Source organism: Bordetella genomosp. 7 (assembly GCF_002261415.1).
Taxonomy (GTDB): domain Bacteria; phylum Pseudomonadota; class Gammaproteobacteria; order Burkholderiales; family Burkholderiaceae_B; genus Bordetella_A.
Map to the genome: position 1 here is coordinate 1 of NZ_NEVI01000014.1, position 55,015 is coordinate 55,015.

The window sequence follows — 55,015 nt, forward strand, 5'->3', positions numbered from 1 at the left end:
ATATATCCATTACTACAATCACGAGCGCATCAAGCTTAAACTCAACGGGCTGAGCCCCGTGCAATACAGAACTCAGCTCCTGGCCACATAACGGTCAAAACCGTCCAACTTTGTGGGGTCACTTCACTTCGGAGTCAGACACCCACACCCGTTCCACGCCCGCCGCTGATCGGTGTCTGACTCCCGCAGGGTGTCAGACACCCCACGCCCGCCGATGGCCGTGCCAGACACCGCCCCGGCACAAGCCTTGCGTCCACCAACCCTCTAGCGCCCGCGCCGGCGGCGCAATAAGGAGACACGCATGCCACACAGCAATAACCCCACCCCCGACCACCCCCGCGGGCGCCACGTCTCGCCCCTTTCGGAAGGCGCGCAGGTGCCGCATAGCGACCTGGGTCCGGCCGAAGGCAACAATGGCGTGGGGGCCGCGCCCGATGCCCGCAACGAGCACGAACTTTCCGGAGATCGTGAGCGCGCCCAAGAGCAGGGGAGTTCCCCGGCGCCCGCAGATACCGGCCGCCGGCAAGACAGCTCCAGCAGCCCGCCGGGCCTGGCAACCTCGCAAGCCCCGCATCCGGGCACGCATGGCAGCGGCACGGGGGCCGAGGCAGAGCCGTACGAAGCTGGCGCCGAAAGCGGCAACTATGAAGGCGAGGGTTTCAACCGGGGGTATGGCGTCGCGCCAGGTGCGCGACAGGATCGCAGCGACGGCTACCGGGATGCGCGCCACGGAAAATTCGGTGACGTGCAGGACGATGAAGACTTATATGGAGAAGGCCGCCCCCGCGCATCCGAAGACTAGCGCGGGGCGCAGACCACGCCAGGCCTAGCGGGACTGCATGGCCTCTTTGATTTTCTTGTCGGTGTTGTACTGGCTGAGCGCGTAGACGGCCCATATCGCCGCGGGAATCCAGCCGATCAGTGTGATCTGCAGAATCAGGCACACAATGCCGGCAATGGGCCGGCCAATGGTGAAAAAGCCCAGCCAGGGCAGAAGCAGGGCAATCAACAGTCGCATAGGGACGAGCTTCCTGTAATCGACAAAAAGGTGCGTTAGTGTACAGCGGCGCGTCATGGCCGCGACATGCCGGCCAGGCGGAGACACCGCCCGCAAACGTAACGTTTGTTTGAATAAAACCCCCCATAAGCTTGCGTATTTCACACAACGATACTAAAACCGTTGTAACTGTCACTGAGTCTTGCGACGTAAGTCGTCGGGGCAGTGACTGGGGGCAGACCCGCGCTAGTTGCAGGCTGGCCTGTGCGTCGACATTTTGCCGGAGCGCTTCCATGCAAGCACCGATGGCGCCGACTGTTGGGCTACGCGGCACGACGCTGTCTGCCGCACGGCCGCACGGCGGGCCGTCCAGGCGCGTTGCGGCGGCGCGGGCGCGCCGGGGGTAGGCCACCTGCCCGGCGCAGCCTCGCCCACGCGGGGCAGCCGGCAGGGCTCCACCGAACCTCCGGCGCGAAGGGGGCGGGGCGTGGTCGCTAAGCTGAAGGCCTGGGCCAGAATCACCGCAATCGCACTGGCAGCCGTGCTGGTGCTGCTTCTGGGACTGCGCATTTATGCCATCCAACAGGGGCCACCGCTTGCGCCATGGCATACCTACGTGCCCGACGAACTGCGCGCGGCGGAGTTGGACCTGACGTCCTGGCAGCAATACCTTGCCCACGAACAGCGCCTGTTCGCGCTGGTGCGCCAGCATGTCAGCGCCGGGCTCGACGCGCACGACCAGGTCGACAGCAACCGCTATTTCGAAGGCGCAGGCGTCAATCCCAACCATTTCCCGCGCGACTGGAACCGTTCGTATGTCATGACGCCCGATGGCGAGCCGGCGGGGGCTGTGGTGATGCTGCATGGCCTGACGGATTCGCCATACAGCTTGCGGCATATCGCAGCGCATTACCGGGCCGTGGGCTATGTGGTGGTGGCCATCCGGCTGCCCGGCCACGGCACCGTTCCCGCATCCCTGACCGACACTCACTGGGAAGACTGGGCCGCCGCCACCCGCCTGGCGGTGCGGGAGGCCCGCCGCCAGGCGCCTGCGCCCCGGCCGCTGCACATCGTGGGATTTTCCAATGGCGGCGCGCTGGCGCTGATGTACGCGTTGGATGCCCTGGACGACGACGCGCTGGCGCGGCCCGACAGGCTGGTGCTGATTTCTCCCATGATCGGCATCACCCGCTTTGCGCGGTTCGCCGGCCTGGCCGGTCTGCCCGCGCTGCTGCCGGCGTTTGCCAAGGCCGCCTGGCTGAGCGTCGTGCCGGAATTCAATCCGTTCAAGTACAACTCGTTTCCCATCAATGCGGCGCGGCAATCCTATGAGCTGACACGCGAGCTGCAAAGCGAACTGGCGGCCAGGCAGCGCGACGGCAGCCTGGAAAGGCTTGCTCCCATCATCACCTTTCACTCGGTGCTGGACTTTACGGTGAGCACGCGCGCGTTGATCAATGCGCTTTACGCGCGCCTGCCCGCCAATGGCAGCGAGCTGGTGCTGTTCGACCTGAACCGCGCCACCAAGCTGGGGCCATTATTCCGCCGGGGCATGGAATGGGCGATTGCCGGCACGCTGCCGGGCGGCCAGCGCAATTACCGGCTGACCCTGATCACCAACGAGAATGAATCGTCCAGCCGCATGATCGAGCGGGTGACGCAGGCCGGCGCGGCCGGCTTTACCGACCGGCCGCTGGATCTGCACTATCCGCGCGAGATCTACTCGCTGTCGCACGTGGCGCTGCCGTTTCCCACCAGCGACACGCTGTACGGGCAGCACCCCGACAACATTGAAGAATACGGCGTCAGCCTGGGGGCCATGTCGATACGCGGCGAGGTGGGCGCGTTCGTGATCGGCATGGACACGCTGGCGCGCCTGACATCCAACCCCTTCTACAGCTATCTGCTGGAGCGAGTAGACCAAGCAATACCCAGATGAAGCGCCATGGCGGTCCGTGCGCCGGACAGGGCGGGCGCGGTCCGCTGCGGGAACCTTTTGAGCCGAGGTGAACAATGGAACACAGCACCGAGAAGAAACTGGGCCTGATGGCCCTGACCGCCATGGTGGTGGGCTCGATGATAGGCGCGGGCATATTTTCCTTGCCGCGCACCTTCGGCGGGGCGACGGGCGTTATCGGAGCCATCATTGCCTGGGCCATCGCCGGATCAGGAATGTACACGCTGGCCAGGGTCTTCCAGACGCTCGCCGAACGCAAGCCCCGCCTGGATGCCGGGGTGTTCGCCTATGCCAAGGCCGGCTTCGGCGACTACCTGGGATTCCTGTCCGCCTTCGGCTACTGGATAGGCAGCTGCATCGGCAACGTGTCGTACTGGGTGCTGATCAAGTCCACGCTGGGCGCATTTTTTCCGATATTCGGCGACGGCAACACCGTGATCGCGATCGCAACGGCATCCGCGGGAATCTGGCTGTTTCACTTCCTGATCCTGCGGGGCGTGCAACAGGCGGCGTTCATCAACGCAGTGGTCACGGTGGCCAAGGTCATACCTATTCTGCTGTTCATCGTCGTGCTGTTCGTTGCATTCAAGCTTGATCTGTTCCGCGCCAACCTCTGGGGCGTGCAGGCGCCGGATGGCCCCAGCCTGTTCGAGCAGGTACGCCTGACCATGCTCGTGACGGTATTTGTCTTCCTTGGCATCGAAGGCGCAAGCGTCTATTCCCGCTATGCCTCGCAACGCTCGCATGTAGGGGTGGCGACGCTGATCGGCTTCGTGTCGGCGCTGTTCCTGATGGTGCTGGTGTCGCTATTGCCCTACGCCGTGATGGAACAGGCCGATATCGCCGCGCTGCGGCAGCCGTCCATGGCGGGCGTGCTCGCCGCGGTGGTGGGGCCGTGGGGCGCCGTGTTCATCAGCGCGGGCCTGCTCATTTCAGTGCTGGGGGCGTACCTGGCCTGGTCGCTGATCTGCGCGGAAGTCCTGCATGCGGCGTCGAACAATGATGACATGCCGCGGATTTTTGCCCGCGAGAACAAAAACGGCGTGCCGTCGGCGGCCTTGTGGCTGACCAACATCATCGTGCAGTTGTTCGTCATCAGCACCTACTGGTCCACGGACGCCTTCGCGCTGATGTTGAGCCTGACCAGCGCCATGTCGCTGATTCCGTACTTCCTGGTGGCGGGCTACGGCTTCATGCTGGCCCGGCGGGGCGAGACCTATGAGGACGGCAAGGCGCGGCAGCGCGACCTGGTGATTGCCGCTATCGCGGCGCTTTACACGGCCTTCATGGTTTACGCGGGCGGCATGAAGTTCGTGTTGTTGTCGGCGCTGCTGTATGCGCCGGGCTCGGTGCTGTATTACTGGGCGCGCCGGGAACAACGACGGCGTCTGTTCACCCGCTTTGAACTACTCGTCTTTGTTGCGGCATGGGCGGGCTGCATAGCCGCCATTGTCGGACTCGTGCGCGGATGGATCGCGATTTAACCTGCAGGAGCTGATCATGGCAGACCATTCAGAATTTGGCGTTCATTCCGAAGTCGGACAATTGCGCAAGGTGATGGTGTGCGCGCCGGGCCGCGCGCACCAGCGGCTGACCCCTTCCAATTGTGATGCGCTGTTGTTCGACGATGTGATGTGGGTAGACAACGCAAAGCGCGACCATTTCGACTTCATGACGAAAATGCGCGACCGCGGCGTCGAAGTCCTGGAAATGCACAATCTGCTGGCCGAAACGGTGGCGTTACCCGAGGCCCGCAAGTGGATACTGGACAACCAGGTGGTGGCCAACCAGGTCGGGTTGGAGCTGCTTGATGAAATACGCGCCTACCTGGACGAACTGCCGCCGCGGCAGCTTGCCGAAACCCTGATAGGCGGCCTGTCTACCGAAGAGTTTCCCGAGTCGATCGGCGGGCAGCGGCTGGAACTGATCAGGGAAGCCGCCGGCGTCACCGAGTATCTGCTGCCGCCGCTGCCCAACACGCTGTATACGCGCGACACCACCTGCTGGATCTATGGGGGCGTCACGCTCAACGCGCTGTACTGGCCGGCGCGCCACGAAGAAACCATTCTGACCTCGGCCATCTACAAGTTCCACCCCGACTTTGCCGGCAAGGTCAACGTATGGTGGGGCGACCCCACACGGGATCACGGCCTGGCCACCCTGGAAGGCGGTGACGTCATGCCCATCGGCAACCGCACCGTGCTGATCGGCATGAGCGAACGCACCTCGCGGCAGGCGATAAGCCAGCTTGCGGCCGCGCTCTTCGAGCGCGACGCCGCCGACCGTGTCATTGTGGCCGCCATGCCCAAGCTGCGCGCGGCCATGCATCTGGATACAGTGCTGACATTCGCGGACCGCGACTGCCTGCTGGTGTACCCGGACATCGTCAACGGAATCAAGGCGTTTTCATACCGGCCCGGCGACCGCCCGGGCCAGCTCGATCTGCGCAAGGAAGAAGGGACGCTGCCGGAAGTGATCGGCCAGGCCCTGGGCGTGCCCCGGATGCGCGTGGTGGAAACCGGCGGCAACGCCTACATGCGCGAGCGCACGCAGTGGGACAGCGGGGCCAACCTTGTGTGCATTGCCCCCGGGGTGGTACTGGCGTACGACCGCAACGTCTACACCAATACGCAGTTGCGCAAGGCGGGCATCGAGGTGGTTACGTTCGTGGGCGCCGAGCTCGGACGAGGGCGGGGCGGCGGTCACTGCATGACTTGCCCGATCGTGCGCGAGCCCGCGGATTGAGCGCGCTGGCAGGGTGGATGCGCGATTGCCCGGGCCAGGCCCGGGCTTGCGGACGGTTGCGGCGCGCGGCGATCCGGTCAAGAATAAACAGTCATACGCCACACGAGCCCGCGTTATGCTGACCCGCCGCCGCCTTCTTGCCGGGGCGCCCGCCCTGATCCTGGCCACACAATTGCCGCGCGCCCGCGCAGCCACGTCCGCGCGCCCCGCCATGCAGACCCGCGCTATCCCGGCCACGGGGCAGCAAGTACCCGTCATCGGCATGGGCACCGCCGACAGCTTCAATGTAGGCAGCGAAGCATCGGAGCGGGCGCCGATTCGAGAGGTACTGCAGCGGTTCTTCAGCGGCGGCGGTACCCTGATCGATACCGCCCCCAGCTACGGGCGGGCGGAAACAGTGCTGGGCGACCTGCTGACCGAGCTCGAGTTGCGCGAACGCGCGTTCATTTGCACCAAGATCGGCGCGACGGGCCGCGATGCCGGGCTGGCGCAGTTCGAGCAATCGTTGCAGCGCCTGAAAACCACACACGTCGAGCTGCTGCAGGCGCACAACCTGATCGACTGGCGCACGCAACTTGCCCTGATCAACGAACTCAAGGCGCAGGGCAGGGTACGCTACTCGGGCCTGACGCACTACCACGAAGGCGGGCATGACGAGCTCGCCGCCGCAGTGCAAGAGGGCAAGCCCGATTTTCTGCAGATCAATTATTCGGTGATTTCCACGGCAGCCGAATCCCGCTTGTTCCCGATGGCCCAGCAGATGGGGGTGGCGGTGCTGGTCAACCGCGCATTCGACGACGGACGCCTGTTCCGGCAGGTCGCCGGCAAGCCCCTGCCGCCGTGGGCGGCCGAGGCGGGGATCACGTCGTGGGCGCAGGCGTTCCTGCGGTTTGCGCTCAGCCATCCGGCCGTCACCGCAGTCATTCCGGCCACCAGCCGGCCGGATCGGCAAAGCGACAACCTGCTCGCGGGCCACGGGCCCATCCTGACGCCGCAACAGCGCCAATCGCTGCAGTCGCTGTTTTTGTAAATGCGCAAGGTGCCTGGCGAGTATCCCGCACCATCGGACGTGCCTTCATCAGGGCGGTGTCTGACACCTTCGGAGTCAGACACCCAGGCCGCCGCGGACGCCGGGGCCGTGCGGAGCTCAGTAGGATTGATGCACCGGGCGGTGGCACGGTGTCTGACTCCGAAGGTGTCAGACACCCAGGCCGCAGCGGACGCCGGGGCCGTACGGAGCTCAGTTAGGATTGATGCACCGGGCGGTGGCACGGTGTCTGACTCCGAAGGTGTCAGACACCCAGGCCGTCGCGGACGCCGGGGCCGTGCGGAGCTCAGTTAGGATTGATGCACCGGGCGGTGGCACGGTGTCTGACTCCGAAGGTGTCAGACACCCTTGGGCAGCCGCACGCCTCGCCGCGGACGCCGGGCCGTGCGGAACTCAGTTGGGATTGATGCGCGTGATTTTCGAGCCTTCCAGCCCCACGCCCGCCATCAGGCCTTTCTGGCCGAATGGAATGGCATACACGTCTTGCGTGAGCGTCGTGCTGGTCAGGCTGGCGGCAATGCCCTTGTCCACGACGACCACGGACGGGCCGGCGCCGATGGACCAGCCATCGCTGCGGTCAAGGTATTGCAGTGCCTGCTCGTTCATGAAGAACAGGGCGTAGCCGAACGTCTGGATGCCTGCCTGCAGGCCGAATGACACGGCGCCGAGGTTGTAGTAACCCTGTACGGCGCCATTCTTGATCAGCGCGCCTTCGCCGCCTTCGCCGCCGATCAGCATGCCCGCCTTCACGATCTTGGGAAACACCAGTACGGCCGTGGCCTTCTCGGCCAGCGTGCGGGCCTTGGGTTCTTGCTGGGTCAGTTCTTTCAAGGCCTGTGTGGCATCGCGCGAAATCTCGGCGGCCGTGGCCGCCGTCGCGGCGGGCATCCAGGCGGTTGCGGCGCCGCCCAGCAGCGTTGCGGCCAATAGCGCGGACCGCGCCAGCATACCGATACTCTTGTTCTGCATTGTTGTCTCCGGAAGATGCGCGGACTGGCGCGCGAAAGTCCCGGTGAGTATCGGTAGTCGCCGGGCTGTTGTCAATTATCACTTCCCATCCGGCCGGCTCCTGATCCGTCGGCGCGCGTCTAAGTGGGCGCCTGCGCGACCTGTGGCGTCAACCATGCCGCGCAGCCGGCAGGAACGGCGCCGCCGCTGACATACATGGCACCCGCGCCATACAGCGACAGGCGCTGGCCGAGCGGCACACCATGCAATACCCACACGCCGCCGCCCGCATCGGCCCAGATTATCGCTGCGCCCGTGTTGGCAAGCGCCGTAAAAAGCCCGGCTGCCGCGGCGCCGGGGCGCAGCACCACAACCGTCGTATCAGCGGGCGCCTTGCGCAGCGGCACCAGGTTGAACACTGCCCCCGTCACTACGGCCGCGGCAAGCAGCAGGGCCATACCATGGCCGCCACCTTGCCCGCCGCCGGGCGGATCGGCGCGGCGCCGCAACCACAGCCCGGCAAACAGCGGGAGCAGTCCGAAGACCAACAGCCAGCCCAGATCCCAGGGCAGCGGGTTTGGAACGTCCATGCGGATCCGGTGTATGCCGGCAAGCCAGTGAGACAGTACGGCGTCCACGACATGCCATATGCCGAATCCGACCAGAAACGCGGCCAGCAGCCTCCGGCGGGATGGCGGCCCCGCGCGCCGCGCGCGGTACAACACCCATAGCCCGGCCATGGCCACGACATACATCAGCACATGGAAGATGCCGTCTGCCATGACCTGCACGCGCAGATCCCCCAAAGGGCCGGCCTGGTATGCCGACAGCAGATGGTGCCACTGCAGGACCTGGTGCAGCAGGATGCCATCAAAGAAGCCGCCCATGCCGAAGCCCAACAGGTAACCGCCCCAGGCGGGGCTGCGCCGCGCGGCGGTGTCATGGCCCTGGGCTGGCTCTTTCATGGCTCGCGCGGGCCCGACCGCGTCGGCAGCACGGCCGGCGTGTCGTCGGCAGGCCTGGACACCCCGTCTTCGGCAGCCGGCTCGGGGTTGGGATTGCCGTCGTACTCGCCGGATTTGCGACGGTCGGGCGGCGCGTCATCCTTGCGGTGGTCGCGCTTGTTGGCATCGCTGATACCTTGCTGCACGCGATGTGCAATATCGGTCTGGCTTTCGGTGGATGGTTCAACGCCGTGGTCGCTATCAGCGGCATCGGGACGATCTGGGGGTCGGGTGGGGCTCATGCGGGGTTCCTCATGCAAAGGCACACGGAAATTCATATTCGGGCAGACGCGACGGCATTCCCGCCACCCGGGAATGCCGCCAGGCCGTTCGTCCTCAGGTGGCTTCGCGGGCCAGGCAATCCCGCAGCCATTGCTGGATGACGGCCGTGTGGCGCGCCTCGGCCGTCAAGGCATCGGTGAATCGCGCCGCCATGTCATCGTGCCCCTGCTGCTGGGCAAGGTCGACCAGCAATTCCCACGACGCATGGTCCGTGAGTTCCGCGGTCAGCAGCGCCTCCAGGCACTGCGGCACAGAGGTGCGCGGGTCGGTGATCACCTGGATGAGCCCCATGGCCGCCACGCCGCTGACATCTGCCCCCGGGGTCTGGGCGGTAGGATCGGCGCCCAGGCTTTCAATCACTTCGGCCAGCATATGGAAGTGAGCCTCTTCCTCGTTGCGGATCGCCATCAGGTCCACACGCAATTGCGTCATGCGCTCGTCCAGGTCGTCTTGCACCTTGACCAACGCCGCCTCATACAGGCGGGTGCCCGACCGTTCGTACGCCAGGCGCTGGCCCAGCTTGTCGATCAGCACCTCGGGGTTGTTGCCGGTGATTTTGCTGGCGGCCGTGGTCACGAGGCCCTTGCCGGTTCCCGGAATCGGCACCGAGCCCACGCGGTCGGCCTCACGGGCGTATGCGACACGTTCGGCAAGCGCCGCTTCTGGCCCGCCGGGCGCAGGGCCTTGCTGGGCCGCGAACTTGACTTGCGTCGGCCCCTGTAGCGGCGCCATCTGCATGCCGGTGCGATTCATGCCAGTTTTCACAGTGTTTTCCATAACGTCCTCGATCAGGGTCGGTTGCCGGGGCGATTGAGCTCGGTGCCCGGAGTCCATTGATAGCCCGCCGATACGATGCTGCTGGGCGAGCCTGCGGCGTTCAGGGTGCGGCGCATCTCGATCGAGGCCTCGCTTTCCTGGTCCGCCGGCACGTAGGCGGTGCCATTGGTGCGCAGCGATACTTCATTGGCCAGCACGGTGCGGATGAAGTCGCGCTGCGGCGCGAAACTCAGCGTAGCGGGGATCACCGTGCCCAGTACTTCCTCCGGGTCGCGCCGTTCATGCTGTTTGAACAGCGATTTCACCACCGCCAGGTGGCCCAGCTCGTAGTCCAGGAAACGTTCCCAGATCGCCTTGATCCTGGGGTTGGTTTCCTGCTCCACACAGCTGTAGTACGTATAGACCTCGGTCGCCTCGTGGATCAGCAGCTTTTCCAGTAAGGATTCTTCGGGGTCTTGCAATGAGCCGTACTGCGTCACATGCTGCTCTTCGACCGACGCGATTTCTGCGTACAGCTGTCGCGCCAACGGATCGGCAAACAGGGGCCCGATGTTCATGTAGTAGTCGTGAGTCTGGTATTCGGCCGCGGTGATCAGCGTGGCGTGCATCTTGGTCAGCAGGCTGGCCTGCTCGCGCTGATAGCTGCGCCTGACATCGTCTTCCGGCGCGCGGTGCTCGTCGACCGTGGGGCGGCCCGGCACGATATCGGTGTACCCCTGCAGGATGTTGTTGGCGTCCTTGCCTTCCAGGCGGTCCAGCATGGCGCTGTAGCGATACAGGTGGTCAAAATCTTCAAGCAGCCCGAAGCGATAGCCCTGCGCCTGGTAGGGGTCGGGCTCGGCCTGGGCGACGGCCGCCGTCACCTCGATGGCGACCTGCTCGTACGCAATGGTGGTTTCCAGGGGCGAATGATCCGCGGAAAGCAGCCAGTTGATCATGGTGGCCTGGTGCTGCTCCACGCGTCGCAGCTGGGCCAGCGGCACGCGCAGCGGGCCATTGAAGCGCGCGGCAATGTGTTTGAGCCGCAACGCATCGGTTTCCAGCCCGTTGAGCAGAATGATGCGAATACGGGTAAACGCATCATCGTCCAATTTGCTGATCGGCTTGCCGACCATGTCGCGCCAGGTAAAGCGCTGGCGGTCCAGCGGCACGCCGGCGTTGTCCCAAAGGTTGTTGATAGTGCCCATAGGTGGCCTCCCGAAAAGCCTCTGGGCAAGCAATCCCCGTTCCTGCCGCCCGCGGGAAAGTACGCGCGCAGCTTGTTGCCGCATGCCGACGCCGCGACGCGGCCGGCATGGCGATTGCTGCGTTCGCGGCAGCCATCCGCCGCAGCGTGGCGACCCCGCGCAAGCGGCCGAACTCTCACACACAGGAGCCGCTATGGGCGAGATCAACTGGCCGGACAACGCCACTTTTGACGCAGACGCATCCGGCGTCGCGTCACGCAACGGCTGGATCAATGATGCGCCGGCCCACGCCAGGCGCGAAAAAGGTGCGAACGTAACGCCCGGCGGCCGCATCGTGTCAGGGATGGCAGGCCTGCTTCTGTTGGCATGGGGATCGCGGCATCGCGGCGCCGGCGCCACATTGGCCACCGCCACCGCGCTGGGCCTGTTCTGCCGCGCCGCCACGGGACATAGCCTGGTCAAGCGCGCCGTGCAGTCTTCGCCCTATGAACAACAGGTGGCCGGCTCGCGGGGATGGCACGCCGCCACTGTAACGGAGTACGCCGTCACCATCGGCCGGCCGCGCGATGAGCTCTACCGCTTCTGGCGCGACTTCACCAACCTGCCGGCCTTCATGAAACACGTGCGGCACATTGACGTGCTGAGCCCGCAGCGTTCCTGCTGGACGGTGAAGACCCCCATGGGCCGAACCGTTCAATGGATCTCGTACGTGACCGACGATCGCGAGAACGAGCGTATCGCCTGGGAATCGGAAGCAGACGCGGACGTGCCCAACGCAGGGTGGGTGGAATTTCGCGATGCGCCGGGCAACCGCGGCACCGAAGTGCGGGCCGAAATCGCCTATCAGCCCCCATACGGCCATGCGGGCCGGCTGGCCAGCCGCATGCTGCTGCCCGAGACGCCGCATAACCAGATGGCTGACGACCTCCGGCGGCTGAAACAATTGATGGAAACCGGCGAAACCACCGTGGCGCAGTCGCGCCCACAATAGGGAGATTTCAGATGCGCGCGCTTTGCTGGCAGGGCACCAACGAACTGGGCATAGAACGGGTCCCCGACCCGGCGATCCTGAACCCCAGGGATATTCTGGTCAAGGTAGGCATGTCTTCCGTGTGCGGTTCCGATCTGCACCTGATCAGCGGCTACGTGCCCGCGCTCAAGCCCGGCGATGTGCTGGGCCATGAGTTCCTGGGCGAAATCGTCGACACGGGCAGCGCCGTCACGGCACTGCAGAAGGGCGACAGGGTGGTGGTGGTATCCATCCTGGCGTGCGGCGCATGCGAGCACTGCCTGCGCCAGGCATTCTCGTGCTGCGACAACACCAACGCCAAACCCCACATGACTGAACTGGCGTACGGCCATGCCTGCGCCGGCATCCTCGGGTACAGCCACGCGTTCGGCGGTTACGCCGGCAGCCATGCCGAATACATACGGGTGCCGTACGGCGAGGTCAACGCTTTCAAGATACCCGACGGCGTGCGCGACGATCAGGCCGTGTTCGTATCAGACGCCGTGCCCACGGGCTATATGGGCGCGGACCTCGCCTCCATCGAACCAGGCGACATCGTGGCCGTATGGGGCTGCGGCGGGGTGGGGCTGATGGCCATCTGCTCGGCCTACCTGATGGGCGCAGAGCGCGTGATCGCCATCGATCGCCTGCCCGAACGGCTGCGACTGGCCAGCGCCCGCTGCAAGGCCGAAGTGATCAACTACGATGAAACCGACGTGCATGAGGCCCTGCTGGAAATGACCGGCGGCCGCGGGCCCGATCGCTGCATCGACTGTGTCGGCATGGAGGCCCATGGCGACGGCCCCCAGTACTGGTACGACTACGTCAAGCAGCAAACCTTCATGCACAACGACCGCGGCGTCGCGCTCCGTCAGGCCATACGCGCCTGCCGCAAGGGCGGCACGGTCTCGGTCATGGGCGTGTACGGCGGCTTCATGGATAAATTCCCCATGGGCGCCATCGTGAACAAGGCGTTGACGGTGCGTTCCGGCCAGCAGGCTGGGCAGCGCTATGTGCCGCAGTTATTCGAGCACATCCGCGAAGGCCGGTTCGATCCGTCGTTCCTGCTGACGCACCCCATGTCGCTGGACCAGGGCGCCGAAGGCTATGCCATGTTCAAGCACAAGCAGGATAACTGCCTGCGTGCGGTCTTCATGCCGGAGATGATCGCCGTCGGGTGAAACGTGGCGCGCCTGCCCGGCGGGCGGCCGCCACGTACGCCGCAGCCCTACACCACGGGCGGCGCCAGGCCTTCGGTTTGCAATGCGCGCTGTACGGCGGGCCGGGCCAGCACGCGCTGCAGGTAGGGCCCGATATGCGGCAAGTCGCGCGCCGGCCGGGGAAACCCGCGCGTCCAGCGGCACAGCATCATCACGTAAGGGTCCAGCACGGAGTATTGCTCACCCAGGAACCAGGGGCCTTCGACGCCCGCCAGGTGGTTGTCGATCTGGTCCAGCAGACCGTTGATTTTCGTTTCGGCATGCGCCTTGACCTGCGCCGCGCCTTCGGTGTTGCCGGCTTCGACCCACCGCTCGGGATAGAAGTAGAGCAGGGCAGTGGCCTGCACCGTGTTCGTGCACCACATCAGCCATTTGTAGCATTGCGCGCGCGCGTCCGTGCCCAGGGGCGGCGCAAGGCGGGCATCCGGATAGCGGTCGGCCAGATGCAGGCAGATTGCGGCCGATTCGTAGAGCACGAGATCGCCATCGGCCAGCACGGGTATCAGCCCATTGGGGTTCAGCCCCAGGTAATCGGGCGCCTTGTGCGCATTGCGCGCCCGGTCTACCAGCGATAGCTCGAACGGCTGCCCGATTTCTTCAAGCAGACAGTGTGGCGCCATGCTGGCGTTGCCGGGATAGTAATAGAGCTTCATCTGGCCAGGGTCTCCGGGAAAGGGGCAGGGGGGTCGTGCGCAGCTTGGCGCGCCGCCCGCTGGACGTGTTTGTAGCAGACTTTCCGGCCCCGCGAAACGCTCACCCGGACCGGTCGCGCAGTTCGGGCACGCCTTGCTCGCTGGCGCAATGCGCGCAGCAGAACATGCGTCCTTCACGCTCCAGGCCATGGCCGATAATGCGCACGTCGCAATGCTCGCACACCGGCGCTACCGTGCGGATCGCGCACTCGAAACTATCGAACGTGTAAGTTTTTCCGGATATTCTGATTTCGAAACTCTTGTCGTATTCGTTTCCGCAGGAATCGCACTTTGCCATCGTGGCCTCCTTGATCGCAGATTGGCGGGGGAGTGCGCGGCCAGCCCCGCAATTCACGGGCCCGCGAAGGGCGCGATACGATGGGCGGGCACCGTTCTTGCTGCCGGCAGGCGACCCGCCGCCGGCGCCGCCAGAAAGGAGACTGCCTCGTGCCCCTGATCGTCGAACCACGCTATGTACTTACGGTGCATCCGCTGCATGCCTTGTTCCTGGCCGGCATGCTGCCTTTGTTTCTGGGCGCAACCCTGGCGGATCTTGCCTATGCCAATACCTTCCAGATCCAGTGGAACAACTTTGCCTCATGGCTGCTGGCCGGGGCCCTGGTGTTCGCAGGCGTGGCGCTGGCCTTTGCGATTGCCGGGCTGTTCATGGCCAGCCAACGCGCACGCGGCATCGTTCCGTACGCCGTGGTACTGGTCGTGACCTGGGTCGTGGGGTTTTTCAGCGCGCTGATTCATGCGCGCGACGCCTGGGGCAGCATGCCGACCGGCCTGGTGCTGTCGGCCGTTGCCACCATACTGGCCTGCGCCGCGCTGTGGCTGGGCTTTCGCACCCCGCACATCCGAGGTGCCGCATGATCACACGACGCATCTTCGCATTCGTGCCGCTCATTGCCGCCGCAGGCCTATGCCACGCGCAGATCGGACCGTCGCAGGTGGGGCCGGATCCCGAACTGCCTGCACCCCGGCAGGGGCTGCTGCCCGACATGGTGATCGCCGAGCCCGCGCCGTGGGACGGCAAAAAGCCCACCGTGCCGCATGGGTACACCATTACCGCCATTGCCACAGATCTGAAGATTCCGCGCCAGACGCTGCTGCTTCCCAACGGCGACATCCTGGTGGCCGAGGGCAGGGGGGGCAATGCCGCCAAACTCAAGCCCAAAGACGTGATCGCGGGCATTATCAAGGCCAAGGGCACCAGTTCGGTAAAGGGCGGCAACCGGCTCACCCTGCTCAGCGACCCCGACGGCGACGGCACGTACGAGCAGTCCACTTTCGCCGAAGGGCTGAACGCGCCGTACGGGCTGGCGCTGGTGGGCAATGATCTTTATGTGGCCAACCAGGACGCGCTGGTGCGGTTCGACTACCAGCCGGGGCAAACCAAGGCCAGCGGGCCGCCCGACACGGTAACTCCGCTGCCGTCCGAGATAAACCACCACTGGACCAAGGCGCTGGCCGCAAGCGCGGACGGGCAATATCTGTATGTCGGCATCGGGTCCAACAGCAACATCACCGAACGCGGCATGACCGCGGAAGCCGACCGCGCCCGCATATGGCGCATCAACGCCCGCACCGGCGAATACAAGACCTACGCCACCGGGCTGCGCAACCCCACGGCACTGGCCATACAGCCGGGCACGGGCCAGCTGTGGGCGGTCGTGAACGAACGCGACGAGATCGGCGGCGACCTGGTGCCCGACTACCTTACGGCCGTCCAGGAAGGCGCCTTCTACGGCTGGCCGTATAGCTACTGGGGCCAGAATGTGGACGACCGCGTCCGCCCGCAGGATCCCGATAAAGTCGCCGCGGCGGTCAAGCCGGACTACGCGCTGGGCGCGCACGTGGCCGCGCTGGGCGTCGCCTTTTCGAACCAGGCCATGGGCGGCCAGTTCACCGACGGTGTTTTCGTCGGTGAGCATGGCAGCTGGAATCGCAGCGAACCCGTGGGCTACAAGGTCGTGTTCGTACCGTTCCAGGACGGCCGGCCGTCGGGCACGCCCATAGACTTCGTGGCGGGCTTTCGCGATAGCGACGGCACCACGCGCGGCCGCCCCGTGGGCGTAACGGTGGACCCGCAAGGCGCGCTGATCGTGGCCGACGACTTGTCGAACACGATATGGCGGGTGACGCCCACGGAGCGGCCGACAGCGGCAAGCGCGCGGCACGCGGCCGCGGCCCGCGTCCAGTAGGCGCCGGCCTTGCGCTGCGCCGTCATTGGCCTGCTGTCGACGCTGGGCGCGATTGCGCCCCTGGCAGGGCCGCGCGCGGCGCCGGCACCCGACGCCGCGCCGATGCTTGAGCCGGTCATCGTCACCAGCATCCACTACAGCACGTCTGTGCTGGACACACCTGCGTCGGTGAACATGGTGCCTGGCGACGAACTGCGCTGGAACTCGCCCGGCATCAGCCTGGCCCAGGGACTGGGCAGCGTGCCCGGTCTGCAGATACAAGACCGCCAGAACTACGCACAGGATCTGCAGCTGTCGATGCGTGGATTCGGCGCGCGGTCCACGTTCGGCGTGCGCGGCGTGCGCCTGTATGTCGACGGCATACCCGCCACGATGCCGGACGGGCAAGGCCAGACGTCCAACATCGATATTGCGTCGGTGGCGCGCGTCGAAGTGCTGCGCGGCCCGTTTTCCGCGTTGTACGGCAATTCGTCGGGCGGCGTCGTGCAGGTATTCACCGAAGACGGCGAACGGCCGCCCCGCATGCAGGCGGCGGTCTCCGCGGGCAGCTATGCCACGTATCACTACGGCGTCAAGGCCAGCGGGGCGACCGATGCTCTGGATTACGTGCTCAGCGCCAACCGGCTTACCACCGATGGTTATCGCGACCACAGCGCCGCACGCAAGAACCTGGGCAACGCCAAGCTCGGCATGCAGCTTGACGATGACAGCCGGCTGACCGTCATCGTCAACAGCGTCGATGTAAAAGCGCAGGATCCGCTGGGCCTGACGCGCGACCAGTACGAGCAGGATCCGCGCCAGGCCACGCCGCAGGCGAGCCAGTACAACACCCGCAAGAGTGTGCGACAGACGCAGGGCGGCCTGCTGTATGAAAGACAGGTCGGCGCGGACCACGAACTGCGCGCCATGGCGTACTTCGGCCAGCGGGACATGACGCAGTATCTGTCGATACCGCCTGCTGTCCAGCTCAACCCCGGGCAGGCGGGCGGCGTCATAGGCCTGCAACGCCAGTACGGCGGCGTGGACCTGCGCTGGACTTCGCGCCTGGCGATGGCCGGCAAGCCGCTGACGCTGGTAGGGGGCCTGGCATACGACAGCCTGCACGAAGATCGCAAAGGCTACGAGAACTTCACCGGCCCGGCGCTCGCGCCCACCGAGCTGGGCGTAAAAGGGCGCCTGCGCCGCGACGAAACGAACCGCGTCTATAACCTGGATCCCTACCTGCAGGCTTCGTGGAACTTCGCGCCGCGCTGGACAGCGGACGCAGGGCTGCGGTACAGCACCGTACGCCTGGATTCGGACGATGACTACGTGCAGCCCGGAAACGCTGATGACAGCGGCAGGGCCAGCTATCGCCGCGCCTTGCCGGCGGCATCGCTGCGCTATGCGCCCACGCCGTCGAGCTCGGTGTACGTGTCGTATGGCCAGGGGTTTGAAACGCCCACGACCAACGAGGTGTCGTACCGCCCGGACGGCCTGGCCGGGTTGAACCTGGGCCTGGAACCTGCCATCAGCAATAACTACGAACTCGGCTACAAGACAGAGCTGGCCGACGGCCTGTTTTCCGCTGCGCTGTTCCATACCGATACCCGCAACGAAATTGTCTCGGCGGGCAGCATCAACGGCCGAACCTCATATCGCAACGGCGGGCGTACGCGCCGAAACGGGCTGGAACTGGGCTGGAGCGGGCAGCTTGCGCGCGACTGGCAGGGCAGTCTTGCCTATACCTGGATCGATGCGCGGTATCGCGATGACATTGCCGGCTCCGACATCCGGGCCGGCAACCGCATTCCCGGCATCGCCCGGCAGATGCTCTACGGCGCCGTGCAATGGAATCCGCCCCAGGGGTGGCGGGCCGGGCTGGAAGGCCGCTATATGGGCAAGGTATATGTGGACGACGCCAACAGCGACGCGGCGGCCAGCTACTTCGTGGCGGCCGTGTCCGCCGGCTATCGCTGGCAGCGCGAGGCGTGGACGTGGGATGCGTACGCCCGCGTGGACAACCTGTTCGATCGCGAGTACATCGGCTCGGTGATCGTCAACGAAGGAAACGGCCGGTACTTCGAACCGGCCGCCGGCAGGAACTGGAGCGCAGGGCTGATGGCGTCGTATGCGTTCTAGCGCCGCGGCGCGCACCGCTGGAACGCGGGGAGCAGGCCACAGAGCCAATACGACCATGCCGCCGGGATGAGCCCCGCATCATAGTCACTTTACATAATACACATTATGCGAACAACATCCGGACGGACGACAGGGCTTCAGGCGGATGCCAGCCGGCGCGCGTACTCGCCCTGCGGCTGGCTCATGCCGTGGCCGGCGGCCCACAGATAGCTGCCGTCCAGCTCCTGGTACGACTCGCAGCCGATCTGCGTCATTACCATGTCCAGCTCGTTGCGCACGATCTGCAGTGCCCGCTCGGCGCCGGCCTGGCCGCCCGCGGCTACCGCATACAGTGTCGGCCTGCCGAAAATTGTCGACGACGCGCCCAGCGCGCGCGCGATGGCCACATCCGACCCCCGCCGCACGCCGCTGTCCAGGATCAGCGTCATCCGGTCGCCCACGGCCTCGCGGATGGCCGGCAGCATGTCCAGCGGCGCGGGCGCGGCGTCGAGCTGGCGTCCGCCGTGGTTCGAGACAACGATGCCGTCCACACCCATGCGCGCCGCCTGACGCGCATCATCAGGATGCAGCAGCCCTTTGATCACCAGCGGGCCGGTCCAGCTCTGGCGGATGCGCTGCATATGCTGCCAGGTGATCATGGGCGCTGGCGTCAACGTGCCATAGAGATCGGCGACGCTGGCCGCATCGGCGCCCGTTTTCGCGTAGGGTTTCCAGTTCTGCATCATGGGAATCCCGCCCGTGCGCAGATAGCGCAGCACCCAGGCCGGATGCCCCAGCGCTTCCAGCACCACGCCGGCCGTCATGCGGAATGGCCGCGAAAAGCCATTGCGCCGGTTGCGTTCGCGGTTGGAGTTGACCGGCACATCCACCGACACCACCAGCACCCGGGTGCGGGCCTCGCGGGCGCGGCGGACCAGGTCGTCGTTGATATGCTCGTCGCGCGTGCAATACATCTGGAACCATACGTGGTCGGGCGCGATGGCGATGGCGTCCTCCCAGGCCGCATTGCTGGCGCTGGACAGCAGGAACGGCACATCGGCGCTGCGCGCGGCCGCCGCCAGCATCAGGTCGGCATCAGGGCGAAACAGCCCGGCCAGCCCCGTGGGCGAAATGCCGATCGGGCTCGCGTAGCGCCGCCCGAACAGCTCCACCGACTGATCGCGCCGGGAAACGTCGCGCAGATAGCGCGGCACCAGGCAATAGCGCTCGAAGGCGGCGCGGTTGCGCTGCAGGCACAGTTCCCCGTCCGCGCCGCCATCGATGAAATCAAAGGCGATGCGCGGCAACTTGCGGCGCGCCATGCGGCGCATGTCTTCCAGATTGATGGCGGATTGAACGTTCACGGCGCTGGCTCTAGTGAAAGTGGCGACGCCGTAACCTTAAGCGAGCTTTTGCGCGCCGCCACCGGGAGCCTCGGCGTCTATTTCATATACTGAACTTGTGCGCTTCGGACTCCAGGGCGCCTGCTATCGAGAGCAGCGCTTCGTGCAATTCCGGCAGGCGGGCCTGGCCATATTGCTCGGGCGTGCCGATCAGGCAGACAGCCGCGAAGGCGCCGCCGCTTGTGTCTCGAACCGGCACGGCAAACGCATGCACGCCCTGCACGACATCGCCCAGGTTGACGCCCCAGCCATGCCGGTCGGAACGTTCCTGCATTTTCTGCAGCCCGTGCAGCCGCATGGTGCCGTGCCCGGCGATTTCCTGCGCCACGTTGCTCAGCAGCACCTGGCGGGCTTCCTCGGGCGGCAGGGTCTGGATAATGGCCACCCCGCCCACCGACGTAAAGAGAGGCCGGCGCGTTCCCGCCTGCACCATCAGCCCCGACAATTGCAGGGTTCCGGCCCTGACACTGCATACGTACTCGCTGCCGCTGCGCAACAGCAGCAAGGCGATGCCTCCCATGCGCCGCGTGAACGATTGCAGCAGCGATTCGGCGCGGCGCTGGAACTGCACGCGCCCAGGCAGCGCCAGGCCCAGCTCGTACATCAGGGGGCCCGGCAAGTAACGCCGGTCGACCGGGCGCTGTACCACCAGCCTTTCTTCCACCAGGCACGCCAGCATGCGATGCACGGTGCCCTTGTCCTGCTTACAGGCGGCCGCCAGGTCGGACAGGCGCCAGCCGAAATCGGGGCGCGTGGCGATCATGCGCATCAGCTTGATGCCGCGCCCCAGGCTCTGCGTGCCGGTGCGATCGGGTGCGGTCTGGACAGGCAATTCCAGTGCCAGGTGTTCGAGATCCATGCTGCTGTTCCTCTCCCCTCTTTCCGCGTGCCGCCCGCTTCTGTGTCAGGCGGGCACGTGCGAATACATTGTTTTTCCCTTGACCGGCAGCCTTGCGGTAAACACGCAGCCGGTGCGCGATTCGATCATGTACAGCGTGCGTCCGTCGGGGCCGCCATAGGCGCAGTTGGTGGTGTACAACCCTTCGGGCGCATCGATGCGATACCGGGGCTCGCCGCGCGGGCTGAACACCCATACCGCGCCAAAGCCCACATGGCACACCGCCAGGCCGCCTTCGGCGTCCAGCGCAATGCCATCCGGCCCGCCTCCGCCGGACATCTGAATATATACCCCGACTTTCGTTGCCGTGCCATCTTCCATCAGCGGCACGCGCCAGATGGCGTTGGCCCGCGTCACGGCCAGATAGATCGCGGTTTCATCCAGATTCATCACCAGTCCATTGGGGCTGGGGATGCCTTGCAGCACAATGTCCAGCTGCCCGCCAGCCCGCAGGCGGTATAGCCGCCCGCTGGGATCGTGCAGGCCCGACTGCCCCTGGTCGGTGAAGTAAAGATCGCCGTTCGCAGCGAAGAACAGGTCGTTGCACCCCTTGAAACGCTCCAGCCGCGCCCGTTCCAGGTACGGCTCCACGCGGCCCGTGGCCGGATCCATCACCATCAGCCCGTTGCGATAGTCGGTAATGAAGGCGCGGCCGTCCGGATGGAACTTCAGGCCGTTGGGTTCGCCATCGTATTCGGCCGCCAGCTCTACCCTGCCCTGCGGATCGATGCGGAAGATCCGGCCCCACGGAATGTCCACCACCCACAGGTTGCCCTGGCGGTCGAAGGACGGGCCTTCCAGGAACACCGGCGCCGCCGCCCCATGCAGCTGCGTGCGCGCCCAGTCGCTGGCACGGCCGCGCACCAGGTAATGTTCGGGAATGCGTGCGAATACTTCGGCTTGCAGTTGCTCCGGCGCTGCGTACATAGTGTCTCCTGTGTAGGGTCAATTGCCAGAAATATGGTTGGGTAGCCAGAGCGCCAGTTCGGGCCAGACCACCAGCATCAGCAACAGCAGGAACATCAGCAGGTGAAACGGGATGGTGCCCACCACCACGTCCGACAGATTCCCGCGCGCGATGCTCTGGATGACGAACAGGTTGATGCCGATAGGCGGCGTGATCTGGCCCATTTCAATGAACAGCACCACCACCACGCCGAACCACACGGGGTCGATGCCATAAGTGGCCAGCAGCGGGTACAGGAGCGGCACCGTGATCACGATCATGCCCAGGCTTTCGACCAGCGCGCCCAGTGCAGTGAACAGGATGAGCAACGCGATGAAAAAACCCGTCTTGCTCAGGTTCATGTCGACGATGAATTCCGTCAGCGCCTCGCCCACCCCCGCATAACTCATGGCGTACGAAAAAACAAAAGCCGCGTACGTGATGAACAGGATATTGCTGACCATCAGCGTGGACCGCTTCAGGCTGGCCGCGAACTCGGCCCAGGAGAGGTCTCCGTAGACGGCAGCGATCGCCACGGCCAGCAGGCATCCGGCCGCTGCCGCCTCTGTTGGCGTGGCAATGCCGGTATAGATGGCCCCCATGATGCCCAGGATAAGCAACAGCACCGGAACGATGTCCACCAGGGAATGCAGCACCATCTGCCATGTCAGCCTGCCCGTCTCGGCAGGCGCGATTTCGGGATGCACCATTACCTTGATCGCCACATACAACATGAACATCAAGGTCAGCACAATACCGGGCACGACTCCCGCCATGAACAGCTTGGCCACCGACGTTTCGGTAAAAGTGGCGTACACAATCATGGCGATGGACGGGGGTATCAGTATGCCCAGCGTGCCGCCCGCGGCCAGCGAGCCGGTGGCCAGCCGGGCGTCGTATTTGCGCGCCTTCAGTTCGGGCAGCGCCACCTGCCCGATCGAGGCGGCAGTGGCTATGCTGGAGCCGCTCACGGCAGCGAACACGGCGCATCCCGCGATATTGGTCTGCAGCAGCCCGCCCGGTATGCGGCGCACCAGTCGCGACAGCCCGCCGTACATGCGCATGCCCACTCCACTGCCCTGCAGCACCTCGGCCATCAGCACAAATAGCGGGATGGCGGTCAGTGTGTAGGCGTCCATGCTGCCCCAGGTCGTTATGCCGAGCCCATGCAGCGCGCCTATGCCGCCTTCCAGGTACAGGTAGAGCACACCCGGCAGCAGGATGGCATACGGCACCGCCAGGCCGGTGGCCAGCAGGCCGATGAAAAGCGCAAAAATCAAGACGATCAGGTATTCGCCACCCATGGCGTCCTCCGCTATCAGAACCGAGAGAAAGCGAGTTCAGCGCGGCAGCGCCCGCAGGCGCCGCACGTCGCCCGCCAGCACGCGCAACAGCGCCCACAACAGGGCCAGCGTGCCCAATGGCATGGCCAGCCGGGGTATCCACAGCGGCGTCATCAGGGTTGTGGCCGCCACGTCGCCAGATTTCCAGCTCAGCCACTCGAACCGCGCCAGCTCCACAAACAGCACCAGCGTGACCGCCGTGGCCAGCAGGTCGAAAAACAGGCGCAGGCGCGCCCGCCCGCGCGGGCCAAGGCGCTTTTCGACGAAATGCACGCTGTGGTAGGCATGCAGCAGCTGGCCCGAGGCAAGCGACAGAAAGGTAATGGCCACCAGCGCATAGCCGCCCAGCTCGTTGCTGAACTGGATCGACCAGCCAAAGGCGGAGCGCACCACCATCTCCGCGCCCATCAACAGCACCAGCCCGACCACAAGCACCTGGGCGGCCCATCGGCCCCAACGCGCCGTGATGTCCTCGGGCGGGCTGAACGCGTCCCCGTCCGGGCCGGCCGCGGGGTCCGCAAGCGGTTGCCCGGCGTCAGGCTGCGGGCACGCCGGATCCGGCAAGGCCCGGGGCGGCTCGCCATATATGAGTTGATCGCCCGGCGTCATGGTCAGCGCCCCACTGCCTGGCGAACTTCCCGCAAGGCTTCCTGCACAGCAGGCCGCTCCTGGCCCCACTGCGTCCAGTACGGCTTGATGCGCTGCTCGGCCTCAGCCAGTTCGGCCGCGCTGGGCTCCGTGATCACCATCCCTTCTGCCGCCAGCTTACGGGTCAGGTCGGCATCTTCGGCCGCCATGGCGTCGGTGATGCGGCGCGTGTGTTCATCGACCAGGGCCTGCACTTTGGCGCGCGTGTCCGCGCTCAAGGCCTGCCAGGCGTCCGTATTCACGAGAATCAGCGAATCGATGAAGCTGACATTCATGCGGTAGCTGTGCGTCAGCAGGTCGCGCCATACGTAGCCGTATCCTGAACTGGCCGTCAGCACGCCGTCGATGACGCCACGGTCGATGGCCGCGGCCACTTCGGACGTACCCAGGGTTACCGGGATGCCGCCCAGCAGCTTGATGAACTCGGCCTGTTCCGGCGAAATGACGCGGATCTTCTGACCCTCGATGTCGGCAAGCGACGTCAGCTTCTTCTTGGACCAGAACACATTCTCAGGGAAGATATAGCGGCCAAGCAGCGTAATGTTCTTCTTGGCGTACTCCTCGCGCAGGTATTTTTCTTCGATGCCCCAGGCCTGCTCGAACTGCGCGCGCGTGGGCAGGAACAAGGGCAGCCGCACGATTCCGCCCACCGGCACGCTGCCCAGGAAGAAGGCGTCGTCGCCCATCTGCACGATGTTGTCGGACACGGCCTGGGTGATGTTGGTCGCCGCTATCGGTATGGTGCCGCCCAGGTTCAGCCGGATGCTCAGTTCGCCCCCGGTTTCTTCCTGGATGGCGTCGAGCAGGCCCTTCAGGCCTTTGGCGGCTGTCACCGTGGATACCGCGTTATAGGTGTATGCGCGCCAGCGCTCTTTCGCCTGGGCCGGATACGCCAGCAGGGCCATGCAGGCCACCAGGCAAACCGTTCCTGCGCGCCGCAGGAAACCTTCGGATACGACCATGTCTCTCTCCTCTGTTGTTATCTGCCGCGCGTTCGCCGGGCGAATGCGGGTTGCAGGTACGTTAGGCCTGATGTGCAGCCAGAGGAAGGAGGCGTATCTACCGAGGTTTCATATATTGAACTTTAAACCGCCCGCTCACGCGCCGTCGGATGCAGGCACATCGTCCTGGTGGCCCAGCAGCGTGCTGATGGCGCGCGCTTCGCGGCGCACCGCCGCCGCAATGGGCCCGTCGGCCGATGCATCGAAACCACCCGTCGCGCCCAGCGCCGTCAGCACCGCACATGTACGGCCCGTGTAATCGGCCACTGGCGCCGCCACCGCGCTGATGCCCTTGAGGTTGGTGTCGCGAACCGTGGCGCATCCCGCGGCGCGCACGGCGCGGCGCAATGTGCCGATGGGGTCAGCGCTGTCGAGCAGCGCGCGCTGGTCGGGCTGCGCTGCGTCCAGTTCCGCCCGGGCGCGCGCCAGAACCGCCGGTTCATCGAGTTGCGCCAGAAATACCCGGCCCGTGGCCGACCAAAGCAACGGCATCACCGACCCTACCCGCACGTTCAAGGTCACCGGAAGGCCGGGCTCTTCGAACCGCACGATGGTGGGCCCCTTATTGCCCATGACGGCAAGAAAACATGTCACTTCGAGCGATTCGCGCAGGCGTGCCAGGGCGGGCTCGGCCAGGCGGATGGGGTCGGCCTGGCGCATCGCCGCAACGCCCAGCAGCAGCGTCTGCAGGCCCAGGTAGTACTGTTGCGTGCCGGCATCCTGCTGCACCAGCTCTTGTTCGATCAGGCTCGCCAGGTAGCGGTGCACCTTGGCCGGGCTTTCCTGTACGTGGGCCGCCAGCGCCGTCAACGTGGCGCGCCCGCCCAGGCGCGCCAGACCCTTGAGCACCGCCATGCCGGTTTCCGCCGCCTGTACGCGCTGGCGGCGGTCGGGTGCTGGGCTGGCCGCGGTTGAGGGCGCGCGCGGCTTCAGGGGTTTGCTAGGCATATACGCAGTCCAGGGCTAGGGAAAACACTCGGGCGTTTCGCGTTTATTCATTTACGCATAGCGTATATGATTTACGCAAGAATAAGAACCGCGCCATGCGCGCACCCTTTGGAGAGAGACCATGTCCCTGCGCAAAACCCTGATGACTATCGGGCTGCTGGCCCTGCCGATACTGGCGCCCGCCGGCGCAGCCGCCCAGGACTACCCCAGCAAGCCGCTGCGTTGGATCGTGCCCTACGCCGCCGGCGGCGGGTCCGACTTCCTGGCCCGCACCATCGGGCAGGCGCTGTCCGAGCGCATCGGCCAACCCGTCGTGGTGGACAACAAGCCGGGCGGCAACACGGCCATCGGCGCGTCCGAGACCGCGCGCTCGGCGCCCGATGGCTACACCATGCTGTCGGCCGACAACGGCACACTGGTCTTCAACCCGGTGCTCTACAAGCAGCTGTCGTACGACCCGGGCAAAGACCTGGCGCCCGTATCCCTGATGGGCAAGTTCCCCATGATCCTGGTGGTCGGCCCGGGCAGCAAGGCCACCGATGTCAAGACGTTCATCGACGAGGCGCGCGGCCAGCAAAGCGGCATGAACTTCGCTTCGGCCGGGGCTGGCAGCCCGCACCACCTGGCCATGGAGCTGTTCAAGGTCGAGACCGGCCTGAATAACATGGTGCACGTCCCGTATCGCGGCGCCGCGCCGGCGCTGGCCGACCTGGCCGCGGGGCAGGTACCCGCAATGATGGTGGACATGGCCGCAGGGGCCGGCTTTATCAAGGCAGGCAAGGTGCGGCCCCTGGCGGTGGCCAACCCCACCCGCCTGCCCCAGCTGCCCGATGTGCCCACCTTTGCCGAGCTGGGCTACAAGAATGTCGAGGCCGCCGCCCTGGTGGGGCTGGTGGTGCCCGCCAAGACGTCGCCCGCGGTCGTCGACGCCCTGAACAAACGATTGGTGGCGGCCATCAATGATCCCGCCGTCAATAAGCGCCTGGTCGATTTCGGCGTAGAGCCGGTGGGCGACACCCCCGCGGAGTTCAACGCCCTGCTGCAGCGCGAACGCGCCCGCTGGCACAAACTGATCCAGGACCTGAACATCAAGCTGGACTGAGGTTCGCCCGTCATGACCCCGATCGAAACGGCCCGCCCGTCGGGCTGCCCCATCGACCACACCGCGTCCGGCGCGGGCTGCCCCGTCAGCCCGCGCGCCGCGGAGTTCGACCCCTTTGGCGATGCCTATCAGCAGGACCCGCCCGAGTACCTGCGCTGGGCGCGGGAACAAGAGCCGGTGTTCTACAGCCCCAAGCTGGGCTACTGGGTCGTGACGCGCTACGACGACATTAAGGCGATCTTCCGCGACAACCTGACCTTCAGCCCGTCGATCGCCCTGGAGAAAATCACCCCGACCGGCCCCGAGGCGAATGCCGTGCTGGAATCGTACGGCTATGCGATGAACCGCACGCTGGTCAACGAAGACGAGCCCGCGCATATGCCCCGGCGGCGCGTGCTGATGGAACCCTTTACGCCCGCCGCGCTCAAGCATCACGAACCGCTGGTGCGGCGCCTGACGCGCGAGTATGTCGACCGCTTTATCGATGATGGGCGCGCCGACCTGGTCGACCAGATGCTGTGGGAGGTGCCCCTGACCGTGGCCCTGCACTTCCTGGGCGTGCCCGAAGAAGACATGGATATGCTGCGCAAGTATTCCATTGCGCACACGGTGAATACGTGGGGCCGCCCCAGGCCGGAGGAACAGGTGGCGGTGGCGCACGCCGTGGGCAACTTCTGGCAGTTCGCCGGCAAGGTGTTGGAAAAAATGCGGCGCGATCCGTCGGGCCCCGGTTGGATGCAGTACGGCATACGCAAGCAGAAAGAATATCCGGATATCGTCACGGACTCATATCTGCATTCGATGATGATGGCCGGCATCGTGGCCGCCCACGAAACCACCGCTAACGCGTCGGCCAATGCCATGAAGCTGCTGCTGCAGCATCCACAGGCCTGGCGCGACATCTGCGAAGACCCGGGCCTGATTCCCAATGCCGTGGAGGAATGCCTGCGCCACAATGGCTCAGTGGCGGCATGGCGGCGGCTGGCCACCAAAGATGTGGAAATCTCCGGCGTGAAGATTCCGGCCGGTGCCAAGCTGCTTATCGTGTCGTCGTCGGCCAACCACGATGAACGGCATTTCGCCGATGCCGACCTGTTCGACATCCGGCGCGAGAACGCCACTGACCAGCTCACCTTTGGCTACGGCGCGCACCAATGCATGGGCAAGAACCTGGCCCGCATGGAAATGCAGATCTTCCTGCAGGAATTCACGCGGCGGCTACCGCACATGCAACTGGCCGAACAGAAGTTCACCTACCTGCCCAATACCTCGTTCCGTGGTCCGGAGCACCTGTGGGTGGAATGGGACCCGGCCCTCAATCCGGAACGTCAACGCCCGGAATTGCTGCGCGTACAGCACCCGGCGCGCATCGGCGAGCCGACCGTCCATGCCATTACCCGTACGGTGGTGGTGCAAAGCGCAGAACCCGCCTGCCGCGGCATCGTGCGGTTGCGCCTGGCCAGCCAGGATGGCGCCCCCCTGCCGCGCTGGGCGCCCGGCGCGCATATCGACATCGAATGCGGCGACACCGGCATGTCACGGCAGTATTCCCTGTGCGGAGATCCTGCCGACAGCACCAGTTTTGAAATTGCCGTGCTGCGCGAACCGGCGGGACGCGGCGGTTCGCAATGGGTGCACAGCCATGTCCGGCCTGGCGACAGGCTGCGCATCCGCGGCCCCCGCAACCATTTCCGGCTCGACCCCGACGCCCGGCATGTGCTGTTGGTGGCGGGCGGCATCGGCATTACGCCTATCAGCGCCATGGCGCGCGCAGCCCGCGAACAAGGCATCGACTACCAGCTGCACTACAGCGGCCGTACACGCGCCGGCATGGCGATGCTGGACGAACTGGCCGGCCTGCACGGCGACCGTCTGCATGTCTATGTATCGGACGAGCAGCGGCGCAACGACTTCCCTGCCCTGTTGGAACGCACTCCCGCCCATACCCAGATCTACGCATGCGGGCCGCAGCGCATGCTGGATGCGCTGGCCGCCGCTTGTGCCGATCGCGGCCTGCCGGAAGACGCGCTGCGCGTCGAGCATTTTCATTCCGCGGCCGGCAAGCTGGATCCATCCCGCGAACACGCATTCGAAGCGGAGCTCAAAGATTCGGGTCTGGTCGTCCACGTGGCGGCGGACCAGACGCTGCTGGCGGCGCTGCGCGCGGCCAATATCGATGTCCAGAGTGATTGCGAAGAGGGGTTGTGCGGCTCGTGCGAGGTCCGCGTGCTGGCCGGTGACGTCGATCATCGCGATGTGGTGCTGACCCGCGGCGAACGGGCGTCCAACTCGAAGATGATGTCGTGCTGTTCGCGGGCGGCGGGCAAGAAGATCGTGCTCGAGCTTTAAGCGCGCGCCGCCGGGCGCGGCCCGTTTCTTGCTGGCTGGCGGCGTCTCGTCTGCCTGTCATGCCATGACTCCACCGGCCACACATCCAAGCGCCATCCGGATAGGCATTTCCGGCTGGCGCTATGTTCCCTGGCGCGGCACGTTTTATCCCGACGACCTGCCGCAAGCGCAGGAACTCACCTACGCTTCGCACCAGGTGCCCACGATCGAAATCAACGGCACGTTCTATTCGCTGCAGCGGCCGGAATGGTTCGCCCGCTGGCGCGACGCCACGCCGCCCGGGTTTATGTTCAGCGTCAAGGGCACGCGCTTCATTACCCACCGTCTGCGGCTGCGCGATATCGAGACGCCCCTGGCGAACTTCCTGGCCTCGGGACTGTTCGAACTGCAAGAAAAGCTGGGCCCCATCCTGTGGCAATTTCCGCCTTCGATGCGGTTTGACCCGGAACGTTTCGAGCGCTTCCTGTCGTTACTGCCAGGCGACACTCACGCCGCGGCCCGGCTGGCCGCGCGGCACGACCAGCGCATGGCTGGGCGCGCCGCGCTGGATCCGGGCCCGCGCCGCCCCGTGCGCCATGCCGTCGAAATCCGCCACGACAGTTTTGCCTGCGCCGAATTTGTGCAAATGCTACGCGCCCATAACGTCGCCCTGGTCACCGCCGACACCGCCGGAAAATGGCCGCTGCTCGAAGACGCCACCGCCGACTTCGCGTATCTGCGGCTGCACGGCGACAAGGAACTGTACGCCAGCGGCTACACCGATGACGCATTGAGGCGCTGGGCCAGCCGTATCCGCGCCTGGTCGCGCGGCAAAGAGCCGCGTGATGCGCGGCGCGCCGGTCCGCGCCCCGGGCGCGCTTACGGCGCGCGCGACGTCTATTGCTATTTCGACAACGACATCAAGGTCAAGGCGCCCGGGGATGCGCGCACCCTCGCACGCCTGCTGGACCTGCCCCTGGCGCCCGTCGAACCACCGCAATAGCCGCGTGCGCTTGCGGTCAGCCGCCTCGCGCGCCGTCGGGCGGCTACGGCGCCGCACATCGTTGTCCTGCACCCTCAGGATGCCGCCCACACACGCCCGTCGCGTCAAAGCGCCCCCGCCACCGCACCGCCCCAGAGCGGCCCCGTCCCGCCCCTGCGTTGAAGAAACGTTGAACTTCCTCTGACAGGACTCCGCGCACACCTTCGTGCCCTTCAACGGACAGTCAATACCCGGCCCCTAACATGCCAGTCATGCACTAACGGAAACGCCTCCGAAAGTGCTTTCAACCCGCGGCACCGCCGCTACCTACTGGAGAACTTCATCATGAAAAAGACCGTAATCTGCGCTGTTTCCATGACCCTGGCCCTGATGGCCGGCGCCGCTTCCGCCGCCAACACTATCCACAAGCACGACATGAAGAAGGCCGCGATTTCCAACGCGGCCATCCCCGGCGCCAACATGACCCGGGCGGCCCTGGACCGTAACGATATCGCCGGGCCGGCGGGCAAAAAAGCCCGCCTGGCCGCCACCGGGGACGTGAGCAAGCCCTACATGACCAAGGCCAGCCTGTCTGACGACCTTTCGTACAACATGCCTCGCGCAAGCATGGCCCTGGCATACAACATGCCCCGCGCTACCATGCGCCTGGCCGGGACGACCGGCATGCCGAAAGCCAATTCGGCGCTGGCCGGCGTGTCGAACGATACGCCTCGCGCGGACATGGCCCTGGCCAGCCTGACCGACGACATGTATGCAGACATGAAGCTGGCCTGAAAGCCAGTCCGCGAACGCGGCCACGGCGGAACCTGTGCCACGGGTTCCGCCATTCCTTTTTGTACACGCCCGTACGCCCCAGGTTACCCAATGCGCCGACAGAGTCAGGCGGCTGCCGGACGCATCTGCCCGTGCGCCGCGCCGGGCGGCTTGACGATGCCCTGAACGGGGCCTAATCTCAGATATCCCGGGTGCGGAAGGAACAGGGCCGGTGACGGTGGCAGGACATCATTGCGTGGGGGTATTGCTCGCGGCCGGTGAAGGCTCGCGATTCCGGGCTGCGCGCCTCGGCCAGGGCGACGGCGCCCACAAGCTTCTCGCTGCCCTTCCCGATGGTCGCCTGGTGGCCCAGGCCAGCGCCGCCACCTTGCTTTCGGTCTTGCCCGATACCGTCGCGGTGGTAGCCGGTCAACCGCCGGAACTCGCCACCACGCTGTCCCGGCTGGGGTGCTCCATCCTGCAGGCGCCGCCCCCACCGCGCGGCATGGGCATCTCTCTGGCCGCCGCCGCCCGCCATCTGCTGTCTCGACCGGCCGCTGGCGGGCAACCGCCAGGATGCGTCGTTGCGCTGGCCGACATGCCCTGGCTGAGCCCCGCCACTTTGCGCCTGCTGCTGCAACAGGCCAGCCCGGACTGCATCGTGGCGCCCGTTTACCAGGGCAGGCGCGGCCACCCGGTGGTGTTCGGCGCAGCCTTCCTGCCCGAACTGGCCGGGCTCGAAGGGGATTCGGGCGCCCGGACCGTGTTGGCGCGCCACGGCGCGCGTGAAATCGAATGCAATGATCCCGGCATCCTGATCGATATCGATGTCCCCCAAGACCTGCTCACAGGAAACGCTAATTTATGAACCCGCTGGATATGGACGTACTGCGCCAGGCGCGCGACTGGCTTGCCCAGGGCCACACGGTGCACCTGGCAACCGTGGCCCAGACCTGGGGCTCCGCCCCGCGCCAGGCGGGCGCCCTGATGGCGCTGCGCGCTGACGGGCGCATCGCCGGTTCGGTATCCGGCGGCTGTGTTGAAGACGATCTGGTCAGCCGCGCCCGGGCCGGCCGGCTTCCCGACAAGCCCGAACGCGTCAGCTACGGCGTCACCAGCGACGAGGCGGCGCGCTTTGGCCTGCCTTGCGGCGGCACGCTGCGCCTGGTCATCGAGCCGCTGGCGGGCGCGCAATGGCTGGCCCCTGTGCTGGCCGCCATCGACGCGCAGCAACTGGTCGCCCGCACCCTGGACCTGCAAACGGGCAGCTGCGCGGTGACGGCGGCCGACCCGGCCGACGGTCCGGACTTCGATGGCCGGATCTTGCGCGCTGTCTACGGGCCGCAATGGCGGCTGCTGATCATAGGCGCCAACCAGACCGCGCGCGCGCTCGGCGGCATCGCCACGATGCTCGACTTCCGCGTGCTGGTATGCGATCCGCGCGAAGAGGTGTATGCAGACTGGGATGTGCCGCACTGCGCCCTGCTGACCAGCATGCCCGATGATGCGGTACTCGAGATCGGGGTGGACGCACGCACCGCCATCGTCGCCCTGACCCACGACCCCAAGCTTGACGACATGGCCCTGCTCGAGGCCCTGAAGTCCCCCGCTTTCTATGTTGGCGCCCTGGGTTCGCGCGCCAACCAGGCCAAGCGCCGCGAACGCCTGCGTCAGTTCGACCTCGACGATGCGCACATTGCGCGCCTGCACGGGCCGGTGGGCCTGCGCATCGCCAGCCGCACGCCGGCCGAAATTGCCGTCGCCGTGGCCGCTGAGCTGGTATGGGTACGCAATTCGCTCGGCACCGCGCAGGCATCGTCCTACCTGGATACCGGCACGCTGTCCGGCGACAGTCCACACATCGAAGCCGGTCCGTCGGCTTAAAACGACATGGCGGTGCAGGCGCCGCCGCGCCCGCGCGCGTGCATTCCCGCATACGGCAGGCCGCCTAACGTTTGACTTATATCAAGTTTCCATCGAGACGATCCGCTATGCTGGGTTATTAATTCACGATTGCATTTACCTTTCCGGAGCTGCCATGTTCAAGATCCTGGTCCCCATCGATGGTTCCGATTGCGCCCTGCGCGCACTGAATACCGCAATCACGATGACTGGCCAGCACGCCGAAGCCGAACTGCATTTGCTCAACGCCCCGCTGCCCATCCTGTCGGGCCACGCACGCATGTTCCTGAGCAAGCAGGAAGTCCACGACTACTACAACGAAGAAGGCGCCAAGGCGCTGGACGAAGCACGAAAAATCGCCGAACAATCCGGCCTGGCCCTGCATGTGGCCGTACAGGCGGGCCAGTCGGCGCAGGTCATTGCCGACTATGCCCGGTCGCACGCCTGCGACCATATCGTCATGGGCACGCGCGGACTCAGCGCCCTGCCCGGGCTGCTGCTGGGTTCCGTGGCCCACAAAGTCATCGCGCTGGCCCCCGTGCCGGTCACCTTGGTGAAATAGCCGCGCCTTGCCTGCGAGCTAGCCGCGCTTCCACAGCCGCACCAACCCTTCAGGCGCCAGGGCCTCGGGCACCTGAAACTGCACGCCGGGCGCGCGGCCGACAAACTCGATCTCTATGCGGAAATAGCGCTGGTCGCCCCCCGGCGCATCTTCCGGGCCTGCCAGCGGCGCGGCCTGCTGCAGCGCCTGGCACACTTCGCGCCGCAAGGCTTCCGGGCATTGCCGCAAATCGAAATCGCGCGGCGCGGCGCGTGCGGGTACATAGGCGATGCCGCCCTGCCGCGACACACGCACCCAGGTCGCCTCTGACAGCGGCGGCAGTTCGATCACGGCAGCACCCCTACCTGGCTCCAGGCGTCGCTGACAGCCTGGCGGGTTGCGGGGTCGGCGCTCGCGGCATCCACCGTCAACCGGGCAAAGGTGGCGAAGTCGGCCTGCGCGCCCAGGCGCCTGTCGCGCAGGACGTCATACCAGACGCGGCCCGCGCGTTCCCAGGCCGGGCCGCCCAGGGCTGTGGCCGCCAGGTAGAACGCCCGGTTGGGAATGCCCGAATTGATATGCACGCCGCCGTTGTCGTCGGACGTATGTACATAGTCGCGCATATGTGCGGGTTGCGGGTCCTTGCCCAGCGCCGGGTCATCGTAGGCCGAGCCGGGTTGGGCCATCGAGCGCAACGCCTTGGCGTTGACCGCCTGCGTGAACAGGCCGGCGCCGACCAGCCAGTCGGCCTGGTCCGCACGCTGACCGGCCTGGTATTGCTTGACCAGCACGCCGAACACATCCGACAGGGATTCATTCAGCGCCCCCGACTGGCCCTGATATTGCAGGGCGGCCTCGTGGTCGATCACGCCATGGGCGAGCTCGTGGCCCACGATGTCCACGGCCACCGTAAAGCGGTTGAATATTTCGCCGTCGCCGTCGCCAAACACCATCTGGGTGCCGTTCCAGAACGCATTGTCGTAGTCTTCGCCGTAATGCACGGTGCCCACCAGAGGCAGGCCCGCGTTGTCGATGGAGTGGCGCCGGTATACCTTCCAGAAGAACTCGTACGTAGCGCCCAGGTGCGCGTATGCCTCGTCTGCCGCAAGGTCGCCGCTGGGCGGCTGCCCTTCTGTTCGCACCAGCTGGCCTGGCAGCGCGGTACCGTGGGCTGCGCTGTAGACGGCGCGCTGGACCTGGCCTGGCGGGTGCAACGCGGCGCCCGGCGCCTGACGCTGGGCCAGCAGCGTTGCCCGCGTGGGGCGCAAGCTGCGCTCCTGCCGGTCGATGTGCAGCGTGGCCAGCGCGCGTTGGCGCACCCGCGGACTGGCGTGCCGCGCCAGGCGATCCAGCATATAAGGCGGAATCACGCCGGAGCACCAGGGGTCGGACATGACTTTGGACATGAACAGGCCTCCTTCAGGCCGGCCCACCGGCCTTGCTACGACCTTAGCAGAAAAGACGCACGACGGGTCCCGGGCGGCTCGACGCTGTCCTGCCCCGCCTATTGCCATTCATGGAAGATTTGCAATAATGACTGCGCCCGCGAATAAGCCCCTGCGCCACTGCGGCCAGCTGCCGCGGCCCATCAACAAACACAAGAGAATTTTCCATGATGAAATCTGACGATACCGGCAAGCTCATCCTGCGCCTGAGCGTGGGCATCCTGGTGCTGTTGCACGGCCTGGCGAAATTGTCGGGGGGCGTGGGTGGCATATCCGGCATGCTGTCGTCGCACGGGTTGCCGGGCTTCGTGGCCTATGGCGCCTATATCGGCGAGGTTATCGCGCCGCTGCTGGTGATACTGGGCATCTATAGCCGCATTGGCGGCCTGCTGATCGCCATCAACATGGTATTTGCGATCTTCCTGGCGCACATGGGGCAGTTGTTCAGCATGACCCCGCAAGGCGGCTGGGCCCTGGAACTGCAAGGCATGTTCCTGTTCAGCGGGCTGGCGGTGGCCTTCATGGGCGCCGGGCGCTTCAGCCTCGCGAGCCCGGGCGGCCGCTGGAACTGACGCCGCGCATCGGCATCCGCAAGCATGGGCCCGCACAGACGGGCCCTTTTTCTTGGTTCGCAGCCGGCCAGGCGGTGCTAGCATGAGGAACATGAGCGCCGCTGCCAATGAGCGGCGCCGCGGCCACGTACCCGGGAAACCACCATGAAGCCTGTTATTGCCTTGCTGGCGCTGACGCTGGGCCTGTCCGTCGCCAGCGCCGCGCACGCCGAATTGCCGGCGGGCGCCCCGGCCCCCGACTTTACCGTCCCGGCCTCGCTGGGCGGGCAAGCCTACACCTTTACGCTCAGCCAGGCGCTGGCCCGCGGACCGGTGGTGCTGTATTTCTATCCGGCGGCATTCACGCAGGGCTGCACAATCGAGGCGCGCAATTTTGCCGAAGCCGTAGACGAGTACAAGTCGCTGGGGGCAACCGTCATCGGCGTGTCGGCCGACGATATCGACACTCTGAAGAAGTTCTCGGTAAGCGAATGCCGCGGCAAATTCGCGGTAGCTGCCGACGAAGACCGGACGGTCATGAAGGCTTATGACGCCGTACACGACAGGCGGCCGGAATATGCCAAGCGGGTGTCGTACGTGATCACGCCGGACAGCAGGATTCTTTACGCCTACACAGACATGAGCCCCGACCGCCATGTAGGCAATACGCTGCAGGCGCTGCGCGACTGGCGCGCAGCCCACCCCGCCAGCCGCCGCTAGGGCGGCTGGGCCAGCGCAATCAGCGCGTTGCGCCAGGCAGGATTTCGAGCACGCGCTCGGCGGGGCGGCACAGGCGTGCGCCCTGTTCGGTGACCACGAACGGCCGGTTGATGAGAATGGGGTTGTCGGCCATGGCGTCCAGCAAATCGCTGTCGGATACCCCTTCGGCGTCCAGCCCCAGTTCCTGGTAAAGCGATTCTTTGGTGCGCACCGCTTCGCGCACTGTCAGCCCCGACTGCTGGATAAGGCCAGCCAGAGTCTGGCGCGACGGCGGCGATTTCAGGTATTCGATAACAGTGGGTTCGATGCCGGCATCGCGGATCATTTGCAACACGTTGCGCGACGTGCTGCACCTGGGATTGTGATAAATGGTCGCAGACATACGAGCTCCTATGCCAAACCAACAGTCTACCCAATTCAGCGGCCCGCAGGCAGGCGGCGAACCCTAGCTGAAGGGCCACACCGTGGGGTGCGATCCGGGCGGCATCGACGGCCGCGCCCAGCGCGCCGGCGTCAGGGAAAACTGCGCGGCATGCCGCACCGCAGCCAATTGGCCGAAGCCGGACGTTTCCTGCTCCAGGAAGCCGTCGATGGGAGGCGTGGCGATCTGCAGGCCGCCCGGTACGCGGCCCAGCGAGCGCAGCCACCCCGCCGTCTGTGCCAGCGATACCCGCACGTGCCACGAGCCTCCTTCCGTTGCCTGGCGCGCCAGCGCCGCCTGGGCGCCGTAGGCCATCAGGTAACCGGATGCGTGGTCCAGGATCTGCACAGGCATGGGCCGGGGCGCGCAAACACCGGCCGCCAGGCCTTCGGCATGGTTGAAACCGGTGGCGGTCTGCACCAGCGAATCGAAGCCGCGCCGCCCCGCCCACGGGCCGCTATTGCCGTAGGCGGACAGCGACACATATACGATGCCCGGCCGCATGCGCGCCGCTTCTTCCGGGCCAAAGCCCAGCGATGGCATGGCGCCGGGCCGATACCCTTGCACGAAAATATGCGCGCTGCGCAGCAGGTTGGCCAGCGCGATGCGGCCATCGGCGGTTTCGAGATCGGCGTGCACCGACAGCTTGCCCCGGCTGGTCTCGGCAATGGTGTCGATATTGGGCAGGCGGGGCGAGTTGATCAGCATGACGTCCGCGCCATATGCGGCCAGGGCCCGCCCGCACACCGGACCTGCGATGATGCGCGTCAGGTCGAGCACCCGTATGTCTTTGAGCGGACGGGCGTCGTGCCCGTAGCGGGGCAAGGGGCGCGGGTCGGCGTGCCCGATGCGCTCGATAGTGACGGGCGGCTGTCCGGCCAGGGCCAGCCCCTGCGGGTGACGGTCCCATTGTTCGAAGGTGCGCATGGCAGAGACCACCAGGCCGGCCTCGGCGGCGCGGTCCTCGAAATCGAGCGCCCGCCACTTTGACAATGCCTGCTCGACCTGCTCGCGCCCGGTGGCCGCCCCGGCGGGCAGGCCAAGCAAGGCCAGCGCCCCGTCCCGGTGATGCGCGAAGTTGGCATGGATGCGCACCCATCCGCCGTCGCCGCACCGATACACACCGGTAAGCTTGTCGTGCACATCGGGCGCCACGCCATCCAGTGTGAAATAGCTGCGGCATTCATGCGCGGCATGCAACATGTCCACGGCCACCCGCTGCCGCCTGCCACCCCGCAAATGCCACAGCTCTGCCGCGGCCAGCGCGGCGGCCGCCATGCTGGCCTGCGCGGCCACGCCCACTGCGAACGACGACGGCAGCGCCGGCTCGCCACCGGAAAGATCGATGTAGTCCATCGCTTCGTCGGGCATATCCAGCAGGCGCCAAAGCCCCTGCAGGGCATCCCGGCCGGTCTTGCCGTGCCACGCCTGGCCGTCGGTGTACTGCGGTGCATCGTCCATCGGTCTTCCATCTCGCTGCGCCTGACTCCCGACGATTACATAACCGGCCGACCCGCGCGTCAACAACGAACCGCCGGCGCCGGCCCGGGTCTCCATCCGGGCGGGTTCACCGGTTTGCCGCCTTGTCCAGCCGCTTGAGAAACACCTGCAGCTCTTTCACCACCTGCTGGTCGCCGCGCGCGCTGGCCGCGTCAATGCCCGATTGCCACGCTGCGCGGGCGCCATCGACATCGCCCTGCCCCTGCAAGGCCTTGCCCAGCCATTTCCAGGCCACGGAGTAGCCCGGATCGAACTCGAGCGCAGCGCGCAGATGCATGGCCGCGGTGTCGAACTCTTCCCGCTCGGCATAAGCTTTGCCCAGCGAGAAACGCAAAAGCAAGTTGTCCTGGCCTTTGGCCAGCATGGCCTGCAGCCGATCTACCAAATCAAGCATGTTTCCTCTCCTGCCCCGCCTCACAGCAAGACTGAACCAACTGTGTCAGGGCGTATCAAGGCCGATAGGCCATTGCCTGGCCCATGATAGTCTGAACAGCAATGCTGCTGCGGCATGTGCGCAGCAGAGCTTTCTACGAGGGAACACGGTGATATCGGTTCGTCGCCTGATCTACTGGGCTGCGGGGTTGGCCTGGTGTGCCGCATGGGCGGCAGCGCCCGCCGCGGCGGCCCCGCCCGCCATCGACCCTGCGGCGCTGCCCGCCCTGGTCGACCGCCTGACCTGGGGATTTACGCCAGCTGAGTTCGAACGCGCCCGCAAATTGGGAACGCAGGGCTATATCGATGCGCAGCTTTCGGCCCCGGCCACGCCACAGCTGCCCCGGGCCATACAAGGTCACATCGACCGCCTGACGATTTCGCAACAGAGCGCGTCGGCGGCATTCGCCAAGATCAGCGAATACCGGCAGTTGCTGCGAGATATGCCTGATGGCCCCGAAAAGACGGCGATGCGCCGGCGGATACAGGCGATCGCCAGCACTCGCGCTGCAGACACCGCACGGCGCACCACCTGGCGCGCTCTGTATTCGTCGAACCAGCTGCACGAGCAAATGACCTGGTTCTGGATGAACCACTTCAACATGTACGCCCCCAAGGGCCACGTCGGGGTTGCGCTGGCCGACTATGAAGACCGCGCGGTACGGCCACACGCCCTGGGCAGGTTTCACGACCTGCTGGCTGCGACCGTCCGCTCTCCGTCCATGCTGTTGTATCTGGATAACCATTACAACCGCGCCGGCCGTATCAACGAAAACTATGCGCGCGAGCTGATGGAACTGCACACGCTGGGCGTGGACGGCGGCTACTCACAAAAAGACGTGCAGGAACTGGCGCGTATCCTGACCGGCCTGGGGGTCAACTATCGCAGTACCCCTCCCAAAGTGCCGGCCGAACTCCGCAGCCAAGTCGTGCAGGAAGGCAATTTCCTGTTCAACCCACGCTTTCACGACTACGGAGACAAGCTGTTTCTACAGCGGAAGATCGCGGGGACCGGTCTTGCCGAAGTAGACGAAGCGATAGATATCCTGGCGCGTCATCCGGCAACGGCGCGCCACATCAGCCGAAAGCTGGCCCAGTTTTTCGTGGCTGACCGCCCTCCCGACGATCTGGTGGCCGCGATGGCCAAGACATTCCAGTCCAGCGACGGAGATATCGCGGCCACCTTGCGCACCCTGTTTGCATCGCAGCCGTTCATTGCGTCATTGGATGCCGGAAAATTCAAAGACCCGATGCATTACGTCTATTCGTCGCTGCGCCTGGCGTATGCCGAATTTCCTCCGGTGGCGCGCGTGGATACAGCCAATCAATGGCTCAACCGGCTTGGCCAGCCGCTATACAGGCGCATTACGCCTGACGGTTACCCGTTGACCCAGTCCGAATGGTCGGGATCGGGCCAACTTACAAGCCGTTTTGACTGGGCGCGGCGCGTGATCGTGGCGCCAGGGCGCTTCTACCAGGCAGCCGGCCAAAAGCCCCCTGTGCAGTTGCCTCCTGTTCCGAGCCTGCCCGACATCTATAAACGCACACAGCGCTACGAAGCACTATCGCCCGCCACGCGGCAGGCCATCGAGTCAGCTCGGACGATACAAGACGCCAACACTTACCTGCTGGCTTCCCCTGAATTCATGCGCAGGTAGGCCTGCGCCGGATACGATGATGCAACGACGAGACCTGCTCAAATTCGCAGCAAGCGCCCCTCTGGCTTTGCTTGGCACCCATCTGTTCGCCGCGCCGCAAGGCGCGCCCCGGCTGCTGGTCGTGTTCATGCGCGGCGCGTACGACAGCAGCAGCCTGCTCATACCGGTTTCCAGCGACTTTTACTATGAAGCCCGGCCCACTATCGCCATCCCGCGACCGGGCGATGACGCCGTCGCCGCGCTGGCGCTGACCGACGGCTGGGGCCTGCATCCTGCCATGCAAGCCACGCTGGCGCCGTTGTACAAGGCGCGCGAGCTGGCCTTCATTCCTTTCGCCGGCACCGGCGACCTCAGTCGCAGCCATTTCGCCACACAGAACGCCATTGAGCTGGGCCAACCCGCTGCCCCCCGCAACCGCTACCGCAATGGATTTCTGAATCGCCTGGCAGAGACGCTGGGCAGGGATACGACGCGCCCTGTGTCATTTACGACGGACGTGCCGCAGATCTGGCGTGGTGCGCTTCCAGTGCCGAACATCGATCTGGCAGGCCGGACGGGCCGTCAGATATTGGGTGCAAGCCGCACCGAGGCCATCGGCCAGATGTACCGCGATACCGAGTTCAGCGCAGCGGTGAATGAAGGCATCGAACTGAGCGCCATCGCGCGCCGCGAACTCGAACAAGAAATGCAACAGGCCAATGGCAAAGCCATTCCGGGCAGCCAGCTTGAACGCGAGGCGACGCGCGTGGGCCGCCTGATGGCCGAGCGCTACAACCTGGGCTTTCTGGACGTTGGGGGATGGGATACTCACGTGGCCCAAGGCGGCATACAGGGCACGCTCGCCAGCAAGCTGGGGCAGCTCGGCCGCGCCCTGGTTTCTTACAAGGCCGCGATGGGCCCTGCCTGGCGCGACACCACGGTGGTGGTCATCAGCGAGTTCGGTCGCACGTTCCGCGAAAATGGCAGCAAGGGCACCGACCATGGGCATGGAACCGTGTATTGGGTACTGGGCGGCGGCGTGCGCGGCGGCCGCGTGGCCGGAAACCAGGTAGAAGTACGCCCCGACACGCTGCACCAGGACCGTGACTACCCCGTCCTGAACGACTATCGCGCCGTGTTCGCCGGCCTGTTCGCGCGCCTGTATGGCCTGGACGGCCGCCGCCTGCAAGAAGTCTTTCCGGGTGTCGAACCACAAGACCTGCAATTGGTTTAAGCGGCCCTACTCGCGCATTACACTGGCGCAGCGCCCACCGCAACAGCGGCTTTCCTATAACAGAGGTACGCCCATGAGCACTATCTACGAATTTTCGGCCACCGACCTGGGCGGCAACGAGCAGCCCCTGGAGATCTATCGCGGACAGGTGCTGCTGGTGGTGAACGTGGCGTCGAAATGCGGCTTTACGCCGCAATACGCCGGCCTCGAGGCACTGTACCGGGACTATCGCGCGTCGGGCCTCACCGTGCTGGGCTTTCCCTGCAACCAGTTCGGCAACCAGGAGCCCGGCGACGAGGCGACCATCGGCGAATTCTGCAGCCGCGAGTACGGCGTGACGTTTCCGATGTTCGCCAAGGTCGAGGTCAATGGCGCCCATGCCCACCCGCTGTTCCGCTGGCTCAAGGGGGAAAAGCCGGGCGTGCTGGGCACGGAAGCCATCAAGTGGAACTTCACCAAGTTCCTGGTGGGGCGCGACGGGCGTGTCATCAGGCGCTATGCGCCCACTGACAAACCGGCGGCTCTGAAGGACGACATCGTGCGGGCCTGCGACGCTTCCACCTGAGCCCTTCGCGGGCGCTATGCGCGCTGCCCCTGCAGCGGCGGCAAACGCCGCCGCACCGTGGTGGCCTTGACGATGGCGGTATTGGTCTGCGCACATTCGTTGATGCGGTCCAGCACCGCGTCGAGTTGCGAAATCGACTGCAGCAGCAACCGGGCAATGAAACAGTCGTCGCCCGTCACCTTGTCGCATTCGACAAACTGGCCGATGCCCGCGATCAGCTTTTCTACCTTGCGCAACTGCCCGGGCAGCGGGCGTATGCGCACAATGGCCGTCAGCGTATAGCCCAACGCGACAGGGTCTACGTCTACCGTATATCCGCGCAGGATGCCGGCCTCTTCGAGCCTGCGCACGCGGTCGGCCACACTGGGCGGCGACATGCCTACCTGCCGCGCCAGCTGCGCGGTGGTGACGCGTGCATTGGCCGCCAGCATCTCGAGCAGGCGGCGATCGATGCCATCCAGGACGCCATTTTCGCTTGTTAGGTTCATGCGATTATTTCCCTAATAAAAAAAGGTTTCTCGGCGAACATTCAATACGATAGTTATATTACGCCGCGTATTGGCCTGGGATAATTTTTCCTGCCGGCATCGCTCATCGATGCCCCAGCGGGAGAACTGCAATGAAGCCAAACAGTGAACGCGGCGGCCTGGTCCAGATGGCCGCTGCCATGGGAATATCGGGCACCGTGGGAGTCTTTGTGCTGGAGTCGGGGCAAAGCGCCTGGAACGTGGTGTTCCTGCGTTGCGTGTTCGGCGCCGTAGGGCTGTTGGTGTACTGCCTGGCGCGCGGCCTGCTGCGTCCGGGCATTTTTACGCCGGCCACTTTGGGCTGGACCCTGCTGGCCGGCGTGGCAATCGTCTTGAACTGGGTGTTGCTGTTCGCGGCGTACCCGCTCGCCTCGATATCTCTGGCCACCGCGGTGTACAACTTCCAGCCGTTTTTCCTGATCGCGCTTGGCGCGATCTTCCTGGGCGAACGCCCCGGCCTGGGCAAGCTCAGCTGGTCGGCGGTCGCGTTCGGCGGGCTGGTGCTGGTGCTGCGCATCGAGTCCGCAGACCTTGCCCAGGCCGGCAGCTACCTGACCGGACTGGGGCTCGCGCTGGGCGCCGGAGCGCTGTACGCGGTGACGTCCATCATTGTGAAGCGGCTCAGGCATATTGCTCCCCACGTGCTGGCGCTGGTGCAGGTCAGCCTGGGCGCGCTGCTGTTGCTGCCTATGGCAGACTGGAGCGCGCTGCCTGGGGAACCGGCCGAATGGGGAGCACTGGTAGCCATCGGGCTGGTGCACACCACCCTGACCTACATTCTGCTGTACTCGGCCATCCAGAAATTGCCGACCACCTCGGTCGCGGCGCTGGCCTTTATCTACCCGGCGACGGCCATCATCCTGGATTACGCGCTCTACGGCCAGCGCATGGCCTGGCTGCAGATGGCCGGCGTGGGCTTGATACTGGTGGCCGCGGCCGGCGTCAGCATGAACTGGGGCCCGGCGGCGCCAGGCCGGTCCGCCTGCGCGCGCCCGGCGGACGCGGCCTGAGGGCGCCCCCGCATACCCCCGTTGCCGGCCGGGGCTTGCGGCATGCCGCAACCCCGGCCCGCTATCATGGACAGCCCACCTGAAGCCGCCAACCGCGACGGCATAGCAAGGAACCGCTCAATGATCGATCTCTATTACTGGACTACGCCCAACGGTCACAAGATCACCATGTTTCTGGAGGAAACCGGCCTGCCGTACCGGATCCACCCCGTCAACATCAGCAAAGGCGAACAATTCCAGCCGCATTTCCTGGCCATTGCGCCCAACAATCGCATACCCGCCATTGTGGACCGGCAGCCGGCCGATGGCGGCGAACCGGTGTCGCTGTTCGAGTCGGGCGCCATCCTGCTCTATCTGGCAGACAAAACAGGCCAATTCATTGCGCGGGATATGCGCGGCCGGGCCGACACCTTGCAATGGCTGTTCTGGCAGATGGGCGGCCTGGGGCCGATGGCGGGCCAGAACCACCATTTCTCGGTGTACGCGCCCGAACGCATTCCCTACGCCATCGATCGCTACGTCAATGAAACCAACCGTCTGTATGGCGTGCTGAACAAGCGCCTGGCCGATCGCGAGTTCGTGGCGGGCGATTATTCGATCGCGGACATGGCGGCTTACCCGTGGATCGTCCCGCACGAGCGCCAGGGGCAGAACCTGGATGATTTTCCGCATCTCAAACGCTGGTTTCACGCCATCGAAGCCCGGCCGGCCACCAGGCGCGCGTATGAAAAGGCCGCGGAAATCAACACCGCGCCTTCGGTACACACCGAAGAATCGCGCCGCATCCTGTTCGGCCAGACATCGCAGCAAGTGCGCTAAGCTTGCCTGTCTGCAATAACCCGTCGTTCCTGCATGAGTACCGATACTGGCTTGCAATTCCGGCCCGCACGCCCCGCCGATCTGGACGCCATCGTCGCGCTGCTGGCCGACGACGTGCTGGGAAACCGGCGCGAAGACCCCGCCTTGCCGGCCAGCGACTGCTATGTGCAAGCCTACGCGGCCATCGAGCGCGACGCCAACCAGCTGCTGGCGGTTGCCGAACGCGACGGCCGCGTGGTGGGCTGCCTGCAGCTCAGCTTCATACCGGGCTTGTCGCGGCGCGGCATGTGGCGCGGGCAGATCGAAAGCGTGCGCGTGGCGGCGGCCGAACGTGGCGCCGGCACCGGCCGCGCGATGTTCCAGTGGGCCATCCAAGTGTGCCGCGACCGCGGTTGCGGCCTGGTCCAGCTCACTACCGACAAAAAGCGCGCCGAGGCGCGGCGCTTCTACGAATCACTTGGCTTTGCCGCCACCCATGAAGGCATGAAGCTGGAACTGGCGGGTTGATCCGGAGTCTTACGTCAATGCACGGAGAATACAAAGTTCCTGGCGGCAAGCTGGTGGTCGTCGATCTTGATGTCCAGAACGGCAAGCTGGCCAACGTACGCCTGAGCGGCGATTTTTTCCTCGAGCCCCCCGACGCGCTCGATCTCATCAACCAGGCGCTGGAAGGCCTGCCCGCCGACGCCGACGAAGCCCGCCTTGCACGGGCCGTGCAAGATGGCCTGCCTGCCGAGGCCGAACTTTTCGGCTTCACGCCCCAGGCCGTGGCCGTCACCATCCGCAGAGCCCTTGCATGAGCACCCGTACCCACTGGAACGACTATTCATGGCAGCTGGTCCACGAAGGCCCGCAGCCCCCCGCGCTGCACATGGCACTGGACGCCGTCATAACCGACGAGGTGGGCGCGGGCCTGCGCCCGCCCACGCTGCGCATCTGGGAATGGTCCGAGCCGGCCGTGATTATCGGGCGCTTCCAGTCGCTGAAAAACGAGGTCGACCCCGACGGCGCAAGGCGACACGGCGTCAACGTGGTGCGCCGGGTCAGCGGCGGCGGCGCGATGTTCGTGGAACCCGGCAACACCATCACCTATTCGCTCAGCGTGCCCCAGGCGCTGGTGCAGGGCCTGACATTCCAGCAGTCGTATGAATTCCTCGACGGCTGGGTAATACGTGCGCTGCATGCTCTGGGCATCAAGGCCTGGTACCAGCCGCTGAACGACATAACATCCGAAGGCGGCAAGATCGGCGGCGCGGCCCAGGCTCGCCGTAGCGGCGCGGTGCTGCACCATGTCACCATGTCGTACGACATCGACGCCGATAAAATGGTGCAGGTGCTGCGCATCGGGCGCGAAAAGCTGTCAGACAAGGGCACCACCAGCGCCAAGAAGCGGGTCGACCCCCTGCGCACCCAGACCGGCCTGGCGCGCGATGCCATCATCGAACGCATGCTGCAGACATTCGGCAGCCTGGCGACGCTGCAACCCGTGCAGTTGGGCGAAAGCACGCTGGAACAAGCGCGCCTGCAGGCCCGCGAAAAATTCTCGACCCCCGAATGGACAGCCCTGGTACCTTGATGCACCGCCATTTCCCATTATTCCGCGCCCTGACGCACGCCCGCACCGTTCTGGCCGGCGCCGCGCTCGCAGTGCTGGCAGGCTGCGCCAGCGCGCCGGCCGACACAATCAGCCTGCCGTCCGCCACGCCGCAACCCACCAAGACCGAAGCGCAAGTCGCCGGGCTTGCTGTCGAGAAGATCCAATGGCAGGGCACCAGGCCCGGCTGCGAAGGCCAGTGTCCGCGTATCGAGATCGACAGCGTCGCCTTTCCGGACATTCCCAGGCTGACCGAACTGGTCGACCACGTGCTGGCCTACATGACGGGTGTGGATCCCGACCGGCCGCGGCCCTACGGCACCCTGGCAGAGTATGCGCAGTACTTCTGGCAAACCGCCCAGTCGCGCGACAGCACAATCTTCAAGGCAAGCGTCAAGGCCGTCAGCGGCAACATCATCGCGCTCGAATTGCACACCGGCCAATATTTGACGGGCGCGGCGCACGGGATACCTGCCACGCAATACCTGAACTGGCAGCGCGACCAGAACCGCGTGCTGGCGCTGGACGAAGCCCTGCTGCCCGGCGGCCGGACCGCATACGTCGAGGCCTTGCGCAGGGCTCACGCCGCCTGGCTCACGCGCAACGAAGACGCGCAGCGCGATCCGCAAACCTACAACCGCATGTGGCCGTTCCAGGAAAGCGACAATTTCGCGCTTACCCCCGAAGGCATGGTCATCAAGTACGACGCCTATTCCATCGCGCCGTATTCGCATGGCCAGCCCGAATTGCTGATCCCCTACAATGAACTGCACGGCGTGCTGCGGCCCGAATTCATGCCCGCGGCATAAAAAAACCGGCGCCCGAAGGCGCCGGCCCGAACCCCCACGGCCTTGGCGGCGGCCTCAGGGGTACAGCCCGCGTACCTGACGCGCCTGCAGAATGCGCGTGCAAGCCACGATGAACGCCGCGGTGCGCAGCGTCACCTTGTGTTCCTTGGCCATCTGCGATACGGCCGAATAGGCTTCGCGCATCAGGCGCTCGAGGCGGTGGTTGATTTCCTCTTCGCTCCAGAAAAAGCTCGAGAAGTCCTGCACCCACTCGAAATAGCTGACCGTCACGCCGCCGGCGTTGGCCAGCACATCGGGCACCACATATACGCCGTTGTCGTTGAGAATATCGTCGGCCTCGGGCGTGGTGGGGCCGTTGGCGCCTTCGACCACGATCTTGGCGCGCACCTTGTGCGCGTTGGACTCGTTGATCTGCCCTTCCAGCGCGGCGGGAATGAGGAAATCGGTTTCCAGTTCCCAGAACTGCGCGTTGTCCAGGGCCTCGCCGCCGCTGAAACCGGCCACACCGCCCTTTTGCGACACATGCGACAACAGCTTGTGCACGTCCAGGCCCGCGGCGTTGTATACCGTGCCCGTATGGTCTTGCACCGCAATGACCTTGGCCCCGGTTTCATGGAACAGGCGGGCCGCCGTGCCACCCACGTTACCGAAGCCCTGCACGATGACAGTAGCTTGCGAAACGTCGATGTTGCGGTCCCGTGCCGCTTCGCAAGCGGTGACGTACACGCCGCGTCCGGTGGCCTCGACCCGGCCCAGGCTTCCGCCCAGCGATATCGGCTTGCCGGTGACCACGCCGGTGGAAGTGGAGCCTTCGTTCATCGAGTACGTGTCCATCATCCACGCCATCGTCTGCGCGTTGGTGTTCACGTCGGGCGCGGGAATATCCTTGGTGGGGCCGATGATGACGCCGATTTCCGAGGTATAGCGGCGCGTCATGCGTTCAAGCTCGGCCATCGAGAGCTGGCGCGGGTCGACCCGGATACCCCCCTTGGCGCCGCCATAGGGCAGGTTCACCGCGGCATTCTTGATCGACATCCAGGCGGCCAGGGCCATGACCTCGGACAGCGTGACGTCCTGGTGAAACCGCACCCCTCCCTTGCCCGGCCCGCGCGACGTGTTGTGCTGCACCCGGTACCCTTCAAAGTGGGCAACGCTGCCGTTGTCCAGTTCGATAGGCACATCGACGATCAGGGCGCGCTTGGGCCGCTTCAAGGTTTCTACCCAACGTGCGAGCGACCCCAGGTAGGGGGTGACGCGGTCGACTTGTTGAAGGTAGATCCCCCAAGGGCCTACATGTGCGGCATCCAGATACGACGGCAATGCATGGGTGGGCTTATCGGACATGAGCAGAGTCTCCAGGCTAGGACTGATTTAATTGTAGCCACCAAAACCATCGCTGTCCCCATTAAATAACAAAAAAATATAATGGGGACGAATGATAGTGCGCCCGCTCATACCGTGCGGATCGCCGGCGCAAGCCATGACGACGTGGGGCTGCAATACAGTCGTTGCAACACGTCACAGCGGCAGAAGCCGCTGCGGGCTCAAAACCTTGCGCGCCGCCTCGACACCTTAGGCTAACTTACCGCCCGCGGGCCACCGCAATGCTTTACATAGTGTTGCCGACGGAGCCGATCCTGCAATAGTCACATCGATAGAATGAACCGGCTTTCTGCGCCGTTGCGGGCGCCCTGTTTTTGCGCGAGGCTTTTATGTCGATTGGCTTGCATTCCCCATCCGTCGTATTGCGGCACTCGAGCGAAGTTCTGATGCTGACGCCCCGGTATCCCCAAGGCGGCCGCGCCCCCGGGCGCGCCGCCGACCGGGCCGGCACCGAATCAATGCTGCGCGACTTCCTGAGCGATGATGGCAATCGCCTGGCCCTCATGAAGCTGTGCCATGCCGTCGAGCCGGAGTATTCGGCTGCGCAGCCCCGCAGCCTGGACGACGCGGCCCGCCACGTCGCCGGCCTGATCGCCTCGGGCAAGGTGCTGGCTGCACGCCTGGGAGAACCCGCCGGATTTGTCGAAGGCGCATACCCCTTCAACCTGCGCCAGCTGGCCTATCTGTCTACCCGTAACGGGCCGGTGGTCGGTTCTTATTTCCTGACGGGCGAATATGCCGTACGGGGCCGCACGATTTCGGTGTCGGCTGCCGGGCGGCATTCGGCCGCGCTGGCGGGCTCGCCGCGCTTCTTTGCCACCGCACGGCTCAAGATCGACGGCGAGTGCGGCGACATCCAGCCTTTAGCTCAGGACACAACGCTCGCCCCCTCTGCCGATGCGACCACGCCCCTGGGCAGCGCGAGTTGGCAACTGCCCGACGTGCGTCACGGCCAGTCTGCGGCGCTGGTGATCAGCGCGGGCTATGTGCTGGAAACCGCAAACGGGCCGATGACCCCCCTGCCCGCGACGGCCGAACGGGAATTTCCCCTGTTGCTGGGCTGACGCGCGCCCCGCACCTGCATGCGCCCCACGAGCCCGGCCGCCGGCCGGGGCGGCGTGGCTCAGTATTTGTTCAAACGAACCCCCGACACGCCCGACAGCGACGGCGCGTCATCGTCGGATGCTTGCGCCGCCGGGCGCGGGGCCTGGGCGGGCTGCGCGGGTTGCGCGGCAGGCGCCGCGGGCGCCGAAGACGGGTTCTCGCCGGACCGCAGCGCTTCCCGGCGCGCCTGCGCGGCAGCGATCAGTTCCGTGAGTTCGTCGGCCAGCTTGCCTGCCTTGCCCTGACGCGCCCAGTCGGCGGCGTTCTGGCCCTTCAGATTGCGCGTCGTCACGTCGCCACCCGCATCCAGCAGTACCTGCACCATCTCGCGGCTGCCCGATAGCGCTGCCATCATAAGCGGCGTCGTTCCGTCGGGCGAAGGCGCATTGACCATGGCCTTGTGCTGCAACAGCAGTCTGGCGGTATCCACATGCCCCTTGGAGGCCGCATAGTGCAGCGGCGTCCAGCCCAGCCGGTTCACCTGCGCGCCGCGCGCAATAAGCGCGCGCGCCCGATCCGTCTGCCCCGCCACGGCCAGGTACATCAGGGCCGTTTCGTTGGCCGGGTTCACCGCCTCGAGGTCGGTGCGGGGGTCTGCCGCCAACAGGTCGAACACCTGCCAGGCGCCGTCTACCACGGCGCGCATCAGCGCGGGCTGGCCATTTTTGTAGCGCACGTTGGGGTCTGCCCCCTGGGCCAGCAGCTCGCGCAGGTCGGCCGCTTTGTCGTTGTGTACATACACCCAGAAGTTGGGCGGCGCCTCGGCGGCCGCCACAGGGGCGGCCGCACCCCATGCCAGGCCCGCGGCCAGGCACACGGCAGCCAGCGGGCGAAACCAGGAATTTTTTATGTGGGACACAGGCATGGCGACCATTCTTGAGAAATTACTTTAAATAAATCACTTCAGACATTCAACTTTAAATAAATAACTTTAGATTACCGGTCTATCTTATTGAATAATTTAAAGAAATTTTCAGTAGACGCGTGCGCCACTTCCGATACATCCCGGCCCTGCAGGTCGGCGATCTTCTGCGCGACGTGGATGACTTTTGATGGGTCATTGCGCTTGCCGCGAAATGGCACCGGCGCCAGGTACGGAGAATCGGTCTCGATCAACAGCCGATCCAGCGGCATCTTGGCGGCCACCTCGTGCACGACCGCCGCGTTCTTGAAGGTGACGATGCCCGACAGCGATATGTGAAAGTTCAGATCCATGGCAGCCTGCGCCATTTCCCACGATTCGGTAAAGCAATGCATCACGCCCCCTACTTGCGCGGCATTCTCTTCCCGCAGGATCTGCAATGTGTCGGCCACCGAGTCCCGGGTGTGAATGATGAGCGGCAGGTTCGCCTGCCGCGCCACGCGGATATGGCGGCGGAAGCGCTCGCGCTGCCAATCCAGCGGCTCGCTCAGGCGGTAATAATCCAGTCCGGTTTCACCGATGGCCACCACCTTGGGATGATGCGACAACTGCAGCAGTTCGGCTTCGGTGGGATCGGAAGTCGCTTCGTAGTCCGGATGCACCCCCACCGAGGCCCACAGGTTCCGGTGAGGCTGCACCAGTTCGATCAGGCCGGGCCAGTCGGGCAGATCAACGCTGACGACCAACGCGTGGGTGACCTGGTTGTCCGCCATGCGCTGAAGAATATCGGGCAATTCCTGCGCGAGCTCGGGAAAGTTCAGATGGCAGTGTGAATCGACGTACATGGAGTGGCAGTTACTCAGTTTTCAGGAGCCCGGCGTGGGCCAGCCGCGCGCCTATCCTTGGCAGGATAGCACCACGCGCTGCAGCGTCGCATGTGCGAGCAGCTTGGCATTGAGCGGGTGCGTGGCCAGCCGGCGCTGCTGCGTGAGCCAGCGCGCGGTGTCGGCCAGCCGCACCGCGTCGGCGCTGGCGGAGACTTTCGCCACCGGCGCGGCCAGGGATGGAAAATACCGCACGGGCGCCTTGGCCTGTGCCAGCACCAGGTCGGTGTACAGGCGCTGCAGCGCATCCAGCCAATCAGGCGCGGCCACCTTCTCCAGCGACTCGGACAGCGCCCCTATATCGGGCGCCTGGCCTTGCGCCAGCGGCTTGATCAGCTGGGCAAGCCAATCGGGACAGGCCTGTTCGCTTGCGCGAGCTCGCCGCAGTGCGGCCAGCGGAGCGCCACCGGCGGCGGCGAGCCAGTCGGCGGCCGGTTCGACGCCTTGTTCCTGCAGCCATTGCAGCGATTCTTGCGGCCCGGGCGCCGGCAGAGGCAGGCGGCGGCAGCGTGACACCAGCGTGGGCAGCAGGCGGTCGGGCGCATCGGCGACCAGCAGGAATACCGTGTGCGGCGGCGGTTCTTCCAGCACCTTCAGCAAGGCATTGGCCGAAATGACGTTCAGGGCGTGCGCCGGATAAAGCAGCGCCACGCGCCAGCCGCCGCGGTGCGTGGCCGTGTTGAACCACGATTCCAGTGCGCGGATCTGGTCGATTCGGATTTCCCGGGAAGGCTGCCTTTTAGCGGCCGTGCCGGTGGCCGGCTCGGTTTCGTCGCCGCTTTCCGCGGCCTCGGCGCCCTCTTGCAAGGCGATCGCCTCGGGGCGGATGCGACGCAAGTCGGGATGGTTGCCGCCGGCCACCCACCTGCAGGCGGGACAGGCGCCGCAGGCCAGGAGGTCGCGCGGCGATTCGCACAGCAGGCTGGCGGCCGCCGCAAGCGCAAAATCGAGCTTGCCGATGCCGCCCATGCCGTGAATGAGCCAGGCGTGGGCGAAGCGCTCGCGTCCGGCCAGCCAGGAACGGGCAATGTCGTGCTGCCAGGGCAGAAAGGCGGCGGTGCTCATGCGGCCTCGGTCAGGGCGCGCAGCTCTGCGTGCAGTTGGGCACGCACCTGTTCCACCGGCCGGCTGGAATCCACTATCCGTATGCGCCCGGGATGCGCCGCCGCGCGGGCATGGTAGGCGGCGCGGGTGCGTTCGAAGAACTCGGCGGCTTCGCGCTCGAAACGATCTGGCTGGCGCGCATCGGCCAGGCGCGCGCGCGCGAGCTCAAGGGGTACGTCGAACAACCAGGTGCGGTCCGGCTGCAGCGCCGGGCGCATCCATTGTTCGAGCACGGCCACGCGTTCCGCGCCCAGCTGCCGGCCGCCGCCCTGGTAGGCATAGGTGGCGTCGGTATAGCGGTCGCATACCACCCAGTCGCCCCGCGCCAGGGCAGGCTCGATCACTTGGGCCAGGTGCTCGCAGCGCGCCGCGAACATCAGAAGCGTCTCGGTGTCCAGGCTCATGGATTCGGACAGCACCAGCCCGCGCAGCGTCTCGCCCAGCGGGGTGCCGCCCGGTTCGCGCGTGGCGACCACGGTGTAGCCCCAGGCGCGCAGTGTGTCGGCCAGCCAGGCGGCATGTGTGCTCTTGCCGGCGCCGTCCACGCCTTCCAGCGTAATGAAACGTCCGCGTGGGTTCATCAGTTACGCCCCAGGATGTAGCGCGCCACGTTGCGGTTATGTTCGGCCAGGTTGGCTGAAAACTCGCTGGTGCCGTTGCCGCGCGATACGAAATACAGGTACTTGTGCCGTTCGGGCTGCACCGCCGCGAGCAACGCCGCACGCCCTGCCGCCGCAATCGGCGTGGGGGGAAGGCCTGCGCGCGTATAGGTGTTCCACGGGGTGTCGGTCTGCAGGTCGGCCCGCCTTATCCGCCCCTGGTAGCGTTCGCCCATGCCGTAGATCACTGTCGGGTCGGTCTGCAGCATCATGCCCAGCCTGAGCCGGTTCACGAACACACCGGCAACACGCGTGCGTTCAGGCCCATGCCCGGTTTCTTTTTCAATGATAGAGGCCAGGATCAGCGCCTGGTATGGCGTGTCGAGCGGCAGGCCGGGCTGGCGCTGCGCCCAGACTTCGCCCAGCACCTGCTGCTGCAATTGGTAGGCGCGGCGCAGAAGATCCAGGTCGGTCGTGCCGGGCGTAAACACATATGTATCGGGGAAAAACAGCCCTTCGGGCGCCTTGTACGGCGATCCCAGCCTGGCCATCAGTTCGGCGTCGCTGATATCGCCCAGGGTCTGCTTCACATCGGGATGGGCGCGCAGCGCCTGGCGGAACTGCGCGAATGTCCACCCTTCCACGAACGTAAGCTGGCGCTGCACCATGTCGCCGCGCGCCAGCCGATCGAGCAGCGTCCAGGGGCTGTCGCCGGCGCGCGCCTCGTATCCGCCCGCCTGGATCAGCTTGTCTCGTTCGGAAAGTCGTGCCAGCCATGCAAAGCCATCTTGCCACACCGGAATGCCGGCGTCGTTCATGGCGCGCGCGACGGCGCGCGGCGTACTGCCGGCAGGCACGATGAACTCGATCCGTTCGGCTGGCAGGTCCAGCGGCCGCTTTACCCAGAACCACGCGCCGGCGGCCGCGGCGGCGGCCAGCAGCGTCACGGCCAGGCAGGCAACCAGAAAATAGACGTAGAGCTTTTTCATAAGTGTGCGCAGTTTAATGGATATGGCGGAGTCGGCAGGCCTTGCCGGCCCTGTCGCGCACCCGGAATTGCGCCCGAAGGCCGGCCGCCGCGGGTATCATCGACATATCTGCGGGCACCCTGTCGGCGCCCCGCCTTCGCTGCCAAATTCCTGCCATGCATGCATTTTTCAGTTTGATCGCTACTCAGTCCGATGGTTCGGCCCTGTGCGCCCCCTTGCCCGACTATGCCGTCGTGTCTGCATCGGGCGAAGACGCCCTGCCGTTCCTGCACGGCCAACTGACCCAGGACGTCGCCAGCCTGCCGCCCGACACCGCGCGGCTGGCAGGCTATTGCACCGCCAAGGGACGGCTGTTGGCCACGATGGTGCTCTGGCTTGCCCCGCCCGCCGCGGATGCAACCGCCGCACCCGATGCCAGCCGCGCGTACGCCCTGGTGCGACGCGATCTGGCCAATGCCCTGGTCAAGCGCCTGTCGATGTTTGTGCTGCGGGCCAAGGCCAAGCTGGCCATCGCCCCGCTGCATGCCGCGGGCGTACGGTGCGAACCGGCAGCCCTGCCCACCCTGCAGGCCGCCCTGGGCGGCGATCTGCCCGTTACACCCTGGCAGCGCGTCGAACTGCCCAGCGGCACCTGGATCGCGGCGCCGTCTGCGGGCGCGGCCCCGCGCTGGTGGTGGATCGCGAGCGACGAGCAACTCGCGCGGGCGCAGGCTGCCGGCCTGGCAAACGAATTCGCCGCGTGCGACCCGGACCAGTGGCGCAGCGCCGACCTGGCTGCCGGCCTGCCCTGGATCAGCGCGGCTACGCAAGACCTGTTCATTCCCCAGACGCTGAACCTCGACCTCATCGGGGGGGTGAACTTTACCAAGGGCTGCTATCCCGGCCAAGAGGTGGTGGCGCGCAGCCATTACCGGGGCACGGTGAAGCGTCGGGCCGCCTATGGCCGCCTGGCCAGCCAGGGGGATGCCCCTGCGCCCGGCACAGACATCTACGACGCAGGCCAGCCGCAAGAGCCTTGCGGGCGAGTCATCGATGCATCGCGCGACGGCGTGTTGTTCGAAATTGCCCTGTCGGCGCTTGCCGCGGGCGAACTGCGCATCGGCAGCCCCGACGGCCCGCATATCGCCGTAGCGCCGTTGCCGTACGCCTTGATGGAAGGGCCAGGCGACTGAACGCCGGCGGCGCGCTATACCGCCACGCCGAACAATGCGCCGATACCGGCGGTCAGCAGCATGGCGGCCGCGCCCAGTAGCGTGACGCGCAGCGCGGCGGGCAGCACGGGGGCGCCGCCTGCATGCGCTGCCATTGCGCCCAGCAGCGCCAGCGACGCCACCGACGTCGCGGTGACCACCCCGACGGCCTGCTCCACGGGTGTAAAAACCGCCGTGACCAGAGGCAGCGCCGCGCCGCTGGCAAACGATATGGCAGACGCCAGAGCCGCCTGCACCGGGCGCGCCCGGTTATGCATCAGGATGCCGAGTTCGTCGCGGGCGTGGGCGTCAAGCGCATCGTGACGGGTAAGCTGTTCGGCCACCTGCCGGGCAAGCGCGGGCGCCACGCCGCGGCCGACATAGATATCGGCGAGTTCTTGCAGTTCCTGGGCCGAATTGCCCGTAAGCGCGCGTTGTTCCAGCCGCAGGTCGGCGGCCTCGGTGTCGGCTTGCGTTCGCACGGATACGTATTCGCCCGCCGCCATGGAAAGCGCGCCCGCCACCAGCCCGGCCAACCCGGAGGTCAGCACAGCCTGGTGAGAAGCGCCCGCCGCCGCCACGCCCGCAATAAGGCTGGCCGTGGACACGATGCCGTCGTTGGCGCCCAGCACGGCCGCGCGCAGCCA

The 55,015-nt window shown here is 65.7% G+C and carries 59 protein-coding genes (1 of these 59 cut by a window edge); 31 read left to right on the forward strand and 28 right to left on the reverse strand.

The window, feature by feature from the left end; genetic code table 11:
* Both CAL18_RS06905 and CAL18_RS06910 read left to right on the forward strand, forming a co-directional pair.
* Positions 1–91 (forward strand): IS3 family transposase (locus tag CAL18_RS06905; protein WP_141217736.1); only part of this gene is annotated, 91 nt, incomplete at its 5' end.
* Between the two features lie 210 nt (positions 92–301).
* A complete protein-coding gene (locus tag CAL18_RS06910; protein WP_094817581.1) occupies positions 302–802 on the forward strand; it encodes a hypothetical protein in 501 nt (166 codons plus the stop codon).
* A gap of 24 nt (positions 803–826) precedes the next feature.
* On the opposite strand, the gene CAL18_RS06915 is transcribed toward CAL18_RS06910, so the two are convergent.
* The gene (locus CAL18_RS06915) at positions 827–1,018 is read right to left on the reverse strand and encodes a YqaE/Pmp3 family membrane protein (protein ID WP_026638542.1); all 192 of its coding nucleotides are present in this window, start codon (positions 1,016–1,018) and stop codon (positions 827–829) included.
* Positions 1,019–1,484: 466 nt separating this feature from the next.
* Here CAL18_RS06915 and CAL18_RS06920 point away from each other — a divergent pair, with 466 nt between their 5' ends.
* From CAL18_RS06920 to CAL18_RS06935, 4 genes are all read left to right on the forward strand, one after another.
* Entirely contained in the window at positions 1,485–2,936 is a 1,452-nt protein-coding gene (locus CAL18_RS06920) for an alpha/beta hydrolase (RefSeq protein WP_094817709.1), read from the forward strand.
* A 74-nt stretch (positions 2,937–3,010) separates the two neighbouring features.
* Positions 3,011–4,438, forward strand: coding sequence for a basic amino acid/polyamine antiporter (locus CAL18_RS06925; protein WP_026638544.1), 1,428 nt, complete (start codon positions 3,011–3,013; stop codon positions 4,436–4,438).
* Positions 4,439–4,454: 16 nt separating this feature from the next.
* Entirely contained in the window at positions 4,455–5,699 is a 1,245-nt protein-coding gene (gene arcA, locus CAL18_RS06930) for an arginine deiminase (protein ID WP_094796544.1), read from the forward strand.
* Positions 5,700–5,814: 115 nt separating this feature from the next.
* Positions 5,815–6,729, forward strand: coding sequence for an aldo/keto reductase (locus CAL18_RS06935; protein ID WP_094817582.1), 915 nt, complete (start codon positions 5,815–5,817; stop codon positions 6,727–6,729).
* 411 nt (positions 6,730–7,140) lie between these two features.
* Here CAL18_RS06935 and CAL18_RS06940 read toward each other — a convergent pair whose 3' ends face one another.
* The 5 genes from CAL18_RS06940 to CAL18_RS06960 all read right to left on the reverse strand — a co-directional run bounded on the left by CAL18_RS06940 (position 7,141) and on the right by CAL18_RS06960 (position 10,945).
* On the reverse strand, positions 7,141–7,716 hold the full coding sequence (locus CAL18_RS06940) for a YSC84-related protein (RefSeq protein WP_094796546.1): 576 nt from the start codon (positions 7,714–7,716) through the stop codon (positions 7,141–7,143).
* Positions 7,717–7,835: 119 nt separating this feature from the next.
* On the reverse strand, positions 7,836–8,660 hold the full coding sequence (locus CAL18_RS06945; protein ID WP_094817583.1) for a DUF2243 domain-containing protein: 825 nt from the start codon (positions 8,658–8,660) through the stop codon (positions 7,836–7,838).
* On the reverse strand, positions 8,657–8,941 hold the full coding sequence (locus CAL18_RS06950; RefSeq protein WP_026638548.1) for a hypothetical protein: 285 nt from the start codon (positions 8,939–8,941) through the stop codon (positions 8,657–8,659). Before CAL18_RS06950 ends, CAL18_RS06945 begins: the two co-directional genes overlap by 4 nt.
* A 94-nt stretch (positions 8,942–9,035) precedes the next feature.
* Positions 9,036–9,734 carry a ferritin-like domain-containing protein gene (locus CAL18_RS06955; protein ID WP_249276277.1) on the reverse strand — a complete coding sequence of 233 codons (699 nt, stop codon included), beginning with the start codon at positions 9,732–9,734 and terminating at the stop codon, positions 9,036–9,038.
* 35 nt (positions 9,735–9,769) lie between these two features.
* Complete coding sequence (locus CAL18_RS06960) at positions 9,770–10,945, reverse strand: hypothetical protein (RefSeq protein WP_094817584.1); 1,176 nt, start codon at positions 10,943–10,945, stop codon at positions 9,770–9,772.
* 193 nt (positions 10,946–11,138) lie between these two features.
* On the opposite strand from CAL18_RS06960, the gene CAL18_RS06965 reads away from it, so the two are divergent.
* Together CAL18_RS06965 and CAL18_RS06970 are read left to right on the forward strand one after the other, a co-directional pair.
* A complete protein-coding gene (locus CAL18_RS06965; protein WP_212589926.1) occupies positions 11,139–11,936 on the forward strand; it encodes an SRPBCC family protein in 798 nt (265 codons plus the stop codon).
* Positions 11,937–11,947: 11 nt separating this feature from the next.
* A complete protein-coding gene (locus CAL18_RS06970; protein WP_094817585.1) occupies positions 11,948–13,135 on the forward strand; it encodes a zinc-dependent alcohol dehydrogenase in 1,188 nt (395 codons plus the stop codon).
* A 47-nt stretch (positions 13,136–13,182) separates the two neighbouring features.
* Here CAL18_RS06970 and CAL18_RS06975 read toward each other — a convergent pair whose 3' ends face one another.
* Together CAL18_RS06975 and CAL18_RS06980 are read right to left on the reverse strand one after the other, a co-directional pair.
* The gene (locus CAL18_RS06975; RefSeq protein ID WP_026638553.1) at positions 13,183–13,827 is read right to left on the reverse strand and encodes a glutathione S-transferase family protein; all 645 of its coding nucleotides are present in this window, start codon (positions 13,825–13,827) and stop codon (positions 13,183–13,185) included.
* Positions 13,828–13,927: 100 nt separating this feature from the next.
* Positions 13,928–14,164, reverse strand: a complete 237-nt coding sequence (locus CAL18_RS06980) for a hypothetical protein (RefSeq protein ID WP_026638554.1) — start codon at positions 14,162–14,164, stop codon at positions 13,928–13,930.
* Positions 14,165–14,313: 149 nt separating this feature from the next.
* On the opposite strand from CAL18_RS06980, the gene CAL18_RS06985 reads away from it, so the two are divergent.
* From CAL18_RS06985 to CAL18_RS06995, 3 genes are read left to right on the forward strand one after another with little or no spacing between them, the layout of a single operon-like run.
* Complete coding sequence (locus tag CAL18_RS06985) at positions 14,314–14,742, forward strand: DUF2231 domain-containing protein (protein WP_094817586.1); 429 nt, start codon at positions 14,314–14,316, stop codon at positions 14,740–14,742.
* Positions 14,739–16,073 (forward strand): PQQ-dependent sugar dehydrogenase, encoded by a 1,335-nt coding sequence (locus tag CAL18_RS06990; protein ID WP_094817587.1) that lies wholly within the window; start codon positions 14,739–14,741, stop codon positions 16,071–16,073. Before CAL18_RS06985 ends, CAL18_RS06990 begins: the two co-directional genes overlap by 4 nt.
* A gap of 9 nt (positions 16,074–16,082) precedes the next feature.
* Entirely contained in the window at positions 16,083–18,194 is a 2,112-nt protein-coding gene (locus tag CAL18_RS06995; RefSeq protein WP_432759135.1) for a TonB-dependent receptor family protein, read from the forward strand.
* Between the two features lie 137 nt (positions 18,195–18,331).
* On the opposite strand, the gene CAL18_RS07000 is transcribed toward CAL18_RS06995, so the two are convergent.
* From CAL18_RS07000 to CAL18_RS07030, 7 genes are all read right to left on the reverse strand, one after another.
* On the reverse strand, positions 18,332–19,537 hold the full coding sequence (locus CAL18_RS07000) for an alpha-hydroxy acid oxidase (protein WP_170940300.1): 1,206 nt from the start codon (positions 19,535–19,537) through the stop codon (positions 18,332–18,334).
* A gap of 82 nt (positions 19,538–19,619) precedes the next feature.
* Positions 19,620–20,435 (reverse strand): IclR family transcriptional regulator, encoded by an 816-nt coding sequence (locus CAL18_RS07005; RefSeq protein WP_094817588.1) that lies wholly within the window; start codon positions 20,433–20,435, stop codon positions 19,620–19,622.
* Between the two features lie 45 nt (positions 20,436–20,480).
* Entirely contained in the window at positions 20,481–21,401 is a 921-nt protein-coding gene (locus tag CAL18_RS07010; RefSeq protein WP_094817589.1) for an SMP-30/gluconolactonase/LRE family protein, read from the reverse strand.
* A gap of 18 nt (positions 21,402–21,419) precedes the next feature.
* Entirely contained in the window at positions 21,420–22,724 is a 1,305-nt protein-coding gene (locus CAL18_RS07015; RefSeq protein ID WP_094817590.1) for a TRAP transporter large permease, read from the reverse strand.
* A gap of 36 nt (positions 22,725–22,760) precedes the next feature.
* The gene (locus CAL18_RS07020; RefSeq protein WP_094817591.1) at positions 22,761–23,372 is read right to left on the reverse strand and encodes a TRAP transporter small permease; all 612 of its coding nucleotides are present in this window, start codon (positions 23,370–23,372) and stop codon (positions 22,761–22,763) included.
* Positions 23,373–23,374: 2 nt separating this feature from the next.
* The gene (gene dctP / locus CAL18_RS07025; protein WP_094817592.1) at positions 23,375–24,373 is read right to left on the reverse strand and encodes a TRAP transporter substrate-binding protein DctP; all 999 of its coding nucleotides are present in this window, start codon (positions 24,371–24,373) and stop codon (positions 23,375–23,377) included.
* A gap of 135 nt (positions 24,374–24,508) precedes the next feature.
* The gene (locus tag CAL18_RS07030) at positions 24,509–25,360 is read right to left on the reverse strand and encodes an IclR family transcriptional regulator (protein ID WP_094817593.1); all 852 of its coding nucleotides are present in this window, start codon (positions 25,358–25,360) and stop codon (positions 24,509–24,511) included.
* Between the two features lie 121 nt (positions 25,361–25,481).
* Here CAL18_RS07030 and CAL18_RS07035 point away from each other — a divergent pair, with 121 nt between their 5' ends.
* The 7 genes from CAL18_RS07035 (at position 25,482) to CAL18_RS07065 (ending at position 33,010) form a co-directional block, all read left to right on the forward strand.
* Positions 25,482–26,462, forward strand: coding sequence for a Bug family tripartite tricarboxylate transporter substrate binding protein (locus CAL18_RS07035; protein ID WP_094817594.1), 981 nt, complete (start codon positions 25,482–25,484; stop codon positions 26,460–26,462).
* 12 nt (positions 26,463–26,474) lie between these two features.
* Positions 26,475–28,811, forward strand: coding sequence for a cytochrome P450/oxidoreductase (locus CAL18_RS07040; RefSeq protein ID WP_094817595.1), 2,337 nt, complete (start codon positions 26,475–26,477; stop codon positions 28,809–28,811).
* Between the two features lie 64 nt (positions 28,812–28,875).
* Positions 28,876–29,793, forward strand: a complete 918-nt coding sequence (locus CAL18_RS07045; RefSeq protein ID WP_094817596.1) for a DUF72 domain-containing protein — start codon at positions 28,876–28,878, stop codon at positions 29,791–29,793.
* A gap of 324 nt (positions 29,794–30,117) precedes the next feature.
* Positions 30,118–30,567 carry a hypothetical protein gene (locus CAL18_RS07050; RefSeq protein WP_026638568.1) on the forward strand — a complete coding sequence of 150 codons (450 nt, stop codon included), beginning with the start codon at positions 30,118–30,120 and terminating at the stop codon, positions 30,565–30,567.
* 235 nt (positions 30,568–30,802) lie between these two features.
* Positions 30,803–31,414: a nucleotidyltransferase family protein gene (locus CAL18_RS07055; RefSeq protein ID WP_249278384.1), complete on the forward strand. Its 612-nt coding sequence runs from the start codon at positions 30,803–30,805 to the stop codon at positions 31,412–31,414.
* Positions 31,411–32,430: an XdhC family protein gene (locus CAL18_RS07060; RefSeq protein WP_026638570.1), complete on the forward strand. Its 1,020-nt coding sequence runs from the start codon at positions 31,411–31,413 to the stop codon at positions 32,428–32,430. Before CAL18_RS07055 ends, CAL18_RS07060 begins: the two co-directional genes overlap by 4 nt.
* 154 nt (positions 32,431–32,584) lie before the next feature.
* A complete protein-coding gene (locus CAL18_RS07065) occupies positions 32,585–33,010 on the forward strand; it encodes a universal stress protein (RefSeq protein WP_094817598.1) in 426 nt (141 codons plus the stop codon).
* Positions 33,011–33,028: 18 nt separating this feature from the next.
* Here the strand turns inward: CAL18_RS07065 and CAL18_RS07070 are convergent, their stop codons facing one another.
* Both CAL18_RS07070 and CAL18_RS07075 read right to left on the reverse strand, forming a co-directional pair.
* On the reverse strand, positions 33,029–33,340 hold the full coding sequence (locus CAL18_RS07070; RefSeq protein ID WP_094817599.1) for a protealysin inhibitor emfourin: 312 nt from the start codon (positions 33,338–33,340) through the stop codon (positions 33,029–33,031).
* Positions 33,337–34,395, reverse strand: a complete 1,059-nt coding sequence (locus tag CAL18_RS07075; RefSeq protein WP_094817600.1) for a M4 family metallopeptidase — start codon at positions 34,393–34,395, stop codon at positions 33,337–33,339. The genes CAL18_RS07070 and CAL18_RS07075 overlap by 4 nt, the downstream gene beginning before the upstream one ends.
* Positions 34,396–34,601: 206 nt before the next feature.
* Between CAL18_RS07075 and CAL18_RS07080 the strand changes: the two genes are divergently transcribed.
* Both CAL18_RS07080 and CAL18_RS07085 read left to right on the forward strand, forming a co-directional pair.
* The gene (locus tag CAL18_RS07080) at positions 34,602–35,006 is read left to right on the forward strand and encodes a DoxX family protein (protein ID WP_026638574.1); all 405 of its coding nucleotides are present in this window, start codon (positions 34,602–34,604) and stop codon (positions 35,004–35,006) included.
* 144 nt (positions 35,007–35,150) lie between these two features.
* Positions 35,151–35,705, forward strand: a complete 555-nt coding sequence (locus CAL18_RS07085; RefSeq protein ID WP_094817601.1) for a peroxiredoxin — start codon at positions 35,151–35,153, stop codon at positions 35,703–35,705.
* Between the two features lie 19 nt (positions 35,706–35,724).
* Here the strand turns inward: CAL18_RS07085 and arsC are convergent, their stop codons facing one another.
* The 3 genes from arsC to CAL18_RS07100 form a co-directional block, all read right to left on the reverse strand.
* Complete coding sequence (gene arsC / locus CAL18_RS07090) at positions 35,725–36,087, reverse strand: arsenate reductase (glutaredoxin) (protein ID WP_094796568.1); 363 nt, start codon at positions 36,085–36,087, stop codon at positions 35,725–35,727.
* Between the two features lie 63 nt (positions 36,088–36,150).
* Positions 36,151–37,587 carry a CoA transferase gene (locus tag CAL18_RS07095; protein WP_094817602.1) on the reverse strand — a complete coding sequence of 479 codons (1,437 nt, stop codon included), beginning with the start codon at positions 37,585–37,587 and terminating at the stop codon, positions 36,151–36,153.
* A gap of 106 nt (positions 37,588–37,693) precedes the next feature.
* Positions 37,694–38,020, reverse strand: coding sequence for a tetratricopeptide repeat protein (locus tag CAL18_RS07100; protein ID WP_094817603.1), 327 nt, complete (start codon positions 38,018–38,020; stop codon positions 37,694–37,696).
* 148 nt (positions 38,021–38,168) lie between these two features.
* On the opposite strand from CAL18_RS07100, the gene CAL18_RS07105 reads away from it, so the two are divergent.
* The 3 genes from CAL18_RS07105 (at position 38,169) to CAL18_RS07115 (ending at position 41,494) form a co-directional block, all read left to right on the forward strand.
* Positions 38,169–39,716: a DUF1800 domain-containing protein gene (locus CAL18_RS07105; protein ID WP_249278385.1), complete on the forward strand. Its 1,548-nt coding sequence runs from the start codon at positions 38,169–38,171 to the stop codon at positions 39,714–39,716.
* Positions 39,717–39,735: 19 nt separating this feature from the next.
* Positions 39,736–40,929 carry a DUF1501 domain-containing protein gene (locus CAL18_RS07110; RefSeq protein ID WP_094817712.1) on the forward strand — a complete coding sequence of 398 codons (1,194 nt, stop codon included), beginning with the start codon at positions 39,736–39,738 and terminating at the stop codon, positions 40,927–40,929.
* Between the two features lie 73 nt (positions 40,930–41,002).
* Positions 41,003–41,494, forward strand: coding sequence for a glutathione peroxidase (locus CAL18_RS07115; RefSeq protein ID WP_026638581.1), 492 nt, complete (start codon positions 41,003–41,005; stop codon positions 41,492–41,494).
* 14 nt (positions 41,495–41,508) lie between these two features.
* On the opposite strand, the gene CAL18_RS07120 is transcribed toward CAL18_RS07115, so the two are convergent.
* Positions 41,509–41,982, reverse strand: a complete 474-nt coding sequence (locus CAL18_RS07120; RefSeq protein ID WP_094817605.1) for an Lrp/AsnC family transcriptional regulator — start codon at positions 41,980–41,982, stop codon at positions 41,509–41,511.
* Positions 41,983–42,113: 131 nt separating this feature from the next.
* On the opposite strand from CAL18_RS07120, the gene CAL18_RS07125 reads away from it, so the two are divergent.
* The 6 genes from CAL18_RS07125 to CAL18_RS07150 all read left to right on the forward strand — a co-directional run bounded on the left by CAL18_RS07125 (position 42,114) and on the right by CAL18_RS07150 (position 46,253).
* Positions 42,114–43,031, forward strand: a complete 918-nt coding sequence (locus CAL18_RS07125; protein ID WP_094817606.1) for a DMT family transporter — start codon at positions 42,114–42,116, stop codon at positions 43,029–43,031.
* A gap of 120 nt (positions 43,032–43,151) precedes the next feature.
* Positions 43,152–43,850, forward strand: coding sequence for a glutathione binding-like protein (locus tag CAL18_RS07130; RefSeq protein ID WP_026638583.1), 699 nt, complete (start codon positions 43,152–43,154; stop codon positions 43,848–43,850).
* Between the two features lie 33 nt (positions 43,851–43,883).
* Positions 43,884–44,357, forward strand: coding sequence for a GNAT family N-acetyltransferase (locus tag CAL18_RS07135; RefSeq protein WP_094817607.1), 474 nt, complete (start codon positions 43,884–43,886; stop codon positions 44,355–44,357).
* A gap of 17 nt (positions 44,358–44,374) precedes the next feature.
* Positions 44,375–44,650, forward strand: coding sequence for a lipoate protein ligase C-terminal domain-containing protein (locus CAL18_RS07140; RefSeq protein ID WP_038852006.1), 276 nt, complete (start codon positions 44,375–44,377; stop codon positions 44,648–44,650).
* Positions 44,647–45,426, forward strand: a complete 780-nt coding sequence (locus CAL18_RS07145) for a lipoate--protein ligase family protein (protein WP_094817608.1) — start codon at positions 44,647–44,649, stop codon at positions 45,424–45,426. Before CAL18_RS07140 ends, CAL18_RS07145 begins: the two co-directional genes overlap by 4 nt.
* The gene (locus tag CAL18_RS07150) at positions 45,426–46,253 is read left to right on the forward strand and encodes a DUF3298 domain-containing protein (protein WP_094817713.1); all 828 of its coding nucleotides are present in this window, start codon (positions 45,426–45,428) and stop codon (positions 46,251–46,253) included. Before CAL18_RS07145 ends, CAL18_RS07150 begins: the two co-directional genes overlap by 1 nt.
* A 54-nt stretch (positions 46,254–46,307) precedes the next feature.
* Here CAL18_RS07150 and CAL18_RS07155 read toward each other — a convergent pair whose 3' ends face one another.
* Positions 46,308–47,597: a Glu/Leu/Phe/Val family dehydrogenase gene (locus CAL18_RS07155; protein ID WP_094796577.1), complete on the reverse strand. Its 1,290-nt coding sequence runs from the start codon at positions 47,595–47,597 to the stop codon at positions 46,308–46,310.
* Between the two features lie 425 nt (positions 47,598–48,022).
* Between CAL18_RS07155 and CAL18_RS07160 the strand changes: the two genes are divergently transcribed.
* The gene (locus CAL18_RS07160; RefSeq protein ID WP_094817609.1) at positions 48,023–48,700 is read left to right on the forward strand and encodes a hypothetical protein; all 678 of its coding nucleotides are present in this window, start codon (positions 48,023–48,025) and stop codon (positions 48,698–48,700) included.
* A gap of 59 nt (positions 48,701–48,759) precedes the next feature.
* On the opposite strand, the gene CAL18_RS07165 is transcribed toward CAL18_RS07160, so the two are convergent.
* The 5 genes from CAL18_RS07165 to mltG all read right to left on the reverse strand — a co-directional run bounded on the left by CAL18_RS07165 (position 48,760) and on the right by mltG (position 53,178).
* Positions 48,760–49,605, reverse strand: a complete 846-nt coding sequence (locus CAL18_RS07165; protein WP_094817714.1) for an ankyrin repeat domain-containing protein — start codon at positions 49,603–49,605, stop codon at positions 48,760–48,762.
* Positions 49,606–49,676: 71 nt separating this feature from the next.
* Positions 49,677–50,447 (reverse strand): TatD family hydrolase, encoded by a 771-nt coding sequence (locus CAL18_RS07170; protein ID WP_026638591.1) that lies wholly within the window; start codon positions 50,445–50,447, stop codon positions 49,677–49,679.
* A gap of 51 nt (positions 50,448–50,498) precedes the next feature.
* Entirely contained in the window at positions 50,499–51,551 is a 1,053-nt protein-coding gene (gene holB / locus CAL18_RS07175; RefSeq protein ID WP_094817610.1) for a DNA polymerase III subunit delta', read from the reverse strand.
* Positions 51,548–52,171 (reverse strand): dTMP kinase, encoded by a 624-nt coding sequence (gene tmk, locus CAL18_RS07180; RefSeq protein WP_026638593.1) that lies wholly within the window; start codon positions 52,169–52,171, stop codon positions 51,548–51,550. Before tmk ends, holB begins: the two co-directional genes overlap by 4 nt.
* A complete protein-coding gene (gene mltG / locus CAL18_RS07185) occupies positions 52,171–53,178 on the reverse strand; it encodes an endolytic transglycosylase MltG (protein WP_038852010.1) in 1,008 nt (335 codons plus the stop codon). Before mltG ends, tmk begins: the two co-directional genes overlap by 1 nt.
* Positions 53,179–53,333: 155 nt before the next feature.
* Between mltG and CAL18_RS07190 the strand changes: the two genes are divergently transcribed.
* Positions 53,334–54,350, forward strand: coding sequence for a YgfZ/GcvT domain-containing protein (locus CAL18_RS07190; protein ID WP_094817715.1), 1,017 nt, complete (start codon positions 53,334–53,336; stop codon positions 54,348–54,350).
* Positions 54,351–54,364: 14 nt separating this feature from the next.
* Here the strand turns inward: CAL18_RS07190 and CAL18_RS07195 are convergent, their stop codons facing one another.
* Positions 54,365–55,015 carry the 3' portion of a VIT1/CCC1 transporter family protein gene (locus CAL18_RS07195; protein ID WP_026638596.1) on the reverse strand. 39 nt of this gene lie beyond the right edge of the window, so only the last 651 of its 690 coding nucleotides appear in the window; its start codon lies beyond the right edge, outside the window; it ends in the stop codon at positions 54,365–54,367.

Excerpts from the sequence above, each read along its gene's own strand:
- CAL18_RS06940 (WP_094796546.1), bottom strand. The coding sequence starts at position 7,716 with ATGCAGAACAAGAGTATCGGTATGCTGGCGCGGTCCGCGCTATTGGCC.
- CAL18_RS06950 (WP_026638548.1), bottom strand. The coding sequence starts at position 8,941 with ATGAGCCCCACCCGACCCCCAGATCGTCCCGATGCCGCTGATAGCGAC.
- CAL18_RS07065 (WP_094817598.1), top strand. The coding sequence starts at position 32,585 with ATGTTCAAGATCCTGGTCCCCATCGATGGTTCCGATTGCGCCCTGCGC.
- CAL18_RS07035 (WP_094817594.1), top strand. The coding sequence starts at position 25,482 with ATGTCCCTGCGCAAAACCCTGATGACTATCGGGCTGCTGGCCCTGCCG.
- CAL18_RS07085 (WP_094817601.1), top strand. The coding sequence starts at position 35,151 with ATGAAGCCTGTTATTGCCTTGCTGGCGCTGACGCTGGGCCTGTCCGTC.
- CAL18_RS07005 (WP_094817588.1), bottom strand. The coding sequence starts at position 20,435 with ATGGATCTCGAACACCTGGCACTGGAATTGCCTGTCCAGACCGCACCC.
- CAL18_RS06945 (WP_094817583.1), bottom strand. The coding sequence starts at position 8,660 with ATGAAAGAGCCAGCCCAGGGCCATGACACCGCCGCGCGGCGCAGCCCC.
- CAL18_RS07010 (WP_094817589.1), bottom strand. The coding sequence starts at position 21,401 with ATGTACGCAGCGCCGGAGCAACTGCAAGCCGAAGTATTCGCACGCATT.
- holB (WP_094817610.1), bottom strand. The coding sequence starts at position 51,551 with ATGAGCACCGCCGCCTTTCTGCCCTGGCAGCACGACATTGCCCGTTCC.
- CAL18_RS06910 (WP_094817581.1), top strand. The coding sequence starts at position 302 with ATGCCACACAGCAATAACCCCACCCCCGACCACCCCCGCGGGCGCCAC.
- CAL18_RS07165 (WP_094817714.1), bottom strand. The coding sequence starts at position 49,605 with ATGCCTGTGTCCCACATAAAAAATTCCTGGTTTCGCCCGCTGGCTGCC.
- CAL18_RS07135 (WP_094817607.1), top strand. The coding sequence starts at position 43,884 with ATGAGTACCGATACTGGCTTGCAATTCCGGCCCGCACGCCCCGCCGAT.
- CAL18_RS07075 (WP_094817600.1), bottom strand. The coding sequence starts at position 34,395 with ATGTCCAAAGTCATGTCCGACCCCTGGTGCTCCGGCGTGATTCCGCCT.
- CAL18_RS07150 (WP_094817713.1), top strand. The coding sequence starts at position 45,426 with ATGCACCGCCATTTCCCATTATTCCGCGCCCTGACGCACGCCCGCACC.
- CAL18_RS07145 (WP_094817608.1), top strand. The coding sequence starts at position 44,647 with ATGAGCACCCGTACCCACTGGAACGACTATTCATGGCAGCTGGTCCAC.
- CAL18_RS07190 (WP_094817715.1), top strand. The coding sequence starts at position 53,334 with ATGCATGCATTTTTCAGTTTGATCGCTACTCAGTCCGATGGTTCGGCC.
- CAL18_RS07155 (WP_094796577.1), bottom strand. The coding sequence starts at position 47,597 with ATGTCCGATAAGCCCACCCATGCATTGCCGTCGTATCTGGATGCCGCA.
- CAL18_RS07130 (WP_026638583.1), top strand. The coding sequence starts at position 43,152 with ATGATCGATCTCTATTACTGGACTACGCCCAACGGTCACAAGATCACC.
- CAL18_RS06975 (WP_026638553.1), bottom strand. The coding sequence starts at position 13,827 with ATGAAGCTCTATTACTATCCCGGCAACGCCAGCATGGCGCCACACTGT.
- CAL18_RS07160 (WP_094817609.1), top strand. The coding sequence starts at position 48,023 with ATGCTGACGCCCCGGTATCCCCAAGGCGGCCGCGCCCCCGGGCGCGCC.
- CAL18_RS07020 (WP_094817591.1), bottom strand. The coding sequence starts at position 23,372 with ATGACGCCGGGCGATCAACTCATATATGGCGAGCCGCCCCGGGCCTTG.
- CAL18_RS07015 (WP_094817590.1), bottom strand. The coding sequence starts at position 22,724 with ATGGGTGGCGAATACCTGATCGTCTTGATTTTTGCGCTTTTCATCGGC.
- CAL18_RS07100 (WP_094817603.1), bottom strand. The coding sequence starts at position 38,020 with ATGCTTGATTTGGTAGATCGGCTGCAGGCCATGCTGGCCAAAGGCCAG.
- CAL18_RS07115 (WP_026638581.1), top strand. The coding sequence starts at position 41,003 with ATGAGCACTATCTACGAATTTTCGGCCACCGACCTGGGCGGCAACGAG.
- CAL18_RS07125 (WP_094817606.1), top strand. The coding sequence starts at position 42,114 with ATGAAGCCAAACAGTGAACGCGGCGGCCTGGTCCAGATGGCCGCTGCC.
- CAL18_RS07170 (WP_026638591.1), bottom strand. The coding sequence starts at position 50,447 with ATGTACGTCGATTCACACTGCCATCTGAACTTTCCCGAGCTCGCGCAG.
- CAL18_RS06990 (WP_094817587.1), top strand. The coding sequence starts at position 14,739 with ATGATCACACGACGCATCTTCGCATTCGTGCCGCTCATTGCCGCCGCA.
- CAL18_RS07140 (WP_038852006.1), top strand. The coding sequence starts at position 44,375 with ATGCACGGAGAATACAAAGTTCCTGGCGGCAAGCTGGTGGTCGTCGAT.
- tmk (WP_026638593.1), bottom strand. The coding sequence starts at position 52,171 with ATGAACCCACGCGGACGTTTCATTACGCTGGAAGGCGTGGACGGCGCC.
- CAL18_RS06960 (WP_094817584.1), bottom strand. The coding sequence starts at position 10,945 with ATGGGCACTATCAACAACCTTTGGGACAACGCCGGCGTGCCGCTGGAC.
- CAL18_RS06935 (WP_094817582.1), top strand. The coding sequence starts at position 5,815 with ATGCTGACCCGCCGCCGCCTTCTTGCCGGGGCGCCCGCCCTGATCCTG.
- CAL18_RS06925 (WP_026638544.1), top strand. The coding sequence starts at position 3,011 with ATGGAACACAGCACCGAGAAGAAACTGGGCCTGATGGCCCTGACCGCC.
- CAL18_RS07120 (WP_094817605.1), bottom strand. The coding sequence starts at position 41,982 with ATGAACCTAACAAGCGAAAATGGCGTCCTGGATGGCATCGATCGCCGC.
- arcA (WP_094796544.1), top strand. The coding sequence starts at position 4,455 with ATGGCAGACCATTCAGAATTTGGCGTTCATTCCGAAGTCGGACAATTG.
- CAL18_RS06915 (WP_026638542.1), bottom strand. The coding sequence starts at position 1,018 with ATGCGACTGTTGATTGCCCTGCTTCTGCCCTGGCTGGGCTTTTTCACC.
- CAL18_RS07045 (WP_094817596.1), top strand. The coding sequence starts at position 28,876 with ATGACTCCACCGGCCACACATCCAAGCGCCATCCGGATAGGCATTTCC.
- CAL18_RS07040 (WP_094817595.1), top strand. The coding sequence starts at position 26,475 with ATGACCCCGATCGAAACGGCCCGCCCGTCGGGCTGCCCCATCGACCAC.
- dctP (WP_094817592.1), bottom strand. The coding sequence starts at position 24,373 with ATGGTCGTATCCGAAGGTTTCCTGCGGCGCGCAGGAACGGTTTGCCTG.
- CAL18_RS07060 (WP_026638570.1), top strand. The coding sequence starts at position 31,411 with ATGAACCCGCTGGATATGGACGTACTGCGCCAGGCGCGCGACTGGCTT.
- CAL18_RS06955 (WP_249276277.1), bottom strand. The coding sequence starts at position 9,734 with ATGAATCGCACCGGCATGCAGATGGCGCCGCTACAGGGGCCGACGCAA.
- arsC (WP_094796568.1), bottom strand. The coding sequence starts at position 36,087 with ATGTCTGCGACCATTTATCACAATCCCAGGTGCAGCACGTCGCGCAAC.
- CAL18_RS07080 (WP_026638574.1), top strand. The coding sequence starts at position 34,602 with ATGATGAAATCTGACGATACCGGCAAGCTCATCCTGCGCCTGAGCGTG.
- CAL18_RS07030 (WP_094817593.1), bottom strand. The coding sequence starts at position 25,360 with ATGCCTAGCAAACCCCTGAAGCCGCGCGCGCCCTCAACCGCGGCCAGC.
- CAL18_RS07110 (WP_094817712.1), top strand. The coding sequence starts at position 39,736 with ATGCAACGACGAGACCTGCTCAAATTCGCAGCAAGCGCCCCTCTGGCT.
- mltG (WP_038852010.1), bottom strand. The coding sequence starts at position 53,178 with ATGAAAAAGCTCTACGTCTATTTTCTGGTTGCCTGCCTGGCCGTGACG.
- CAL18_RS07095 (WP_094817602.1), bottom strand. The coding sequence starts at position 37,587 with ATGGACGATGCACCGCAGTACACCGACGGCCAGGCGTGGCACGGCAAG.
- CAL18_RS06980 (WP_026638554.1), bottom strand. The coding sequence starts at position 14,164 with ATGGCAAAGTGCGATTCCTGCGGAAACGAATACGACAAGAGTTTCGAA.
- CAL18_RS07050 (WP_026638568.1), top strand. The coding sequence starts at position 30,118 with ATGAAAAAGACCGTAATCTGCGCTGTTTCCATGACCCTGGCCCTGATG.
- CAL18_RS06970 (WP_094817585.1), top strand. The coding sequence starts at position 11,948 with ATGCGCGCGCTTTGCTGGCAGGGCACCAACGAACTGGGCATAGAACGG.
- CAL18_RS06965 (WP_212589926.1), top strand. The coding sequence starts at position 11,139 with ATGGGCGAGATCAACTGGCCGGACAACGCCACTTTTGACGCAGACGCA.